This is a genomic window from Domibacillus aminovorans, from assembly GCF_001643235.1.
Classification (GTDB): domain Bacteria; phylum Bacillota; class Bacilli; order Bacillales; family Domibacillaceae; genus Domibacillus; species Domibacillus aminovorans.
The window spans coordinates 1-45,792 of sequence record NZ_LQWY01000015.1; the positions used below are offsets into that span (position 1 = coordinate 1).

Below are 45,792 nucleotides of genomic sequence, written 5' to 3' on the forward strand. Positions count from 1 at the left end.
AAAGAACATCGTTCGTTCGAACGTCATAGTCAGGTGGCATTAGCGAAGAGGTCACACCCGTTCCCATCCCGAACACGGCAGGTAAGCTCTTCAGCGCCGATGGTAGTTGGGGGTTTCCCCCTGGGAGAGCAGGACGCCGCCTGGCACGTTACAGTGTAAAAGGAGATGACTTTATGTCATCTCCTTTTTCTATATAAAAAATGAAAGGAAAGGATGGGATAGAATGCATATGGATCAAACAAAGATGCCTCTTGTAGAAGCATTGAAACAGCATAAGAAGCAGAATCCTGTTTCTTTTCATGTTCCTGGACATAAAAATGGGCAACTTTCATCTTTTAGGGGTCTGTCATACGATGTAACAGAGTTAAGTGGGCTAGATGATCTTCATGCTCCTGAAGGCTGTATTCAAGACGCGGAGAAATTATTAAGTGATTTGTATCAAACAAATGAAAGTAAATTTCTTATAAATGGAAGCACAGTTGGTAATCTTGCGATGATTCTTGGTACCCTTTCAGAAGGAGATCGTGTATTTGTTCAGCGCAACTGTCATAAGTCTGTGTTAAATGCATTGAAAATAGCAAAAGCAGTGCCTGTTTTTTTGGCACCTGAGTATGATGAAAATTCGAAAACCGTTGTTTTGTTTTCGGCCGAGGCATTAAAAAAAGCGTATCGTCAGTACAGGAACGTTAAAGCCGTAATATTTACGTATCCTTCCTACTATGGGATGGCGGATACATTTGAAACGCTGGCTATGATTGCGAAAGAGAACGGTTCAATCATACTTGTAGATGAGGCGCATGGAGCTCATTTTGTTTTGCCTTATGAAGGTATTCCGGAAAGTGCGCTTTATTTGGGGGCCGATATCGTAGTGCAGTCAGCCCATAAAATGCTGCCAGCGATGACCATGGGGTCGTATTTTCATATTCAATCAAGTCATATAGACCGGGATAAAGTAATGTTTTATTTGCATGCATTTCAATCGAGCAGCCCTTCGTATCTAATTATGGCGTCGCTTGATGCAGCGAGAGCATATACAGCTACTTATGAAGAATGTGATAGTCATTACTCGATGCAGGTAGTGGAGAGAGTAAAAGCAGTGCTAGAGTCGAGGGGATGTCTGTGCGTGAAGCCCGATGATCCATACAAACTTCTCGTACGGGCAGATGGTCTTTCTGGATATGAATTGCAGATATTGTTTGAACAGGCAGGATTATATCCGGAAATGGCAGATCCTTTTCAAGTGCTGCTTGTTTTTCCACTTTTAAAAGAAGGACAGATAACATTTGAAGAGGGTGCTTTACAAAAACTGCATTCTTTTCATTTGAAAAAAGGAATAGCGAGAGAGCGTTTTCCTGAAGTGAAAAAAACAAAAGGTGTGTCGACACTTGTATTGCCGTATAATGAGCATAATAAATATAAGAAAGAATTCGTTCCATTTAATGAAGCATCAGGTCAGATTGCGGGAGAAATGATTATTCCATATCCACCAGGCATTCCATTGATCATGGAAGGAGAACGAATTTTGAATGAACATATAGAATCACTTGAATGGATGCTAACACACGGGAGTCGCTTTCATGGCGGAAGCGGCTTGAAAGAAAGACGGGTTGCTGTTTTTCGCGGGGAGGTATAAACAATGAAAAAAGGAATATTTATTTCGATAGAAGGACCTGAAGGGGCAGGGAAAACGACAGTGTTAAACCGAATTGTTCAGGAACTGAAAAATAGAGGCAAGGATGTTATTCAAACACGTGAGCCAGGGGGAATTGCGATTGCAGAGCAAATTCGGTCTGTTATTTTAAATAAAGAAAATACAGCAATGGATGCACGGACGGAGGCGCTTTTATATGCAGCCGCACGCCGTCAGCATCTCGTTGAAAAAGTGATACCGGCAATTGAACGTGGAGCGATTGTGCTTTGTGATCGGTTCATTGACAGCTCACTTGCTTACCAAGGACACGCGAGAGGACTTGGTATGGACGAAGTAGCGTCGATTAATGCGTTTGCGACAGATGGTATGATGCCAGAGTTGACGCTATTATTTGATGTGAGTCCGGAAGTGGGTCTCGCGAGAATCCATCAACATGATGGGAGAGAAGTGAATCGTCTTGATTTAGAAGGGCTTTCCTTTCACAAAAAGGTGCGGGAAGGATATTTACTGTTGGCAGAGCGAGATGCTGGGCGGATTGTGGTAATCGATGCAGAGAAAGAGGAAGAATCGGTTTTTCAAGAGGCACTCGCAAAAATTAAAAAAGTGTTGCTTTGACGCTTTTGATATAATAGAAGAAATCCTGTTAGGGGGATATGGGATGAAGTTAATTACGGCCGTTGTACAGGATCAGGACAGTAATAGATTGTCTCATGCACTGATTGAACATCATTTTCGTGCGACAAAGCTTGCATCTACAGGGGGGGGGTTTAAAAGCAGGAAACACGACATTTATGATCGGGATAGAGGATGAACGTCTTCAGGAAGCGCTTCATATTATAAAACAAAATTGTCAGTCGCGCGATCAGGTGGCACCCCCACTATCACCGCTTGGTGGTAATGTAGATGCATACGTACCTTACCCGGTAGAGGTACCGGTTGGCGGGGCGACGGTGTTTATGCTTCCCATTGAGCAATTTCATCAATTTTAAAAGGGTGTGGATTACGTGTCTAAACAGTGGGAAGAGACAGCGGCGCGTCAGCCAACTGTCATGCGAATGATTGAAAATAGTATACTGAAAGATCGGGTAGCACATGCGTATTTGCTTGAAGGCGATCCGGGTACAGGGAAAAAAGAAGCGACGCTTTTATTTGCAAAAAGTTTATTTTGCTTGAAACCAGAAAAAAAATTAATGCCATGTGAATTATGTGTGAATTGCCGTCGTATCGATCATGGCAACCATCCGGATATTCATGTGATTGAACCGGACGGGCTGTCGATCAAAAAAGAGCAAATTTATTATTTGCAGCAGGAATTTACAAAAACGGGTGTTGAGTCGAGCCGGAAAGTATATATTATTAATCACGCTGATAAAATGACAGCAAGTGCTGCCAACAGTCTGCTTAAGTTTTTGGAAGAGCCATCTTCAGATACAGTTGCTTTTTTAATAACAGAGCAGAGTAGCCGGATGCTACCAACGATTATATCGAGATGCCAGCAGTTATCGTTTCGGCCAATTGATGATATCCAGTTAAAAGAACGTCTTATTCAGGAAGAAGTACCGCTTTCAATGGCGTCGCTTGTATCCAAAATAACGAATCATCTTGACGAAGCACATGCGTTGTCACAGGATGAGTGGTTTGCACAGTCACGTTCAATAGTGTTAAAATTGTACGAAGGCCTTAGAGCTGGAGGGCTGACAAGTCTTGTTCAGTTATCGGAGGACTTTCATTCGCATTTTAAAGAGAAGGAACAGATCAGTCTTGCCCTTGATCTTTTTGTTCTCATTCACAGGGATTTGCTTTCCATTATGACCGGAGAAGAATATGGTCTTGCATTTCCTGACTATCTCGTTTCCTTCAGACAGGATGCATTGCTTTTAACAGCTGAAGCGCTTGTAGATCGTCTTAGCTTTATTTTGGAAGCGAAGCGCAGAATTAACAATAACATGAACCAGCAGCTGCTAATGGAACAGCTTTTGTTAAAGGTACAGGGAGGACATGCCTTTGTGTAATGTAGTAGGTATACGCTTTAAACAAGCGGGTAAAATATATTATTTTGATCCAGGAGAACTCGGTATTCAGAAAGAAGATCACGTTATTGTTGAAACCGCAAGAGGTGTTGAATACGGTCATGTCGTCGTCGGACCGAAAGATGTTGATGAAAGTGATGTCGTCTTGCCTCTTAAAAAGGTAATTCGGACAGCAGATCAAAAAGATCGTCTTGCAGTTCAAGAAAATAGTGAAGCAGCAACTACCGCATTTACGACATGTGTAGATAAAATTGTCGAGCACAAGTTAGATATGAAGCTTGTTGATGTGGAATATACATTTGACCGTAACAAAGTGATTTTTTATTTTACGGCGGACGGGCGAGTTGATTTTCGTGAGCTAGTGAAAGATTTGGCGTCCATTTTTAGAACACGGATCGAGCTTCGCCAAATAGGTGTCCGAGATGAAGCAAAAATGCTTGGGGGTATTGGCCCATGTGGCCGAATGCTTTGTTGTTCGACATTTCTTGGTGATTTTGAGCCTGTATCGATTAAAATGGCAAAAGATCAAAACTTGTCATTAAATCCTGCCAAAATTTCTGGATTGTGCGGCCGTCTTATGTGCTGTTTGAAATATGAAAATGATGAATATGAAGCGGCACGCCGTGAATTACCAGATGTCGGCCAAAAAGTGCAGACGCCGAGCGGTTATGGGAAAGTAACGGGCTTGAATATTTTAGAGCGGCTCGTGCAGGTGCACATACCGGAATTAGAACGGACGCTGGAGTTCTCATCCGATGAACTCGGAAAAGAAGGAGCCGTTTCTGTGAAAGCAGGTGACTGATGCGGTGGAAAAACTAGATAAAAAGGCGATCTTTGATTCCGTCAGTCATATGGAATTGCAAATTGGTGAGCTTTATCAACAGCTTGGTGAAGTAAGAATGCAGCTCGCTGAAATATTGGAAGAAAACAATTCGTTAACGATTGAAAATGATCATTTGCGCCGCAGGCTTGAGCAATTAGAACGTGGTCATGAACGAGCATCAGGGGCAGAAAATGTTCAGGCGCGAGGAGCTGACATTGGTGAAGGCTACGATAATCTGGCCCGTCTTTATCAGGAAGGGTTCCACATTTGTAGTGTGCATTTTGGAAGCCCTCGTAAAGACGAAGACTGCCTGTTTTGTTTATCGTTTTTAAATAAAAAATAATGACGATTTTTTGCCTTCCTTTCTAAAGGAAGGCTCTTTTGTGCAAGAGGAGTGATAGGTATGACGGAATTAAAGGAAGATGAGAGGCTCGATTATTTGTTGGCGGAAGAGCTGCGTATTATTCAAAGTCCGACCGTGTTTTCATTTTCGCTTGATGCAGTACTGTTGGCCCGATTTGCCTCCGTTCCAAAAACGCGTGGTTCAATTATTGATCTATGTTCTGGCAATGGCGTTATTCCGCTGCTAATGTCTGCAAAAACAAGTGTACCGATTACAGGTGTCGAAATACAGGAACGGCTTTGTGATATGGCTGTCCGCAGTATTCAGTACAATAAATTGGATGATCAAATTAAGATGGTAAACGGCGATTTAAAGAATGCGCCAGAGCTACTTGGGATGGAGAAACATACACTTATTACGTGCAACCCTCCGTATTTTTTAACACCTTCTGACGGAGAATTAAACATGAATGAACATGTTGCGATTGCCCGCCATGAAATTAAGTGTACGCTTGAAGACTGTATTCGTTCATCATCAAGGTTATTAAAGCAGGGCGGAAAAGCAGCGTTTGTACACCGTCCAGGCAGGCTCTTAGATATTTTGACACTGATGAGGAAGTACCGTGTGGAACCGAAGCGGCTTCGTTTCGTTTATCCGAAGCATGGAAAAGAAGCAAACACCGTCCTTGTTGAAGGCATAAAAGATGGTGCACCGGATTTGAAAATTTTAATGCCTCTTTACGTGTACGATGAAAAGGGCGAGTATACTGAGGAAGTGAGGACGCTGCTATATGGGGGTGAACCACCATTTTTACGTCGTTAAGTGTCATGACGGTTCGCTTTATGCAGGGTATACGAATGATTTAAAAAAAAGAATGAGCGTTCACAATGCCGGTAAAGGAGCAAAGTATACGAGAGCCCGTCTGCCGGTTACACTTATTCATAGTGAGTTGTTCGACACGAAGCAAGAAGCAATGAGGGCAGAATACGCGTTTAAGCAGCTTCCTCGCATGAAAAAAATTGATTATTTGTTGAAAAGAGGTGTGGCCGTTGAAAGCACAAAAAAGCTTTGCGAATGAAGAAATAGAGGGTATTTTATATCTTGTGCCGGTGCCAATTGGCAATCTGGAAGATATGACTGTGCGAGCACTCCGCATTATGAAAGAAGCAGATGTCATTGCTGCGGAAGACACACGCAATACGAAAAAGTTGTGCAATTACTTTGACATTGCTACACCTGTCATCAGCTACCATGAACATAGCAGTGAAGCAGCCGGACGTAAATTGATTGACCGCATTCAATCAGGTGAAATAGTAGCACTTGTCAGTGATGCAGGCACGCCATGCATATCCGATCCGGGTCATGAGCTTGTACTGTTAGCGATAGAAGAAGGATTGAATGTCGTCCCACTTCCAGGTGCGAATGCAGCTGTCACGGCACTTATTGCATCAGGCATTGCACCACAGCCATTTTATTTTTATGGATTTTTAAGCCGCGGGAAAAAAGAAAAAAAGAAAGAGCTTGAAAAACTGGCGTTATTCCGCGATACGTTTATTTTGTATGAATCGCCGCATCGGTTAAAAGAAACACTCATTTTAATGGAAGCCTTTTTCGGTGCAGACCGTCGGATTGTACTTTGCCGGGAACTGACGAAAAAGTTTGAAGAGTTTTTACGAGGGACAGTCGGCGAAGCAGCAGACTGGGCGAACGAGTCCAAGATCATGGGTGAATTTTGCCTTGTGATTGAAGGAAGTACCGGGGAACTGGTAGAGCGGGCTAATTCTGAATGGTGGAGTGAGATGACTGTGGAAGCGCATGTTGAACAGTATGTTATCGAACGAGACATGATACCGAAAGAAGCAGTGAAACAGGCAGCTAAAGATAGAGGTTTACCGAAACGCGATGTATATGCCGCCTATCACACTAAGAAAAATCCCAATGGCGAGTAATCGCCATCGGGATTTTGATATTATTTACCGTTTTCAAACGCTTCTTGAATTTCTTTGATCAAGATCTCAGCACCTTCATGGCTAAGGATTAACTTCCCACCGGCAAGTTTGATGTTGTCGTCGGAAACTTCACCTGTTACTTGACAGGTCATACTTGGTTTATATTTTTTAAGGATGATTTTATCATCATCTACGTAAATTTCAAGTGCATCTTTTTCTGCAATTCCAAGTGTACGGCGCAGTTCAATTGGAATAACGACCCGTCCTAGCTCGTCTACTTTACGTACAATACCTGTTGATTTCATTTAAAAAATATTCTCCTCTCCATTTTTGAATGTATTAAAATGTGTTGCGTAAATGAATTCGTCATTATTCGACAAAATTTTTAACCTGTATCGTAATCATACCAAGAGTTCCCATAAACGTCAACAAATAAAATGTAATTCTTCAATTAACTGTAAGTCAGAAAACACTGATTTATCAATATTTTTAGAAAATAACTATTTTTTACAAAAAAAAAATTATTCGATATCGAAAATTGTCGAATTTCGTTGAAAGTTTAACTGAGGAACTTAGAGAAAAGAAAGCGTGCATATTTACATTTATTCATGGATGGGGGAAAATAAAAGAAGTGATGTAAAAGCTTCCGGCAGGTGGCCGGAAGCTTTTATCTATAAGAAGAAAGAGCAATAAGGAGGGAATCCATTGAGCGATTATAAAAAATCGTTTTATTTAACAACACCTATTTATTATCCGAGCGGTAATTTGCATATTGGTCATGCATACACAACCGTAGCAGGCGATGCGATGGCACGCTATAAACGGCTGCGTGGTTTTGATGTTATGTACTTAACCGGAACGGACGAACACGGTCAAAAAATCCAGGAAAAAGCAGATGAAAAAGGAATCACGCCACAGCAATACGTGGACGAGATTGTTGCTGGTATTCAAAAGCTGTGGGAAACTATGCATATTTCCAACGATGATTTTATCCGGACGACTGAAAAACGTCATAAAGACATTGTAGAAAAAATCTTTAAACAACTTTTGGATCAAGGCGATATTTATCTCGGTGAATATGAGGGCTGGTATTCCGTACCAGATGAAACCTTTTACACAGAAACACAGCTCGTTGATAAAGAAGTAAATGACAAAGGAGAAGTAATTGGCGGGAAAAGTCCGGATAGCGGCCACCCGGTAGAAAAAGTGCGTGAAGAGTCGTATTTCTTCCGCATGAGCAAATATGCAGATCGTCTTCTGAAATATTATGAAGAGAACCCGACATTTATTCAGCCAGAATCGCGTAAAAATGAAATGATCAACAATTTCATTAAGCCGGGGCTTGAAGATCTCGCAGTTTCACGGACGACATTTGATTGGGGTGTGCAAGTACCAGGAAATCCAAAACATGTTGTATATGTATGGATTGATGCTTTGTCTAACTATATTACTGCGCTCGGGTACGGAACAGATCATACTGAGAAATTTAATCAATACTGGCCGGCAGATGTACACCTTGTTGGAAAAGAAATTGTCCGTTTCCATACGATTTACTGGCCCATTATGTTGATGGCTCTTGATCTGCCTCTGCCGAAAAAAGTATTTGCACACGGCTGGCTGTTAATGAAAGATGGCAAAATGTCGAAGTCAAAAGGCAATGTGGTTGACCCAGTTACGTTAATTGACCGCTACGGTCTTGACGCGCTGCGCTATTATCTTCTCCGTGAAGTACCGTTCGGTTCTGATGGTGTGTTTACGCCGGAAGGGTTTGTTGAGCGAATTAATTATGACTTGGCAAATGACCTTGGCAACTTATTGAATCGTACTATTGCCATGATTAATAAATATTTTGACGGCATTATCCCGGCTTACAGGGGTTCTGACGGTGAATTTGAACAAGCGCTTGTGGACATAAATGAAAAAGTAGTGCGGGAATATGAAGAAGCGATGGAAAACATGGAGTTTTCCGTCGCGTTAACATCGCTCTGGCAGCTTGTGAGCCGGACAAATAAATATATTGATGAAACACAGCCGTGGGTACTAGCGAAAGAAGAAAAAAAAGAGGAACTCGGTACAGTTATGTACCATCTGGCGGAATCATTGCGCCGAGCAGCAGTTCTTTTAACGCCTTTTTTGACGAGCACACCAAACAAAATTTTTGAACAGTTACAGCTGAATGAATCATCGTTGCAAAATTGGGAAAGCTTAGAGGCATTCGGAGCAATTCCAGAAAGCATTCAAGTTGTGAAAAAAGGCGAACCGATTTTCCCGCGTCTTGATATGGAAGAAGAAATCAACTTTATTAAAGACAAGATGCAAGGTCCTTCAGCACCTGTCGTAGAAGAAAAACCGGTGGAAGAGTACGCGCCAATTTCAGAAGAGATTAGCATTGATGATTTTATGAAAGTGGATCTTCGCGCGGCGACTGTTATTGAAGCGGCTCCTGTGAAAAAAGCGGATAAGCTGTTAAAGCTGCAGCTTGACCTTGGTTTTGAAAAACGACAGGTGGTTTCAGGCATTGCGCAGTACTATAAACCGGAAGAACTTGTTGGACGAAAAGTCGTTGTTGTAGCAAACTTGAAGCCGGTCAAATTGCGTGGTGAATTATCGCAGGGCATGATTTTAGCCGGTTCTAAAGAAGGGATTTTGACTCTTGCTGAAGTACCGGAAAACTTACCTAATGGAGCGAAAATAAAGTAAAATAAAATTGTTTCACGTGAAACAAGAATGAAAACGGGTGATAATATGCTTTTTGATACACACGTTCATTTAAATGCGGATCAATTTCAAGAAGATATAGAAGAAGTCGTCGTACGGGCTCAGAAAGCCGGTGTCACCCGGATGGTCGTTGTCGGCTTTGACCGTTTAACGATTGAGCGCGCGATGGATCTCATTGAACGATACGATGGGCTATATGCAGCAATTGGCTGGCATCCAGTTGATGCGATCGATATGCGTGATGCAGATCTTGCATGGATTAAAGAGCTTGCTCTACATCCAAAAGTTGTTGCAATTGGCGAAACGGGTCTTGATTATCACTGGGACAAATCGCCGAAAGACATTCAAAAGGATGTTTTTAGACGTCAAATTCAATTGGCTAAAAAAGTGAAGCTGCCGATTGTTATTCACAATCGGGAAGCGACACAGGATATTGTCGATATATTAAAAGAAGAAGGCGCCGAAGAAGTGGGCGGCATTATGCATTGTTTCAGCGGCAGTGCAGAAACAGCGCTTGAATGCATAAAAATGAACTTCTACATTTCACTCGGTGGTCCTGTCACGTTCAAAAATGCAAAAAAGCCGAAAGAAGTGGCTATAGCTGTTCCATTAGACAAATTATTGATTGAAACGGACTGTCCATATCTGGCGCCACATCCATATCGAGGCAAACGCAATGAGCCGGCATACGTGAAGCTTGTGGCGGAAGAAATTGCGGTATTAAAAGAATGTTCTTACGAAGAAGTGGCAGACGCTACGATGAAAAACGCGCAAACACTGTTTCAAATTGATTAAGCAGGGGGTCTCACAGCCTCTGCTTTTTCGTTCGGAGGAAAAAATGAAAATAAAAGAAATTATCGTTGTTGAAGGCAAAGATGATACAGTGAAAATAAAGCTGGCAGTTAATGCTGATACGATTGAAACGAGAGGATCTGCTGTCGATGAACGTGTCATTGAGCAAGTGCGACACGCTCAGGCAACGCGGGGGGTGATTATTTTCACCGATCCTGATTATCCGGGACAGCGCATTCGCAATATGATTTCAGAGCAAGTGCCAGGCTGCCGACATGCTTTTTTGCCCAAAGAAGAAGCGATCGAAAAGCTTGGCCGAGGTGTCGGTGTTGAGCACGCGTCGATCGAATCGATCCGTAAAGCGCTTCGTGATGCACAATATATGGAAAAGCAAGCAGAGGAACAGATGACGATGGAAGATCTTGTGAATGCAGGGCTCATAGGTGGTGATCGAGCGAAAGCAAGACGAGAAAAGCTTGGTGGGAAATTAAAAATAGGCTACGCGAATGGAAAACAATTGTACAAACGGCTCATTATGTTTCAAGTGACACGTGAACAGTTCATTGCTGCATTAAAAGAAGTAATGGAGGAGGAACTACGATGAAAGACATCGCTACACCGTCCAGGACGAAGGATATTCTCTCTAGGCACGGATTTTCATTTAAAAAAAGTCTTGGTCAAAACTTTTTGATCGATTCGAATATTTTGCAGCGTATTACTGAAACGGCCGGTTTGACGAAAGAAACAGGTGTCATTGAAATTGGGCCGGGAATCGGTGCATTGACGGAACATTTAGCCCGTACAGCTGGAAAAGTCGTTGCTTTTGAAATTGACCAGCGTCTCTTGCCGATATTAGATGAAACACTATCGCCCTATGATAATGTAAAAGTCATTCATGAAGATGTATTGAAAGCCGACGTAAAAACAGTTGTTGAAAAGGAGTTTGCGGGATATGACCGTCTCATGGTCGTCGCGAACTTACCTTATTATGTGACAACGCCAATTATTATGAAGCTGCTTGAAGATAAAGTTCCGGTGAACGGTTTTGTCGTGATGCTTCAAAAAGAAGTGGGTGCTCGCATTTCGGCGAAACCATCAACGAAAGAATATGGTTCACTATCGATCGCTGTGCAATATTATACAGAAGCGGAATTGGCATTCATTGTACCGAAAACAGTCTTCACGCCGCCGCCAAATGTTGATTCAGCGATTATCAAACTGATGGTCCGCGGTGAACCGGCAGTACGCGTTCAAAATGAAGACTTTTTCTTTACCGTCACTCGTGCATCGTTTGCTCATCGTCGCAAAACGATTTTAAACAATCTTGTAAACGGGCTGCCGAATGGAAAAGAGAAAAAAGAACGCATTATCGCTGCACTTGAAAAGGCAGGAATTGAACCGTCTAGAAGAGGAGAGACGCTATCACTGGCTGAGTTCGGGATGCTTTCTGATGCTCTTTTGAATGAAGATATATAACACATATGAACCGCTCTTGAAAAAAAGAGCGGTTTTTTTTTCGAAAGTGGGAAATAATAGCCGTGACGAAAAAAAACGGTGTTTTTTCAATAAAAAAATATTGACAACAATAAGAGACGCTGATAAAATTATAAATTTGTTTGACTGAAACAAAAGATTGTGCTATACTAAACATGAGTGAAGTGAGGTGGAAGCAAATGCCGAAAACATTATCCGATATTAAAAAGTCGCTTGATTGTCATTTGGGTAAAAGATTATTGCTTAAAGCGAATGGTGGTCGACGTAAGACGATTGAGCGTTCCGGTATTTTAGCGGAAACGTACCCTGCTGTTTTTGTCGTAGAACTTGATCAGGATGAAAATTCATTTGAACGCGTTTCTTACAGCTATGCAGATGTGCTCACTGAAACCGTTGAACTGACATTTGAAGATGCAGCAGCAGCAGGCAGTGCAGTATAAACAAAGCTTGCTTTTTTAATAAAGCAAAACACCGGAGAGCCGGCTCNNGAGCCGGCTCTTTTTCTTTGTGATAAAATAAGAAATAATTTATTGTGTATAGAGTAGGTGGACTAAAATGAAATTAATGATTAAAGCACCGGCGAAAATTAATTTAACGCTCGATGTACTTCACAAAAGGCCAGATGGCTACCATGAAGTAGAAATGATTATGACGACAGTTGATCTCGCTGATCGGCTTGAGCTTGAAAGTCTTGAGAAAGATGAGATTCGGATTATTTCCCATAATCGCTTCGTTCCAGATGATAGCCGGAACCTTGCTTATCAGGCCGCTAAAATTTTGAAACAGCGGTATAATATTAAACAAGGGATTGCTATTCAAATCGACAAGATTATTCCGGTTGCAGCGGGACTAGCTGGCGGAAGCAGTGATGCGGCAGCTGCATTGAAAGGATTAAATGCATTGTGGGGTCTTGGGCTGTCGCTTGATGAATTGGCCGACATTGGAGCGGAAATTGGTTCAGACGTTTCCTTTTGTGTGTATGGCGGTACAGCAATTGCGACAGGAAGGGGTGAGAAAATTAACCGATTGCCTGCGCCGCCGAATTGCTGGGTCATTCTTGCTAAACCGACAATAGGTGTTTCAACAGGTGAAGTATATAAAAACTTGAAACTAGACCGTATGAATCGGCCGGATACAAATGCCATGATCGATGCCATTCGTGAAAACGATTATGATAAAATGTGTGCAAATGTCGGGAATGTTTTAGAATCAGTTACATTAAATGCTCATCCGGAAGTCGCCCTTATTAAAGAGCAGATGATTCGGTTCGGTGCAGATACAGTGTTAATGAGCGGCAGCGGGCCAACAGTCTTCGGGCTGATTCGCCATGACTCACGCATGCATCGCGTGTATAATTGTCTGCGCGGCTTTTGCGATCAAGTGTACGCCGTTCGGATGTTAGGGGATGGGAATTCTGTTGATTAAAACCGTATATTAAGATATATTATATATAAAATATTCGGTTTTACTCCCCAGGAGGTTTAAATACAGCGATGAAGTTTCGTCGAAGTGAACGTATTATTTATATGACGCACTATTTACTGGAGAATCCACACCAGCTCGTTTCGTTGACGCTTTTTGCGGAACGATTTGGATCGGCTAAGTCATCGATCAGTGAGGACCTGGCGATTATAAAAGAGACATTTGAAAAATGTGGCATCGGTACGCTGAAGACGGTGCCGGGTGCAGCGGGCGGTGTGAAGTTTTATTCAAGAGTGAATAATCGGGATGCGAAGATGTTTATTAATGATTTATGCCGTCAGCTCAAAAATCCGGATCGATTACTGCCGGGCGGCTATTTGTACATCATGGATTTACTCGGGCATCCAAGTATTATGAATCAGGTAGGCAAGCTGCTTGCTTCGGCTTACGCGGATGAAAAGATTGATGCTGTTATGACGGTCGCTACAAAAGGGATTCCAATTGCACACGCGATTGCAGCTCATTTAAATGTACCCGTTGTCGTTGTACGCCGCGATAGTAAAGTAACAGAAGGGCCAACTGTGAGCATTAATTATGTATCCGGATCAACGAAGCGCATTCAGGCAATGGTTTTGTCAAAGCGCAGTTTAAAAGAAGGATCCAAAGTACTGCTCGTCGATGATTTTATGAAAGGCGGTGGAACGATTAATGGAATGATCAGTCTGCTTGCTGAATTTAATGCATCTGTTGCCGGTATTGCCGTTCTTGTTGAAGCAGAGTATTCGGATCGGTTGATCAACGACTACATTTCGCTTGTAAAACTGAAAGATGTAAACGAAAAAGAAGCAGCGATCTCTGTTGTCGAAGGAAACTACTTTTCAAAAAGTATTGAATTTTTACAGGAGGAATCAGAATGAAGATTATTAACACAAAAAAGGCACCTGCAGCAATCGGCCCATACTCACAGGGTATTATCGTAAACAATTTGTTCTATAGTTCCGGCCAGATTCCATTAACAGCAGAAGGAACACTCGTAGACGGTTCAATTGAAGAACAGACACATCAAGTATTTGCAAATTTAAAAGCAGTACTCGAGGAAGCAGGTGCTTCTCTTGAGTCTGTTGTGAAAGTAACAGTCTTTTTATCTGACATGGAAGAGTTTGGTGCGGTCAATGAAGTATACGGAGAGTATTTCTCGGCTCATAAACCGGCCCGTTCATGCGTAGAAGTCGCGCGTCTTCCAAAAGATGTAAAAGTGGAGATTGAAGTCATTGCTCTTATAAAAGCGTAAACCGGCCCTGTGCCGGTTTTTTTTATGAAAATTTTTTCGGATGAAAAAGAAGGAATATTTCAATTATTATTGAATAATTAGTTTATACATTTTTTAATACGGGTAGAGGTGGTGAATATGCGTGGAAATAACAGATGTAAGATTGCGACGCGTACAAACGGACGGCCGAATGAGAGCAATTGCGTCCATTACGTTTGATGAAGAATTCGTGATTCATGATATTCGTGTTATTGATGGGAACAATGGCTTGTTTGTCGCAATGCCAAGCAAACGAACACCGGATGGAGAATTCCGTGACATTGCGCATCCCATTAATTCCAGTACGCGCGGGAAAATTCAAGACACAGTCCTCTCAGCGTATCATCGCATTGATGAATATAGCGAAACAGAACTTGTCGAACTTGAAGAAGCGGGAGCAGTTTCGTCACGCGTATAGACGTTCATCGCTTGGGCGCCGTTATAGCTGCCTCCTGAGTTTTATACATCAAGAGCCTACTTTTAGTGTAGAGCTCTTTTTTTTGCTTTTTATGGAAGATTAAAAGGTGGTAAAACTTCCATCGATGAAAGTTTCACTATATGCGTTGTCAATAATGTGTCAATTTCCCCCCATTATTGAAATAAACGCTTTTTTAAGATATATTCAATAGGGATAAACAGGTTAGGAGGCCTTTTATGACAAACATTTATGCCGTCATTTTGGCTGCAGGACAGGGAACGCGCATGAAGTCTAAATTGTACAAAGTGCTGCATCCTGTCTGTGGAAAGCCAATGGTAGAACACGTTATTGATCAAATTTCAGGTTTACATACAGAGCAGATTGTCACAATTGTCGGCCACGGAGCGGACAAAGTAAAGGCGCAGCTGGGTGAACGTTCTGCTTATGCGCTGCAGGAAGAGCAGCTCGGGACGGCTCATGCAGTCATTCAAGCAGAACCGATGCTGGCAGGTAAAGAAGGCTGTACACTCGTTGTCTGCGGCGATACACCGCTTATTCAAACGTCAACGATGGAGGCGCTTGTCAAGCATCACGTGGAAACAGGAGCTAAAGCAACAATTTTAACGGCTCTTGCAGAAAAACCAGATGGCTATGGCCGCATCATTCGCGGTGCAGACGCTTCTGTGAGCCGCATTGTTGAACATAAAGATGCAACGGATGAAGAACGAGCCATTAATGAAATTAATACAGGTACGTACTGTTTTGATAACAAAGCGCTGTTTGATGCGCTTAAAAATGTATCAAATGAAAATGTGCAAGGCGAATATTATTTGCCGGATGTTATTGAAATTTTAAAAGCGGCAGGTGAAATTGTATCTGCTCACCAGACAGACAGCTTCGATGAAACCCTTGGTGTCAATGATCGTGTCGCACTCAGTGAAGCAGAGCGGATTATGCGTGCCCGAATTAACGAGCAGCACATGCGTGCCGGCGTGTCGATTATTGACCCGCTTAACACATATATCGGATCAGACGTCGAGGTTGGGGCGGATACGGTTATTTATCCTGGTACAATTCTTTCTGGCAAAACGTCTATCGGCATAGATTGCGTAATCGGCCCGAATACAGAAGTGAGTGACTGCGCTATTGGGGACCGTACGGTAATTCGCCAGTCTGCAACGTTTAACAGTGAAATTGGAGCAGATGTCAATATTGGTCCATTTGCACATATTCGTCCTGAATCTTTCATTCACGATGAAGTGAAGATCGGCAACTTTGTCGAAATTAAAAAGGCTGTATTTGGCAAAGGAAGCAAAGCGTCACATTTAAGCTATATTGGTGATGCGGAGATTGGCAGCGATGTAAACATTGGCTGTGGATCTATTACCGTGAACTATGACGGTGAAAATAAATTTCTCACAAAAATTGAAGATGGCGTGTTCATCGGCTGTAACTCGAATCTTGTTGCTCCGGTCACGGTGAAGAAAGGTGCTTATGTGGCGGCAGGTTCGACGATCACAAACGAAGTACCGGAAGAAGCGCTTGCGATTGCACGTGCGCGTCAAGTAAATAAAGAAAATTATGTTCAAAAAATCTTTTCAAAAAACGATTAAAAATGACAGTGGAGGTCATCATGAGCAACCAGTATTTAGATCCAAATTTAAAAATCTTTTCGTTGAATTCCAACCCAGCATTGGCACAAGAAATTGTGGAATTTATCGGTGTGGAACTCGGCAAATGTTCAGTTACACGTTTTAGCGATGGCGAAGTTCAAATTAACATCGAAGAAAGTATACGCGGCTGTGACGTATACATCGTGCAGTCAACTAGTGGACCGGTAAATGAACATTTAATGGAATTGCTCATTATGATTGATGCGTTGAAACGTGCTTCTGCCAAAACAATTAACGTTGTCATTCCATATTACGGATATGCACGCCAGGATCGTAAAGCCCGTGCCCGTGAACCGATTACAGCGAAACTCGTTGCAAATTTACTGGAAACGGCAGGAACAACTCGTTTAATTACACTGGATCTCCACGCACCGCAAATTCAAGGGTTTTTTGATGTACCAATTGATCACTTACTAGGTGTGCCGATTTTAGGTGAATATTTCAAGAAAAAGGGGTTCGATAAAGAGAATCTCGTTATCGTATCACCGGATCATGGGGGGGTAACGCGTGCCCGCAAATTGGCAGATCGTTTGAAAGCGCCGATTGCGATCATCGATAAACGCCGTCCGCGCCCGAATGTATCTGAAGTGATGAACATCGTTGGCAATGTAGATGGGAAAATTGCCATTTTAATCGACGATATTATTGATACTGCCGGTACGATAACACTTGCAGCGAAGGCAATTACTGAAAGTGGAGCAAAAGAAGTGTATGCATGTTGTACACATCCTGTTTTATCGGGTCCTGCGCTGGAGCGGATTGGCAACTCCATCATTAAAGAGCTCGTCGTGACGAATTCAATTGCGCTTGCACCTGAAAAGAAAACAGATAAAGTTGTTGAATTGTCTGTTGCACCTCTTATTGGTGAAGCGATTATCCGTGTTCACGAAGAGCAGTCAGTCAGTACATTATTTGATTAATAAAAATGGGGAATCGGTTCTTTTTACAGAACCGATTCTTTTTTTGCCTTATCAGGTTTATAAAGCGTTTGTTTAGGGAATATACAATTGTGTATAGATAAAACAAGTAACTTAAAATCAGAAAGGTGACTATTCAATATGAGTAATGTATTAGAAGCTAAAAAACGTGAGGGCTTTACGAAAGCTGCATTAACAGAAATTCGTATAAAGGGTTCATTTCCAGCTGTCATATACGGTAAAGGTGTAGAATCTGAGCCAGTATCAGTGGAAGAACCCCAATTTATTAAAGTGATCCGTGAAGTTGGACGGAATGGAATGATATCGCTAAACGTTGATGGTGAAAAATATGATGTGATTTTGCAGGAATATCAACAAGATTCACTGAAAGGACATATCATCCATGCCGATTTCCTTGCGGTAGATAAATCATCTAAAATTACATCACAGGTGCGTGTTGACATTGAAGGTGAAGCGGTCGGTGCAAAAGAAGGCGGCGTCGTTCAGCAGCCGTTGTTCGAATTGAATGTTACAGCCAAAGTATCCGAATTCCCTGAACATGTAACAGTGAATATTTCGGAACTGGCAATAGGTGATTCTATCTCGGTTGGTGATATTCGCGATCAATTTAATTTCGTGATCGAAAACGAAGATGATGAAACAATTGTTTCGGTTCTTCCTCCGCAAAAAATGGAAGAAGATGAAGAAGGCGAAGACACCGCTAATGCAGATGTTCCCGTTATAGACGAGGCAAAAGAAAATTAACATTTAAGTGTAATATACAGGCAGCCTGCGATAAAAGCAGCTCTGCCTGTTTTTTTTGTGTTTAGTCATGTATACTGAGTATAACTGTAAAAAATGAGGTGCAAATAAATATGAAATTAATCGTGGGCCTTGGTAACCCAGGCGCAAAATATGCAGGGACACGTCATAATATTGGCTTTGATATTATTGATGAGTTAGCTGACCAGTTTGGAGTCGAGCTCTCAGAAGCAAAGCATAGAGGTGTGTATACCATCGCAAGAAAAGGAACGAAAAAAGTCATTTTATTAAAACCATTAACATATATGAATTTATCAGGAGAATGCATTGGTGAAGTGATGCGCTATTATGATATCGATAAAGAGGATGTCATTGTTGTATATGATGATCTGGATTTGCCGCAGGGGAAAATACGGCTCCGTCAAAAAGGAAGCGCCGGTGGTCATAACGGGATCAAGTCGACAATTGCGCACCTCGGTACGGATCAATTTAAGCGCGTGCGTGTTGGCATCGGACGTCCAGATGGTCCAATTAAAACCGTTGATTATGTGCTTGGCAAGTTCAGTGAAGAAGAACGAAATGTTATGGATTCGGCAGTCAAAAAAAGTGCCGCTGCCTGTACAAGTGCAATCGACAACACATTTATTGATGTGATGAATGAATTCAATCAATGATGCATTGCGTTAAAAAGCTTTGTGGGCGTATGCTCCAAAGCGTTTTTCTGTTTTGGAAAAGGGGGTCCGGGTAATGAATCATTTACTTGATTTATTTTTAAAAAATGAAGAAGCTGTATCAATTGTAAACGGAATGGAGGTGGGTATGAAAGAACAGCTCGCCGCGGGGCTGTCTGGCTCACTGCGTGCTGTTTTTGCGGCCGCCGCTTACCGAAAGCTGCAAAAGCCGGTTATGATTGTTACATATAATATGCTTCAGGCGCAAAAGCTATATGATGACTTAACACAATTCATATCAGAAGAAAATATATACTTATATGCAGCCAATGAATTAATCGCCGCTGAAATTAGCATCGCAAGCCCTGAATTGCGTGCACAGCGTATTGAAATGCTCAATCATCTTGCACTGCATGGTACAGGTATTTACATTGTTCCTGCAGCAGGCTTGAAAAAACTCATCCCGTCAAAAGAAGTATGGAAGCGACTTCAAAAAACGTTTACAATCGGCAAGGATATTGATCTTGAACTGCTTAAGCAAGAGTTTGTACAAATGGGCTATGAGCGTGCGGATATGGTCTATACACCAGGTGAGTTCAGTATTCGCGGAGGAATTGTTGATATTTATCCGCTTACATCGGAGCATCCGATCCGTATTGAGCTCTTCGATACGGAAATTGACTCGATTCGGACATTTGCACCGGATACGCAGCGCTCAATTGATAGCATGACATCTGTTTTAATCGGACCAGCAGGGGAAATGCCAGCATCGACAGAAGAACTGGCGGCACTTGCTGGACGGCTAGAGCAGTCACTCATGGACACAGTGAAGAAAATAGGCAGCCCAGATGTAAAAAAGCAACTGACCGCCTATATTGGTGCGGATATTGAAAAACTAAAAGAAGGCGTCCGCATTAATGAGCTCGGGAAATACACATCTCTTCTATACGAAGAAACTGCTGTTGTCACCTCTTATTTGCCAGAAGGCGGTGTTGTTTTTTTTGACGAAATGAGCCGTATTAAGGAAATAAGTGAGTCGCTTGAGAAAGAAGAAGCAGAGTGGTATACAGGCCTTATTGAAGAAGGAAAAGCAGTGCATGGATTAAAGCTTGCGCATTCGCTGCAGGCAGCCGTGCAATCAATAAGGCAGCCGTTAGTTTACTTATCGCTCTTTATGCGCCAGACGGCAGGAGGAAAGCCGGAAAATATCGTTAATTTCTCCGCGCGTCCAATGCAAAACTTTCATGGTCAGATGAATGTGCTTGAAGGTGAAATAGACCGATGGAAAAAATCTGGAACAACGGTTTTGTTTTTAGGCGAAACGGTCGAACGAGTTGAAAAAATAAAAGCAACACTTGACGATTACGGCATGGAAGCGACAAGGTTAAAAGATCAGAATGATGTCATCGAAGGGGTCATTCAAATAGGTCCCGGTGCGCTTACTTCCGGATTCGAATTCCCGCTTTTAAAATTAGCTGTTATAACGGAACAGGAGTTATTTAATAAAAAGGCATCGAAAAGCAAACGACGCCAAAAGCTGTCGAATGCAGAACGGATTAAAAGCTATTCTGAACTGAAGATGGGAGATTATGTCGTTCACGTTAATCACGGGATCGGGAAATACCTTGGTATTGAAACGCTTGAAATTAATGGCGTTCATAAAGATTATTTGAAGATTAAATACCAGGGAACCGATGAGTTATTTGTGCCGGTCGAGCAAATTGAACTGGTTCAAAAATATGTTGGTTCAGAAGGCAAAGAACCGAAGATATATAAACTTGGCGGCAATGAATGGAAACGGGTGAAAAAGAAAGTCGAGTCGTCTGTGCAGGATATTGCTGATGACTTATTAAAGTTATATGCGGAGCGGGAGGCGGCGAGAGGGTACGCTTTTTCACCGGACGGTGATATGCAGCGTGAATTTGAAGCGGCTTTTCCATATGAAGAAACGGAAGATCAACTTCGTTCCATTCAAGAAATAAAACGCGATATGGAGCGGGAGCAGCCAATGGACCGTCTTCTTTGCGGAGACGTTGGATATGGCAAAACGGAAGTGGCGATCCGTGCGGCATTTAAAGCAACAGAAGATGGAAAACAAGTAGCTATTTTAGTGCCAACTACAATTCTCGCCCAGCAGCATTATGAAACGTTAAAAGAACGTCTTCAAGACTTTCCGGTAAAAGTGGGGCTGCTTAGCCGTTTTAGGTCACGTAAACAACAGACAGAAACGTTAAAAGGATTGAAAGCAGGTACGGTAGACATTGTTATCGGTACACACCGTCTTTTATCGAAAGATGTGCAGTATCATGATCTTGGTTTGCTGGTAGTCGATGAGGAGCAGCGATTTGGTGTAACACATAAAGAAAAAATTAAGCAGCTGAAAACGAATGTCGATGTCTTGACATTGACTGCCACGCCTATTCCACGGACACTTCACATGTCAATGCTCGGTGTGCGCGACTTGTCGGTCATTGAAACACCGCCGGAGAATCGTTTTCCAGTGCAGACATATGTCGTTGAACATAACCTTGGTCTTGTGCGTGAAGCGGCAGAGCGTGAAATAGCCCGCGGTGGTCAGGTGTTTTATTTATACAATCGGGTTGAAGATATTGAGCGGCGTGCGGATGAAATTTCCACGCTCGTGCCAGATGCACGTGTTTCGTATGCGCACGGACAGATGACGGAAAGAGAACTTGAAGCGGTCATTCTTGCCTTTCTAGAAGGAGAGACAGACATTTTGGTTACGACGACGATCATTGAAACAGGCGTGGATATTCCGAACGTCAACACACTTATTGTGCATGATGCTGACCGAATGGGACTGTCACAGTTGTATCAAATACGTGGACGCGTCGGTCGTTCAAACCGTGTCGCGTATTCTTATTTTACGTATAGGAAAGACAAGGTACTGTCTGAACCAGCGGAAAAACGTCTTCAAGCGATTAAAGAATTTACAGAACTCGGGTCAGGTTTTAAAATTGCGATGCGTGATTTATCGATTCGAGGTGCAGGAAACTTGCTTGGTGCTCAGCAACATGGCTACATTGATTCGGTCGGATTCGATTTATATTCACAAATGTTGAAAGAAGCAGTTGAACAAAAACGCGGTGGTAATACAGAGAATACAGTGCCATCATTTGAAGTGGATGTGTCGATTGATGCGTACATTCCAGATTCATATATCGGGGATAGCGCGCAAAAAATTGATATGTATAAGAGATTCCGCTCAGTGGATTCATTTGATGAAATCGCTGAATTAAAAGAAGAAATGACCGACCGCTTTGGTGATTATCCGGCTGAAACAGCTGATTTATTTAAAGTGGCTGAAATGAAAATACATGCGGCGAAGACGAAGCTTGAGTCGATGAAGCAGTCGAAAGGGACGGTCACCATTTTGATGAGCGAACAGGGAACGAAAGAAATCGATGGCACGAAAGTATTTTCCATTTGCAACAAGTTTGGTCGCATGTGTGGACTTGGAATGGATGAGCAAAAACTGAAAGTAACGATTGATATTAAAAAAGCACCGGAACAGGGCTGGTTCAATGCGGCACTCGAATTAATCAGCCAACTTGAGACGGCAAAAAAACAGCCATAACAACATGTATAGAATGTCTCTATTGAAAGATACTAACACCATAGCAAAATGTTTCGATATTTTGATGGTGAAAGAGAGGCAGCTAACATGAAAGCAACAGGTATTGTTCGTAGAATTGATGATCTGGGCCGTGTGGTCATTCCGAAAGAAATACGTCGTACCCTTCGCATTCGAGAAGGAGATCCGCTCGAAATTTTTGTCGATCGAGACGGCGAAGTTATTCTGAAAAAGTATTCACCGTTTACAGAGCTCGGCGATTTTTCACAGGAGTATGCAGAATCGTTATTTGACAGTTTAAATTACGCAATTTTAATTTGCGACCGAGATACAGTCATTTCGGCTGCCGGTGTGAAAAAGAAAGACTTCGTTGAACGGAAAATTGGACCGATTGTTGAAACAGTCATTCAAGAGCGCCGTTCTGCTGAAAGCAATGACCAGCGCGAAGTGGAATTTGTGGACGGTCGCATGATTCAGGCTGCATCATATTTTATTGCGCCGATTATTGCATCCGGCGATGCAATCGGTGCCGTCGTCTTGTTTTCAGAAGAACGATCAGCAGGAGAAGCAGAACAAAAAGCGGCATTTGTCGCCGCTGCTTTTTTCGGCAAACAAATGGAGCGTTAACCCGGACTCCCGGCTGAGGAGCCGGGTTTTTCTTTGCAAACATATCGAAAATGAGTAAAGTAGTGACAGAGGTGGTCATATGGAAGAAGGAAAATCATTTATCAAAGGAGCGGTGCTATTAACAGTAGCTGCGTTATTTGTAAAAGTATTGAGTGCAGTATACCGCGTGCCATTTCAAAATATTGTCGGCAATACCGGATTTTACATTTATCAGCAAGTATATCCTTTCTATGGAATTGCCACGGGCCTTGCTGTCTCAGGCTTTCCGATTGTACTTTCAAGGCTTGTTGCGGGAGCAGATAAAGGATCGAAACAACAGTTGATCGGTACAGCATTTTTTACAATTAGTATAATGGGTATCTTGTCTTCTTTAATTTTATTTTTTTCTGCAAGCTGGATAGCAATAGCAATGGGAGATGCGCAGCTGACACCGCTTATTCAGCTAAGTGCCTTTTTCTTTTTGGCGATGCCGTATATAACTGTCCGCCGTGGTACTTTTCAAGGAGGGGGTGACATGATGCCGACAGCCATGTCGCAAATGACTGAACAGTCCATTCGTGTTCTTTGTATTTTATTATTTTCTTTTTATGCTGTTTATTCAGGAAGGACACTATATGAAGCTGGTCTCGGTGCCGTCGTCGGTTCGCTGTTCGGTATGATCGCGTCCATCATTGCGTTATTTCTGTATAAAACGGAGAAAAAGGTTTCGACCCCTTTTCAATTCGATGTTCAAATTGCGACAACGATCATAACGAAAGGCAGTGCGATTTGTTTGTCTGCTTTAACGCTGGTTTTATTACAGCTGGCTGATTCGTTTCAAATTTATAGCGGACTTGTCTTATCAGGAGTTCCAGCTGATATGGCGAAAGAATGGAAGGGTATATATGATCGGGGCCAGCCTTTGCTTCAGCTCGGTGTCGTTGCGGCAGTGTCGATTTCGTTAACCGTTGTTCCACTTATCACAAAAGCGATAAAAGAAAAAGAAGTCCATGCTGCTCTAGTGTACAGCCAGACAACACTTCGGATTAGCTTTGTACTCGGTCTTGCAGCGTCAAGTGGTTTAGCTGCCATAATGAATCCACTGAATAAAATGTTGTTTGAAACGACTGATGGTTCTGGTGTACTGGCAATATTCGGGATATCGATTTTTTTTTACTCCATTATGTCGACGGTGAATGCTATTTTTCAAGGACAGGGACAGGACTGGATTCCGGCAGCTGGTGCTGTGATCGCCCTTGCCTTTAAATGGACAGCAAATGCAATTTTAATTCCAGTATATGGATTATATGGTGCTTCGTTCGCAACATCAGGTGCACTGTTTGCAGGTGTATTATTTTTAACTGCCGCGTTGAGAAAACATGAAAAGCGCCCGTTATTTAGCGGTACATTTATACTTAAAGCAATAGCATCTTCATTTTTCATGGCGGTTATCGTATACATATGTATTTATTTTCTTTTGCCGGAAGGATCGGGTCGCCTCATAAGCGGGGTGACAGCGGTCAGTGGGGCAATACTCGGAGCCTGTCTGTTTTTTGCTTTCGTGGTAAAATGGAAAGTATTAAATGAAGATGAACTGCGGATGCTGCCTTTCGGATTGAAAATCATTGACTGGACGGCGAAGCGCAATAAGAGGATGTGACGTGTAATGAAGAAAAAGATAACGATTGTAGGACTCGGAGCTGCTGATCTCGATCAAATGCCACTCGGTGTGTACCGGCTTTTAAAAAAATCAAATACGGTCTGGCTTCGAACGATGGGTCATCCGGTCGTTTCCGCATTGCAACAAGAAGGTGTACAGTTTGAAAGTTTTGATACCGTTTATGAACGGCATGACCGGTTTGAAGATGTATATGAGGAAATTGTCGAGCTGTTGCTTGAAGCATCGAAGCATGAGCCTGTTTTATACGCCGTACCGGGTCATCCAATGGCAGCAGAGAAGACCGTACAACTGTTGCTTGAGCGAAAACGGTCAGGTGAAGTAGATGTGGTGATTGCAGGCGGACAAAGCTTTCTAGATGCGCTTTTTGCCAGCATTGAAATCGATCCAGCTGATGGCTTTCAACTGCTTGATGGTACTGCATTGAATCGCGACGATATTCATATTTTTGGTCACTTGATCATTGCCCAAGTGTACGATTCATTTGTAGCATCTGATGTGAAATTGACATTGATGGAAAAATATCCGGATGACCATGAAGTGACAGTTATAACGGCAGCGGGCAGCGAACAGGAAGTGCTGAAAAAGATGCCGCTTTACGAGCTTGATCGCAATATGGAGATTAATAATTTAACGAGTGTGTACGTGCCGCCTGTTCAAAAAGAAGAAGATACATATCGAGAGTTTTCTGTGCTAAGAGAGATCATCGCCCGTTTACGCGCACCAGACGGCGGCTGTCCATGGGATTTGAAACAGACGCATTCATCGTTAAAAAAGTATTTAATAGAAGAAGCATATGAATTGTTTGAAGCGATTGATGACAAAGACGATGATGCAATGGTAGGCGAACTTGGTGACGTTTTGCTGCAAGTGCTCCTTCATGCGCAAATTGGCGAAGATGAAGGCATGTTTACCATTGAAGATGTAATTGAATCGACTTCTTCCAAAATGATTCGACGCCACCCGCATGTGTTTGGGAATGAGCAGGCTGAAACCGCAGATGATGTGAAAGCGAATTGGCAGGAAATCAAAGCAGCTGAGAAAGGGTATAAGCAAGCTCGATGGCTCGATGGAATCCCGAAAGGACTGCCGGCATTACTCGAAGCGTACGACATTCAGAAAAAAGCGGCGAAAGTCGGATTTGACTGGAGCGAGGCAGCTGGCGCAATCGAAAAAGTGAAAGAAGAATGGATCGAATTTCTCGTTGAAACAGAGACGGGTGACGCTGCTCATCTACGGGAAGAATTCGGGGATGTCCTCTTTTCATTCATTAACGTCGCGCGTTTTTATGACATTCATCCAGAAGAAGCACTCGCAGCAATTAACATCAAATTTCGGCGCCGCTTCGGCTATGTAGAAGACCGCGTAAGAGAAAGCGGCCGCCAATTTACAGACTTTACGCTGGATGAACTCGATTCATTTTGGAATGAAGCAAAAAAAGAGGAGAGAGATAGATGAGACTGGACAAATTTTTAAAAGTATCACGTATTATTAAACGCCGGACACTCGCAAAAGAAGTAGCAGATCAAGGGCGTATTTCCATTAATGGCGTAGCAGGAAAAGCAAGTTCTAATGTAAAAGTCGGCGATGAATTGGCAATTCGTCTTGGTCGCCGCATTATGACTGTCCGTGTTGAGAAGTTGCTGGATACAACGAAAAAGGAAGAAGCAGCGGGTATGTACGATGTGCTAAAAGAAGAACAACTGTCTGAATAAGCGGGAAAGCATTCACTTCAAAAAGAGTGGGTGCTTTTTTCATAATTTTCAAGCCTTTTGCATATTATCTCAGATAGAGATTATAAAAAGGAGATGAACAATATGGACATAAAGCAGGATCATACAGTGAATATAACAGGGCGGAAAACAGTGGAATTAACAGGTGTTCAGCAAGTGGAGCGCTTCGATAGTTCGGAATTTTTACTACAGACGGTAATGGGCAAGCTGAAAGTACGCGGCAGTGGGCTGAAAATGAAACATTTTGATACCGTCAATAAAAAGGCCGCCATTGAAGGGCGGATCACAGCCTTTTTATACGTAGATGGAAGTGCAGGAAAATTATTTTTTAAACGGTCAAAATGAATCTCGGTACACAAATTGAAACGGCACTTTTGATGGCTGTGACGGGCATTTGCTTCGGTATGCTGCTTGATGTATACCGGCGGATCAGATGTAAGAACAAAAAAAAGATTGTTCTGCTCGTTTTAAGTGATGGTTTATTTTGGAGTAGTTATGCGATCGGATTGTTTATCTCTTTATATTATGTAAATGACGGACAAGTAAGGCTTCCGTTCTTTTTGTTTCTATTCGTTGGCGTTCTGCTCTATTTCCTGTTCATCCGGCGCTTTTTTCTTCCTGTGATGAATGCCGTTTTTTTTCTATGTCGGCTCATAGGGAATATTATCAAAACAATTATACACATTTTTTTCATCACTCCGGTCCTTTTCATTGTGAAAACCGTGGTTTTCCTTGCCAGAATGATCCATTCTCTATTATTATGGATGATAAAGACATTATTGTTACGACCGTTTTCGGCAATAGGCCGTTCAAAAAAATAAATGGTGGAGGAACTGCAATGCGCGGACTGAACAAAGAAAAAGTGTCATCATTGAAAAATGCATTTATATTGTCTCAGGAAAAAAAATCAATTTTTAAAATGCAGCATAAACGAAAACTCATGCGCCGATTAGCAGCTTTTGGAGTGGTAGGGCTTATTATTCTTGGTACGATGCTATCAGCTGTCATATCGCAATCTGCCAGTCTTGAGGCGAGTGAGGAAAAGCTGGTGAAAGCGGAGCAGCAGCTGACCAAGCTGGAACAGCAGCAAAAACTTTCGGAAGAAGAGCTTGAACGATTGAAGGATGATGAGTATATTGCGGATCTCGCACGGAAAGACTATTTCTTGTCTGAAGAAGGGGAAATTATCTTTAATCTTCCAGAAACGGATCAAAAAGGGCAGAGAGAAGAAGAATAAAGAAAGCAGTGTCTTATTGACACGCTTTTTTTACGTACTATAATAATAAATAAAGCTCGAACAATTTTAAGGAGGAACAATTTTTTTATGTCAATCGAAGTGGGCAGCAAGTTACAGGGTAAAGTGACCGGCATTACAAAGTTTGGTGCGTTTGTACAATTGCCGGAAGGTTCGACGGGTCTCGTTCATATTAGTGAAGTGGCGGATAATTATGTCAAAGACATTAATGATCACTTGACTGTCGGCGATGAAGTGGAAGTAAAAGTATTGAATGTTGAGAAGGACGGTAAAATCGGTTTGTCAATTCGTAAAGCGAAGGATAATCCACCGCCGCAAACGCAATATCGTCCGCGTCCACAACGCCAGGGTGATTTCCGTCAAAAAGGGGGACCACGAGGTGGAGGACAGCCGCCTGTAGAGAACTTTGAATCGAAAGTGGCCCGTTTCCTGAAAGACAGCGAAGAACGCATGACAACATTAAAACGTCAAACAGACTCACGCCGAGGTGGAAGAGGCGGAAGACGCGGTTAACGCTGCTCCCTGTCGATACAATATAATTGTATTTATGTTATTAAGCGGTCTCGAATACCGATATTCGAGATCGTTTTCTATGTAGGAAAGAATTCAGCTATGTGAGAAATTATATTCTCTTGCAGCTGGATTCTTTTTATTTATCTGGAATACGCATGATTAGCATTTTAAGAAAGGAGAATTAGTTTGGAAATAAGCCATGTTGAGGTAGAAATAAAACGGTTAAAGCTAAAAAAGCCATTTATAACAGCGTTAAGGAAGGTTGTTTCCATTGAGGTAGCAGTCGTCCGCCTTAAACTAAAGGATGGAACACAGGGAATTGGAACGGCTTCACCTTCCGTTGTTATAACAGGCGAATCGATTGAAAGTATAGAATCAACGATCAAAAATACACTGGCTCCTGCGGTGATCGGTCAAAGCATTTTAAACATATTCAGTCTTTCGCGAACGATCCAGACGTCGTGCATTGGAAACACGAGCGCAAAAGCAGGCTTTGAGATTGCTTTGTTTGATGCCTATTCAAAATTTTTACGTATCCCGCTCTATCAACTGCTTGGAGGAAAAACAAATACACTTGAAAATGATATGACAATCAGCATTAATCAGGCGAATACGATGATCCGCGATGCAGTGGAGAGTGTGGAGAAAGGATTTAAATCGTTGAAAATAAAAGTGGGACTGGATGGACAGAAAGATTTTGAACGAATTAAAGCAATACGTGAAGCGGTAGGGCCGTCTATTCAAATTAGAGTAGACGCCAATCAAGGGTGGAATAAAAAAGAAGCTGTTAACATTATTAAGGGATGGGAAGATGAACGATTAAACATTAGTATAATTGAACAACCTGTTTTAGCAGGGGATATTGATTCGTTAAAATATGTGACCGATCATGTGTATACGCCGATTATGGCAGATGAAAGTGTTTTTTCTCCTGAACAGGCACTGGAATTAGTTCAAACAAAGGCGGTTGACTGGTTAAACATTAAGTTGATGAAAGCGGGTGGTATCATGCGGGCACTTCAAATTGCCAGTATTGCAGAGGCGGGCCGAATTCCATGTATGATCGGCAGCATGATGGAAAGCGGACCGGGTGTTCTGGCCGCGGCCCACTTGGCCTGTGCTCATCCTAATATTTTGAAAATCGACCTTGATGCCCCACTATGGCTGGAAAGCAATGATGCCCAAACGTCACCATTTCAAGGGCCAATGATTATGTTGAGTGAAAATCCAGGGATCGGATACGATTTTTTCAAAAAATAAAAAATAGTGATTAAGGGATGATGGTGAAGAATATGCTGATGCAAGAAGATGATAGTGGAAGAATATCGGTGACAAAAAAAGGTTCGGCGGGTTAAGCTCGCCGAACCTTTTAGTATGACCCCTACGGGATTCGAACCCGTGTTACCGCCGTGAAAGGGCGGTGTCTTAACCGCTTGACCAAGGGGCCATGATAAGAAAGAGTGTTGTGGTGTCAACTCTGTTTGCCGAGGGCTTGGATCATAAGCTGTTTTGACTGCACGGCTCTGAAGAACGCCATGTCATCAGTTTATCTTATGTCTGTCGCCCTTAAATAGGCAAACTATGCATTTCAAAATAGCGGCGAAGGGGATCGAACCCCCGACCTCACGGGTATGAACCGTACGCTCTAGCCAGCTGAGCTACACCGCCAAAAATGTGCTTTCTTTTATAGCACAGATTCAATAATAACGGCGCGGGAATGAAATGTCAATATTAATTTTTTTTTTAAGCGTAGTTAATTTGTCGAACGATTTATTGGGAATGATTCCTTCGTTTGACAAAATTTGAACTTGCTTTCTTTTATACTTCAATATAAGGAAACGAATAAAAAGGAGAGTGGGCTGTATTGCAAAGAGCGGAGTATGGGATGACAGGGAAAGCAGTTCTGGGCCGGGAGTGGGGCAACGGATATGCAGGAAAGGCAGCCTTTTTATTACTTGATCGAGGTTGGATACTGTTTCCGGCGGGTTTTTTATTTGGACGGGCTTTATTACTTTCACAATTGTCGCCTTTTGCGCTTTCCTTCTTTGCAGCTGTATTTGTCATGAGAAAAGAGATGGCGCCCCGTGTATGTATAGCTGTTCTTGCGGGATCATTTACGGTTTCACCGCTGAATACAGTAAGCACCTTTGCAGTTTTGTTTAGTTTTTTACTTTTACATCGATTATTCAGGACGCTTCATAAAGGGGAAACAGCACCTGTTCCATTTTTTGTCTTCTTTACAATTCTTACAGTGAAAAGTATTTTGGCGTATACAGTGAACGGTCCAGAATTTGTACCGGCATATGATCTTGTGCTCGCCGCTGTGGAAGCATCACTTGCTTTTGTGCTAACACTTATCTTTATGCAGTGCTTGCCGTTTTTATCCTTATCAGGGCGAATTCGTACACTAAAAACGGAAGAATGGATTGGATTGCTTATTGTCTTCGCCTCGGCAGCGACGGGAATGGTCGGTTGGTCCATTGGCGGACTTGAGGCAGATCATATAGCGGCTCGGTATCTCGTAACGGCTATTTCGTTTTTATCAGGTGCCGCATTCGGATCGGCTGCTGGTGTTGTAAGTGGGCTGATTTTAAGTTTAGCAGGTGTTAGCGATTTTCATGAAATGAGCATTCTAGCGTTTGCCGGGCTGCTGGGGGGGTTATTCAAAGAATGGAAACGGGGCGGTGCAGTGGCTGGCTTGATGGCGGCCACTGTATTGGCCGGTTTTTACGGTGAAGGCGATATCATGAATATGACGACATTGTATGAATCGGCTGCTGCTGCACTGCTTTTATTTATGACACCGAAAGCATGGACAGACCATGTGTCTAAATTAATTCCCGGAACGACAGAGCACTCGATAGAACAGCAGCGATATTTACGAAAAGTACGGGATGTGACTTCAGATCGAATGGAACAGTTTTCGGATTTATTTGATGCGTTGGCCGATAGTTTCTCGCAGCCGAATCAACCTTTGGAGGGCGAAGATAGAGAGTTTGATTTGTTTTTAAGCGGCGTTACGGAAAAAACATGTCAAACTTGTTTCAAAAAAGAGCAGTGTTGGGTGTATCAATTTGATGACACATATAAATTGATGAAAGACATACTCGAAGAAGTAGACACTGAAAAAGACAGCTTATCACCGCCACTTGTAAAAGAACTGGAAACCCGCTGTTTCCGACCGGTTCGTGTAGAAGAAGAGATTCGTTCACAACTGACGTATTACCGGGCGAATAAAGAGTTAAAACAACAAATGCGAGACAGCCGAAAAATCGTTGCGGATCAGTTGGAAGGAGTATCAAAAGTGATGCGTGATTTTGCGAGTGAAATGCAGCGTGAAGAAGCGGCGCATTGTACACAGGAAGAAAAAATAACGTCTGCAATCGAATCATTCGGAATGGAAATTACTGATATTGATGTATTCAGTGTTCAAAAAGGAGCAATCGATATAGAAATGACGATTCCGTATTCAAAGGGACATGGAGAAAGCGAAAAAATTATTGCACCTATTTTATCGGAATTACTCGATGAATATATCATTGTTGTTCGTGAGCAGGAGGACGGTTCTGGAATGAGAAGTGTATTCCGATCAGCGAAAGCATTCCGCATTGTGACAGGACTGGCACACGCCGCAAAAGGAGGCGGTCTTGTATCGGGAGATTCATTTTCAGCAATCGAAATTGGGACAGGGAAATTTGCACTTGCGATCAGTGACGGGATGGGGAATGGAGATAGAGCACACGATGAAAGCAGCGCTACGATCAGTTTATTGAAGCGGATATTACAGTCCGGCATTGAAGAAAAAGTAGCAGTGAAATCGATTAACTCTATTTTGTCGTTGCGGACGAATGATGAAGTGTTTTCAACGCTCGACTTAGCTATTATTGATTTGCAGGATGCACAGACTGTCTTTTTGAAAGTTGGTTCATCACCGAGCTTTATTAAACGGGGTGATCAAGTAATAAAGGTGGAGTCCGGTAATTTGCCAATAGGTATTTTACAACAGTTTGAAGTGGACACTGTTCATGAACAACTGAAGTCGGGAGACTTGCTTATAATGATGAGTGATGGGGTATTCGAAGGGCCTGATTTTATTGAAAACGCTGACATCTGGATGAAACGAAAAATTAAATCGATTGAGACGAACGATCCTCAGCAATTTGCTGATTTATTAATGGATGAAGTGATTCGTACACAGGCGGGGGAAATAAAAGATGATATGACGCTATGCGTTGCGCGCGTGGAGCATAATTTACCAGAGTGGGCGGCAATTCCAATTTATGATATTGAACCGTCTGAGAAAAGGAAAAAACGTCCGATGAGACGCCGGGCCGTATAATTTTGTTCATTTCCGTCGAACATGAAGAAAAAAGGTGAAAGGCGGAGACGATCATGAAGATGGGAACGATCAGGCAGCTTCTTTTATTAACGGATGGCTGCTCAAACACAGGAGAAGATCCGGCTGCGATGGCTGCGTTTGCTTTACGACAAGGTATTACTGTCAATGTCATTGGGATTGTCGATGACAGCAAAAGGGCAGAAGGACTGGAGGAAATTGAATCTATTGCGAGGTCCGGTGGTGGAGAAAGTCGGATTGTACAAGCGAGGTCACTATCAGAAACGGTTGTGAATGTGACGCGTCAGGCCATGACAGGTACAATTTATAGCATTATTAATCAGGAACTGCGTGATATTTTAAATGAAGATGCGCAAATTGAGTCGCTGCCGCCTGAAAAAAGAGGCAAAATCGCGGAAAAGGTGGAAGACATTAGCGAAGAAGCAGAATTAAAATTGCTTGTGTTGACAGATATGAGTGCCAGCATGAAACTGAAACTGCCAGCTGTTAAAGAAGCGCTTTATGATTTATCGGTTAGTATGCAGTCAAGAAGCGGTCATTCTTCTTTTTCATTGTGGACATTTCCTGGGAAATATAGTGCGGCAGAAGAGCGGATTGGCTGGACAGACAATGCAAAAAAATTAGCTGAATCATTTCCGCAGCTTGCGTCCGGCGGTATTACACCGACCGGTCCGGCGATTAGACAGGCACTTTCTTCATTTCTCGATATGGAGAAGTACGATGAAAAATCGATATGAAGCAATGCCCGGCGAGTTGTTAATAGGCAAATGGACTGGACATAAATGGCGGGTAGAGAGAGAAATTGGCCGCGGCGCGAATGGAATTGTCTACCTTGTAACAGGTGCGATTGGACAGGCCGCGTTAAAATTTGCCGATTCGGCCGCTGTTGCCTCTGAAACGAATACATTGAAATCACTTGAACGGGTCAGGGAAGCATCTCCCGGCCCTTTTTTTATTGAAGCAGACGATGTTGAAAAAAATGGTGTCATTTATCCTTTCTACATTATGGAGTATATTGACGGGTTAATGCTGCATACATTTATGAAAAATAAAAAAGAAGAATGGAGTTTTATCCTGCTGCTTCGATTGCTTGATTTTTTGGAGCCGCTTCATAATTCAGGCAAAATTATGGGTGATTTAAAGCCGGAAAACTTAATTATTTCTGGCCCTACCCATATGATTCGGGCAGTGGATATGGGCGGTATCACAAAACAGGGGCGTTCTGTGAAAGAGTACACTACTCTTTACGATCGGGCTGCCTGGCACTCAGGGACGAGGGAAGCGGAACCAGCGTATGATCTATTCGCTGCTTCTGTTTTGACGATTACACTGATGCATAAAAAAGAAGTGCAAGAGGCCGGTGGACAAATCGAACGCTTAATAGCCATTATTGAATCATCACCGGTACTTCAACTGGCCGCTCCTATTTTGCAGCAGGCGATTAGTGGTCAATATAATTGTGCGAAGACGATGAAAAAAGAACTGCTTATTTGTTTATCAGGCAAAGAGCCGACGAAGATGAGAACAAGAAAGAAGCGTAAATCAAAAAAATGGCCTGTGGTATTGGTTTTTTTTACGTTCATCCTCATGGTATTTTTGTTACACTAAAAGAAACGATGAGAAGCGGAGCGGAAGGTATGCAGTCTTTTGAAAAACAGGTAAAAACATTTATCTATACACATAAACTCATTCGGCCGGGCGATCATGTAGTCGCTGCTGTTTCAGGAGGATCCGATTCAATGGCGCTTCTTCATTTTCTCTATGAGAATCAAGAGGACATGTCTATTCGGATTAGTGCCATTCATGTAGACCACATGCTGCGTGGAAACGAATCGTACGAAGATTTGCTGTTTGTGGAGTCATTTTGTCGGGAGCGAAATATTCCGTTTAAAGCAGGGCAGGTGGATGCAAGCGCCGAGTCAATTAAAACAGGAGCGGGTATTCAAGAAGCTGCCAGGAGTGTCCGCTATTCTTTTTTTGAGCAAGTGATGAAAGAATATAGTACTGCTAAACTGGCTACTGCTCATCATGCGGACGATCAAATTGAAACGGTTTTTATGCAGTTGACGAGAGGATCCCACACATATACAGGTATCCCATCTGAGCGATCATTTGCAGGGGGATCTATTATCCGTCCCTTTCTGACAGTAACGAAAGAAAATATTCTTACTTATTGCGTATCCAATAACATTCAATACCGTGATGACCCAAGCAATGAAAAAAACGATTACACACGCAACCGGTTCCGGCATAACTTACTGCCTTTCATTAAAAAAGAAAATAAGAAAGCGCATTTTCATGTGCAGCGTTTCAGTGAAGAGAAGAGAGAAGATGAAGAATTTTTAACAGTACTTGCCCGGCAGAAAATCGAGAATATGACAATATGGAAACATCGGGACGTATCTCTAAAAACTGATCCGTTCAAAACAGTGCCTTTGCCTTTACAAAGAAGGGCAATTCATCTAATATTAAACTATCTCTATCATGGAAAAACAGCGTTTTCATTTCTACATATTCAGCACACTTTACAACTGCTTCAATCATCTTCTCCATCGGGGAAATTGAACCTTCCATCTAGTCTTACTGTTCAGAAAATTGGAGACGATTGTTTATTTTCATTTGAAACGGGGGAGTCGAAAAAAAAGAGCGAACCGCTTTTTCTTTATCCAGGGGACGTTGTACAGTGGCCATCTGGAGGCACATTTAGGGTTCAAACAGAAGGGAAATGTTCAGCTGAATTAGCATGTTTTAAATTGGATTCGGATCATATACAATGGCCGATCTGCATTCGAACGCGTCAAGAAGGCGACAAAATTCAGTTAAAAGGAATGAGTGGTTCGAAAAAGCTAGCCCGTTTATTTATTGACGAAAAGATCCCTTTAGCATACCGGGATGATCTTCCGGTTGTGACGGATGCAGATGGAACACTGCTCTGGGTACCGGGTGTCCGCAAATCCATTCATGAGCAGTCTGGGCCGTTGCTGTTAATTTATGAAAAGGAATAAGCCAATTCTGGGAGGAAAGTCTATTGTTAAGTAACGATATTGAGAAGGTGCTTATTTCGGAAGAGGAAATACAGGCGAAAGTAAAACAGCTTGGCGCGGAGTTGACAGAAGAGTATAAAGACAGTTATCCACTGTTTGTAGGTGTATTAAAAGGTGCTATGCCGTTTATGTCTGACCTTATTAAACGTGTGGATACACATCTTGAAGTTGATTTTATGGACGTCTCAAGCTACGGGAAATCAACGGTGTCATCTGGTGAAGTGAAAATTGTTAAAGATTTGGACACATCTGTAGAAGGACGCGATGTGTTAATTATCGAAGACATTATTGACAGCGGCATGACCTTAAGCTATCTAGCGGAGTTATTTCATTATCGGAAAGCGAAATCAGTGAAAATTGCTACTCTTCTGGATAAACCTACTGGCCGGAAAGCAAAAATCAAAGTAGATATGATAGGTTTTACTGTTCCGGATGAATTCGTGGTTGGCTACGGTCTTGATTACGCAGAACGCTACCGTAATCTTCCGTATATTGGTGTATTAAAACCAATTATTTATATGGCGGCTGAAGGTAAATAAGTGAGCGGATTAAACAGGCTAAAAGAAGGTTCAAATAGTTGTAACACTAACTTTCTATATGATAACATTGCATATAGTCAGCTTTTTTGGGAGGAGGTAAGGGATGAACAGAATTTTTCGTTACACCATATTTTATTTACTCGTTTTTCTTGTCATTATTGGTGTTGTTAGCTATTTCAACAACAATAACGCACCAACGAATAATGTCACATATAATGAATTTCTGACGTATCTGAAGCAAGATGATGTTGAAACCTTTACTATGCAGCCGGAGCGTGGCGTATATGAAATACGCGGAACGCTAAAAGGGGCTGAGGAAAATGAAATGTTCGTTACATATGTAACGGGCAATGATACGATGCTGAATCAAGTAAATGCTGCATCTCAAAATGCGGAAGTGAACATTCTTCCGGCAAAAGAAACAAGTGGATGGGTACAGTTTTTCACAACGATCATCCCATTCCTCATTATCTTTATTTTCTTCTTCTTTTTGTTGAATCAGGCACAGGGTGGTGGCGGCGGCCGTGTGATGAACTTCGGCAAAAGTAAAGCGCGCCTTTACAACGATGAAAAGAAAAAAGTCCGCTTTGACGATGTAGCGGGCGCAGATGAAGAAAAACAAGAACTTGTTGAAGTTGTTGAATTTTTGAAAGATCCGCGCAGGTTTACTGAACTCGGTGCCCGTATTCCAAAAGGAGTGCTTCTTGTAGGACCTCCAGGTACAGGTAAAACATTGCTCGCAAAAGCGGTGGCTGGCGAAGCGGGTGTGCCATTCTTCTCGATTAGTGGTTCGGACTTTGTTGAAATGTTCGTCGGTGTCGGTGCTTCCCGTGTTCGTGATTTGTTCGAGAATGCGAAGAAAAACTCACCATGTATCATTTTTATCGATGAGATTGATGCGGTTGGACGCCAGCGTGGCGCTGGACTGGGCGGTGGTCATGACGAACGTGAGCAAACGCTCAACCAATTGCTCGTTGAAATGGATGGATTTAGTGCGAACGAAGGAATTATTATGATTGCGGCAACAAACCGTGCTGATATTCTTGACCCGGCACTTCTTCGTCCGGGACGTTTTGACCGTCAAATTACGGTTGACCGTCCAGATTTAAATGGCCGTGAAGCAGTCCTTCGTGTACACGCCCGCAACAAGCCGCTTCATGAATCTGTTGACTTGCGTGCGATTGCACAGCGTACACCGGGTTTCTCTGGTGCGGACCTTGAGAACTTACTAAATGAAGCCGCGCTTGTGGCTGCCCGTACAGATAAGAAAAAAATCGATATGTCTGATGTAGATGAAGCAACAGACCGTGTCATTGCTGGACCTGCCAAAAAGAGCCGCGTCATTTCCAAAAAAGAACGAAAAATCGTCGCGTTCCATGAATCGGGACATACCGTCATCGGCCTTGTACTAGATGAAGCGGACATGGTTCATAAAGTGACGATTGTTCCACGCGGACAGGCAGGGGGCTATGCTGTCATGCTTCCGAAAGAAGACCGTTATTTCATGACAAAGCCGGAACTTCTTGATAAAATTACCGGTCTTCTTGGCGGCCGTGTAGCGGAAGATATTATTTTTGGTGAAGTTTCAACAGGTGCTCACAATGATTTCCAACGTGCAACGGGTATTGCTCGCCGCATGGTCACGGAATTCGGAATGAGTGACAAACTGGGACCGCTTCAATTTGGTCAATCGCAAGGACAAGTGTTTTTAGGCCGCGACTTTAATAGCGAACAAAATTACTCAGACCGCATTGCGTATGAAATTGATGTGGAAATTCAAACGATTATTAAAGAGTGCTATGCACGTGCGAAACAGATTTTGACAGAAAATCGTGATAAGCTCGAGCTCATTGCGAATACACTACTTGAAATCGAAACGCTTGATGCAGCACAAATTAAACACTTGTCTGATCATGGGACATTGCCGGAACGAAACTACAGTTCTGACGGTGAAGAAAAGTTAAAAGACAATACAGTAGTGCTTGAAAAGACAGACGCGACAGAAGGAACACCAGCAACGGAAACGACGAATTTGCCGGAAAACGCTGTGGATGTACCGGAAGTGCGAGACGATCTTAAAATGCCTTTAAACGGTGAAGAACCAAAAGCATAATAGACAGACGCCCGGAAAGTATTCTTTTCGGGCGTCTTTTGTTTTCATTTTTGAATAGTGTGATATGATAAAACACGAAAAAAATAGATGAACAGGTGTGGTGAGAACGTTGATATTTGTACTGGATGTGGGAAATACAAATACAGTGCTCGGTGTGTACGAAGGAGAAAAATTAAAGTATCACTGGCGTATTGAAACGAACCGTAATAAAACAGAAGATGAATACGGTATGATAATTAAAAACTTATTTCAGCATGACGGTTTGCAATTTGAACAAATTCATGGTGTGATCATTTCATCCGTTGTACCACCGATTATGGCGGCACTTGAGCGCATGTGTAAAAAATATTTTCACGTTCATCCGCTTGTTGTCGGCCCTGGTGTGAAAACCGGTTTAAATATTAAATATGAAAATCCGCGCGAAGTTGGAGCAGACCGAATTGTCAATGCAGTAGCAGGCATTCATGAATACGGTTCTCCGCTTATTATTGTCGACTTTGGGACAGCATCCACATACTGCTATATAGATGAAAAATCCAATTATATGGGCGGTGCAATTGCACCTGGAATAGGTATTTCAACAGAAGCGCTTTACACGCGTGCATCAAAGCTTCCGCGTATTGAAATTGCACGGCCGGATAATATTGTGGGCAAAAATACGATTTCTGCGATGCAGGCAGGTATTTTATATGGATATGTTGGTCAAGTAGAGGGTATAGTCAGACGAATGAAAAGCCAAAGTAATATCGATCCAACAGTTATTGCAACGGGAGGTCTCGCGGCACTCATTGCTAAAGAGTGTGATGAGATTGATGTCGTCGATCTGGAATTAACATTAAAAGGTCTTTTGTTAATTTATAAAAGAAATGTAGGAAAGGAAGATTAGAGTGAGTGACTATTTAGTAAAAGCATTGGCTTTTGACGGACAGGTCCGTGCCTATGCAGTAAATACAACGAAAACAATTGGGGAAGCACAAAGAAGACACGGTTCATGGCCAACAGCGTCTGCAGCACTCGGCCGCTCCATGACAGCAGGTGTCATGATGGGTGCAATGATGAAAGGAAACGAAAAAATCACATTGAAAATTGAAGGTGGTGGCGCAGCGGGTCCGATTCTCGTTGACAGTGATGCGAATGGAAATGTGCGTGGCTACATTACCTATCCGCAAACCCACTTTGATTTGAACGAAAATGGCAAACTTGATGTACGTCGTGCCGTTGGAACAGACGGCATGCTGACAGTCGTAAAAGATCTCGGTCTTCGTGAAAACTTCAGCGGTCAAACACCGATTGTCTCAGGTGAGCTTGGAGAGGACTTTACGTATTATTTTGCCGCATCTGAGCAAGTACCATCATCGGTTGGTGTCGGTGTGCTTGTTAACCCAGATAACTCGATACTGGCTGCTGGCGGTTTCATCATTCAGCTCATGCCAAATGTAGATGATGCGACGATTACGATTTTAGAAGAACGCATTACGAATATGGAGCCTATATCTAAGCTCATTGAAAAAGGATTAGTACCGGAGCAGATTTTAACGTACATTTTCGGTGAAGGGAACGTAAAGTTTTTGGAAACAATGCCGGTTCAATTTGAATGTACATGTTCAAAAGAGCGATTTGGCAATGCAATTGTCAGTCTTGGACGTGGGGAAATTCAAGAAATGATTAAAGAAGACGGCGGTGCTGAAACACAATGTCATTTCTGTAACGAACGATATATATTTTCAAAAGAAGAACTTGAACAACTAAAAGAAGAGGCCTGATCTTTATAAAACCTGCTAAAATTGGCAGGTTTTTATCTATGTGACCTCGAACTTAATCAAAATGGTTGACTTTTCAATCAAAAGCTGATAAATTCTATATAACCAATAAAAATACTCGGCATTTAAATGGAGGTAAATAATTAATGGTACGTGTAGCGAATTCAGTAGCCGATTTAGTCGGTCAAACACCAGTTGTAAGATTAAATAATGTAGTAGATGAAAACAGTGCAGAAGTGTACGTAAAACTTGAATACATGAACCCGGGAAGCAGTGTAAAAGACCGGATCGCACTTGCGATGATTGAAGCAGCGGAGAAAAAAGGCAACTTGCAGCCAGGCGGCACATTAATTGAACCTACGAGCGGTAACACAGGAATTGGCCTTGCGATGATTGCAGCAGCAAAAGGATACAAAGCAATCCTTGTTATGCCTGAAACAATGAGCATGGAGCGCCGCAACTTGCTTCGTGCTTATGGTGCAGAGCTTGTATTAACACCGGGACCAGAAGGAATGGGTGGAGCAATCCGCAAGGCGAAAGAACTTGCTGATGCAAACGGTTATTTCTTGCCACAGCAGTTTGAAAACGAAGCAAACCCTGAAATTCACCGTTTGACAACAGGGAAAGAGATTGCTGAGCAATTTGACCAACTCGATGGTTTCGTATCCGGTATCGGTACGGGTGGGACAATTACAGGTTCAGGACAAGTCATTAAAGAAAAATGGCCAAATGCAAAAATTTATGCAGTGGAGCCGACAGATTCACCGGTTCTTTCAGGTGGTAAACCGGGTCCTCATAAAATCCAAGGAATCGGTGCAGGCTTTATTCCGGCTGTTCTTGATACGAAAATTTACGATGAAGTTATCCAAATTGACAATGATACAGCATTTGAAACAGCGCGCCTTGTTGCACGTGAAGAAGGGATCCTTGGAGGTATCTCTTCAGGCGCAGCGATTGCTGCTGCTGTTCAAGTGGCAAAAAAACTAGGTAAAGGCAAAAAAGTATTGGCGATTCTTCCATCAAATGGCGAACGCTACCTTAGCACACCGCTTTACCAATTCGATTAAGCTAAACCCGCAACAGACTGCATTCGCGCAGTCTGTTGTTTTTTTTATGTTAAAATAAAAAGAATGATTAAAGAAACTGGAGAGATGTACAATATGAAAGCGGGAAAATACACACTTGATTTTGAACAGCAAACGTACGTGATGGGCATTTTAAATGCGACGCCTGATTCTTTTTCTGATGGCGGTCAGTTTAACGAGCATGATACAGCTGTTCACCACGCTGTTCAAATGGTAAAGGACGGGGCACATATTATAGACATCGGCGGTGAATCCACTCGCCCAGGCTATACACCAGTTTCTACCGAAGATGAAATCAACCGGGTGCAGCCGATTATTGAAGCAATCGATCGCTCAGTAGACGTTCCAATTTCTATCGATACGTTTAAAGCAAAAACAGCTGAAAAAGCAGTTGAAGCCGGCGCGTCGATCCTGAACGATATTTGGGGTGCGAAAAAAGATCCGGATATGGCAGCAGTCGCTGCTGAAAAAGAAGTACCTATTATTTTAATGCACAACCGGGAACAAATGAATTACGGAGATTTTATGAGGGATTGCTTACAAGATTTATATGAAAGCATTACAATTGCGAAAAAAGCTGGTGTGCCGGATGAACATATTATTCTTGACCCGGGTATTGGTTTTGCAAAGACGATGGAGCAAAATATGGAGATGATGCAAAACCTTGATCGTGTTGCGGCGCTCGGTTTCCCGGTACTGCTAGGTACATCACGTAAACGAATGATTGATTATGTATTGAATGTACCGGTAGAGGAGCGGATGGAAGGGACAGGTGCAACTTGCTGTTTTGGTATTCAAAAAGGGTGTCATATTGTTCGAGTTCATGATGTATTGCCAATCGCGCGCATGATGAAAATGATGGATGCGCTAGTCGGAAAGGGGCATCACAATGGATAAAATCTATGTGACAGGTATGGAATTTTACGGCTATCACGGTGTTTTTCCTGAAGAAAATAAACTCGGTCAGCGTTTTCGGGCAGATGTGACACTTGATGTTTCGCTTAAAAAAGCAGGCGAAACAGATGATCTTAAGAATTCGGTCAATTATGGGGAGATATATGAAGCGTGTAAAGCAGTTATGGAAGGCAGTCCAGTGAAGCTTGTGGAAACGCTGGCTGAAAAAATAGCAGGCGATCTTTTAGAAAAGTTTATTAATGTGCAGTCATGTACAGTAAAAGTGATTAAACCAGACCCTCCCATTGCGGGACATTATGACTTTGTCGCGATCGAAATTACGAGAGGTCGTGAATAATGAATCATTTAGTTTATTTATCTCTCGGAACGAATATGGGCGATCGTGAACTCTTCTTGAAGGAAGCCGTGAAGCTTCTCCGTCAAAAAGAAAAGATGCATATTAAAGCGATCTCTTCTATATATGAAACAGACCCGGTTGGTTTTGCTGATCAGCCGCCCTTTTTAAACATCGTATTGAAAGTGAAAACATTATTGTCGGCGGTTGAGATGCTTGGCGTCTGTATGGAAATTGAAAATGAGCTTGGACGGAAGCGGGATTTAAGATGGGGGCCGCGGACAATAGACCTTGACATTTTGTTGTATAATCACGACAATATTAAATCAGAGAACCTTATTATTCCTCACCCGCGGATGAAAGAGCGTGCTTTCGTACTTATTCCGCTGGCAGAAATAGATGCAACGATCGAAATTCCTGATACAGGAATGCCGCTGGAACAATATTTACATTATGTTCAGGGAAGAGAAGGCGTCAAGCTCTGGAAAACGGCGGACGCTTTTTCGTCCTTGTGAAAACAGAGAGGTGATTATTTATGTTGAAAATCGGATCGGTTGAACTGAAAAACAGGGTAGTGCTCGCGCCAATGGCCGGCGTATGTAACTCTGCTTTCCGTTTGACAGTAAAAGAATTCGGTGCCGGAATGGTATGCGCGGAAATGGTCAGTGATAAAGGAATTGTATTTCAAAACGAGAAAACCATGAATATGCTTTATATCGATGAGCGTGAAAAACCACTTAGCCTTCAAATTTTTGGCGGTGAAAGAGAATCGCTCGTACAAGCGGCAAGTTTTGTTGATAAAAATACAAATGCAGACATTATTGATATTAACATGGGCTGTCCGGTACCGAAAATTACGAAGTGTGATGCAGGAGCGAAATGGCTTCTTGATCCGAATAAAATTTATGAAATGGTATCCGCTGTCGTCGATGCAGTTGACAAGCCTGTAACGGTTAAAATGCGTATGGGTTGGGATGAAGATCATATTTATGCGGTTGAGAACGCCCGCGCCGTTGAGCGTGCAGGAGGTCAGGCGGTGGCGCTTCATGGCCGTACGCGTGTGCAAATGTACGAAGGCCATTCGAACTGGGACATTATTAAAGAAGTGAAAAACTCAATTAATATTCCATTGATCGGAAATGGCGATGTGGAAACACCACAAGATGCGAAACGTATGCTTGATGAAACAGGGTGCGATGCGGTGATGATCGGCCGCGCTGCACTCGGAAATCCGTGGATGATTTACCGGACGGTGCAATACCTTGAGACAGGCCTGCTTGCAGATGAACCGACAGCGCGCGAAAAAATCGACGTATGTCTTCTTCATTTAGACCGTTTAATTAACTTGAAAAATGAAAACGTTGCTGTACGTGAAATGCGCAAACATGCCGCATGGTATTTGAAAGGCATACGTGGAAACGGACAAGTACGTAAAGAGATCAATACATGTGAAACGAGAAGTGACCTCGTCACATTATTAACAACATTTGTAGACGAAGTGGAAGAAAAGGAAGCGTCGATTCAGGCGGTTTAATTGAATATAGGAGTGAACGGAAAAATGAGTGAAGAATTAAACGACCAGCTGTTGGTCAGAAGAGAAAAATTGCAGTCTTTAAAAGATAAAGGACTTGATCCGTTTGGAGGCCGTTTCGAGCGTACGCATACATCAGAAGAAATTACAGCGCAGTTTGATTCATTTTCAAAAGAAGAGTTAGAAGAAAAAGGAGCAGAAGTAGTCATTGCTGGACGTATTATGACGAAGCGTGGGAAAGGGAAAGCGGGATTTGCCCACGTTCAGGACTTAAACGGTCAAATTCAAATTTACGTTCGTAAAGATACTGTTGGAGAAGACGCGTATGATCTCTTTACAATGACTGACCTCGGAGACATTGTCGGCATCAAAGGGAAAGTATTTAAAACAAATGTAGGCGAACTATCTGTGAAAGCAACAGAATACGTGTATTTAACGAAATCACTTCGGCCTCTTCCAGATAAACATCATGGGCTGAAAGATATTGAACAACGCTATCGTCAGCGTTATTTGGACTTGATGACAAACCCGGAAAGTCAGCAAACTTTTATCGCCCGCAGTCGCATTATCCAATCGATGCGTCGTTACCTTGATAACAATGGCTATTTGGAAGTGGAAACACCGATGATGCATTCTATTGCTGGTGGTGCAGCCGCCCGTCCATTCGTCACACATCATAATGCACTCGACATGGAATTATATATGCGAATCGCAATTGAACTTCATTTGAAACGTCTGATAGTTGGCGGAATGGAGAAAGTATATGAAATCGGTCGTGTTTTCCGCAATGAAGGTGTATCAACACGGCATAATCCGGAATTTACAATGATTGAATTGTACGAGGCATATGCAGACTTTACCGATATTATGCGGTTAACTGAAAACGTCATTGCTCACGTAGCTGAAGATGTCATTGGAACAACAACAATTGAATATGGTGAATATACAGTAGAGTTGAAACCTGAATGGAGACGACTTCATATGGTTGATGCTGTAAAAGAATACACAGGTGTAGACTTTTGGCGTGAAATGAGCGATGAAGAAGCACGTCAGCTTGCAAAAGAACATGGTATTGAATATAAAGAAACGATGCAATTCGGTCATATTATCAATGAATTTTTTGAGCAAAAAGTGGAGGAAGAGCTTATTCAACCTACCTTTGTTTATGGTCATCCGGTTGAAATATCACCTTTGGCGAAGAAAAATCCAGAAGATCCACGTTTCACAGATCGCTTTGAATTGTTCATTGTAGGGCGTGAGCATGCCAATGCTTTCACGGAATTAAATGACCCGATCGACCAGCGCGAACGTTTTGAATCGCAGCTAAAAGAGCGTGAGCAAGGAAATGATGAAGCGCATGAAATGGATGATGACTTTATTGAAGCGCTAGAGTATGGCATGCCACCGACAGGAGGACTAGGTATTGGGATTGACCGTCTCGTTATGCTTTTGACAAATTCTCCGTCTATTCGTGATGTGCTGTTATTCCCGCTTATGAGACATAAAGATTAAATGAGTATCCCCGGCGAATTAGCCGGGGTTTTTATGTTTTTGAAAAAAAATGAGAAAATGAAAAAAAAGTACTTGCTTCTAGAAAAGCACGGTGGTATATTTATAAACGTTGTCAGCAACATAGAACAACGAAATGAAAAAACATTTTCAAAAAATAATTGACATTGTGTTTTGGAGATGTTAAGATATTAAAGTCGCAAATGACGAATTGAACATTGAAAACTGAACAAAATCAATAAAAACGTCAACG

General features: G+C 42.4%; 46 protein-coding genes, 2 tRNA genes, 1 rRNA gene and 1 pseudogene. 47 read left to right on the forward strand and 3 right to left on the reverse strand.

Annotated features, from left to right (window positions below):
- Positions 1-29: 29 nt before the first annotated feature.
- From rrf to rsmI, 10 genes and pseudogenes are all read left to right on the forward strand, one after another.
- A 5S ribosomal RNA gene (rrf, locus tag AWH49_RS07015) occupies positions 30-145 on the forward strand.
- A gap of 78 nt (positions 146-223) precedes the next feature.
- Complete coding sequence (locus tag AWH49_RS07020) at positions 224-1,633, forward strand: aminotransferase class I/II-fold pyridoxal phosphate-dependent enzyme (RefSeq protein WP_244886775.1); 1,410 nt, start codon at positions 224-226, stop codon at positions 1,631-1,633.
- Positions 1,634-1,636: 3 nt separating this feature from the next.
- On the forward strand, positions 1,637-2,266 hold the full coding sequence (gene tmk / locus AWH49_RS07025; protein ID WP_018395079.1) for a dTMP kinase: 630 nt from the start codon (positions 1,637-1,639) through the stop codon (positions 2,264-2,266).
- Positions 2,267-2,309: 43 nt separating this feature from the next.
- A pseudogene (locus AWH49_RS07030) lies at positions 2,310-2,640 on the forward strand (cyclic-di-AMP receptor).
- A 15-nt stretch (positions 2,641-2,655) separates the two neighbouring features.
- On the forward strand, positions 2,656-3,663 hold the full coding sequence (gene holB / locus AWH49_RS07035; protein ID WP_034287855.1) for a DNA polymerase III subunit delta': 1,008 nt from the start codon (positions 2,656-2,658) through the stop codon (positions 3,661-3,663).
- Positions 3,656-4,483, forward strand: coding sequence for a PSP1 domain-containing protein (locus tag AWH49_RS07040; protein WP_018395082.1), 828 nt, complete (start codon positions 3,656-3,658; stop codon positions 4,481-4,483). The genes holB and AWH49_RS07040 overlap by 8 nt, the downstream gene beginning before the upstream one ends.
- 49 nt (positions 4,484-4,532) lie before the next feature.
- A complete protein-coding gene (gene yabA / locus AWH49_RS07045; RefSeq protein ID WP_051080882.1) occupies positions 4,533-4,847 on the forward strand; it encodes a DNA replication initiation control protein YabA in 315 nt (104 codons plus the stop codon).
- 60 nt (positions 4,848-4,907) lie between these two features.
- Positions 4,908-5,669, forward strand: a complete 762-nt coding sequence (locus tag AWH49_RS07050; protein ID WP_034287858.1) for a tRNA1(Val) (adenine(37)-N6)-methyltransferase — start codon at positions 4,908-4,910, stop codon at positions 5,667-5,669.
- Positions 5,638-5,925, forward strand: coding sequence for a GIY-YIG nuclease family protein (locus tag AWH49_RS07055; protein WP_063965136.1), 288 nt, complete (start codon positions 5,638-5,640; stop codon positions 5,923-5,925). The genes AWH49_RS07050 and AWH49_RS07055 overlap by 32 nt, the downstream gene beginning before the upstream one ends.
- The gene (gene rsmI / locus AWH49_RS07060) at positions 5,897-6,796 is read left to right on the forward strand and encodes a 16S rRNA (cytidine(1402)-2'-O)-methyltransferase (protein WP_063965137.1); all 900 of its coding nucleotides are present in this window, start codon (positions 5,897-5,899) and stop codon (positions 6,794-6,796) included. The genes AWH49_RS07055 and rsmI overlap by 29 nt, the downstream gene beginning before the upstream one ends.
- Before the next feature lie 20 nt (positions 6,797-6,816).
- Here rsmI and AWH49_RS07065 read toward each other — a convergent pair whose 3' ends face one another.
- Entirely contained in the window at positions 6,817-7,101 is a 285-nt protein-coding gene (locus AWH49_RS07065; protein WP_018395087.1) for a transition state genes transcriptional regulator AbrB, read from the reverse strand.
- Between the two features lie 400 nt (positions 7,102-7,501).
- On the opposite strand from AWH49_RS07065, the gene metG reads away from it, so the two are divergent.
- The 23 genes from metG to AWH49_RS07180 all read left to right on the forward strand — a co-directional run bounded on the left by metG (position 7,502) and on the right by AWH49_RS07180 (position 29,612).
- On the forward strand, positions 7,502-9,496 hold the full coding sequence (gene metG / locus AWH49_RS07070) for a methionine--tRNA ligase (RefSeq protein WP_063965138.1): 1,995 nt from the start codon (positions 7,502-7,504) through the stop codon (positions 9,494-9,496).
- Between the two features lie 45 nt (positions 9,497-9,541).
- On the forward strand, positions 9,542-10,309 hold the full coding sequence (locus AWH49_RS07075; RefSeq protein ID WP_034289756.1) for a TatD family hydrolase: 768 nt from the start codon (positions 9,542-9,544) through the stop codon (positions 10,307-10,309).
- A 43-nt stretch (positions 10,310-10,352) separates the two neighbouring features.
- Entirely contained in the window at positions 10,353-10,910 is a 558-nt protein-coding gene (gene rnmV, locus AWH49_RS07080) for a ribonuclease M5 (RefSeq protein ID WP_018395090.1), read from the forward strand.
- Positions 10,907-11,782: a 16S rRNA (adenine(1518)-N(6)/adenine(1519)-N(6))-dimethyltransferase RsmA gene (gene rsmA / locus AWH49_RS07085; protein ID WP_063965139.1), complete on the forward strand. Its 876-nt coding sequence runs from the start codon at positions 10,907-10,909 to the stop codon at positions 11,780-11,782. Before rnmV ends, rsmA begins: the two co-directional genes overlap by 4 nt.
- A gap of 197 nt (positions 11,783-11,979) precedes the next feature.
- Positions 11,980-12,240 (forward strand): biofilm formation stimulator Veg, encoded by a 261-nt coding sequence (veg, locus tag AWH49_RS07090; RefSeq protein ID WP_034287873.1) that lies wholly within the window; start codon positions 11,980-11,982, stop codon positions 12,238-12,240.
- Positions 12,241-12,355: 115 nt separating this feature from the next.
- Positions 12,356-13,225 (forward strand): 4-(cytidine 5'-diphospho)-2-C-methyl-D-erythritol kinase, encoded by an 870-nt coding sequence (gene ispE, locus AWH49_RS07095; protein ID WP_034287875.1) that lies wholly within the window; start codon positions 12,356-12,358, stop codon positions 13,223-13,225.
- A 68-nt stretch (positions 13,226-13,293) separates the two neighbouring features.
- Positions 13,294-14,139 carry a pur operon repressor gene (purR, locus tag AWH49_RS07100; protein WP_034287878.1) on the forward strand — a complete coding sequence of 282 codons (846 nt, stop codon included), beginning with the start codon at positions 13,294-13,296 and terminating at the stop codon, positions 14,137-14,139.
- The gene (locus tag AWH49_RS07105) at positions 14,136-14,513 is read left to right on the forward strand and encodes a RidA family protein (RefSeq protein WP_034287881.1); all 378 of its coding nucleotides are present in this window, start codon (positions 14,136-14,138) and stop codon (positions 14,511-14,513) included. Before purR ends, AWH49_RS07105 begins: the two co-directional genes overlap by 4 nt.
- 121 nt (positions 14,514-14,634) lie before the next feature.
- Entirely contained in the window at positions 14,635-14,949 is a 315-nt protein-coding gene (gene spoVG / locus AWH49_RS07110) for a septation regulator SpoVG (RefSeq protein ID WP_018395096.1), read from the forward strand.
- A gap of 236 nt (positions 14,950-15,185) precedes the next feature.
- The gene (glmU, locus tag AWH49_RS07115) at positions 15,186-16,562 is read left to right on the forward strand and encodes a bifunctional UDP-N-acetylglucosamine diphosphorylase/glucosamine-1-phosphate N-acetyltransferase GlmU (protein ID WP_063965140.1); all 1,377 of its coding nucleotides are present in this window, start codon (positions 15,186-15,188) and stop codon (positions 16,560-16,562) included.
- Between the two features lie 20 nt (positions 16,563-16,582).
- The gene (locus AWH49_RS07120) at positions 16,583-17,542 is read left to right on the forward strand and encodes a ribose-phosphate diphosphokinase (RefSeq protein WP_018395098.1); all 960 of its coding nucleotides are present in this window, start codon (positions 16,583-16,585) and stop codon (positions 17,540-17,542) included.
- Between the two features lie 138 nt (positions 17,543-17,680).
- Positions 17,681-18,304: a 50S ribosomal protein L25/general stress protein Ctc gene (locus AWH49_RS07125; protein WP_063965141.1), complete on the forward strand. Its 624-nt coding sequence runs from the start codon at positions 17,681-17,683 to the stop codon at positions 18,302-18,304.
- Positions 18,305-18,414: 110 nt separating this feature from the next.
- The gene (pth, locus tag AWH49_RS07130; protein WP_063965142.1) at positions 18,415-18,975 is read left to right on the forward strand and encodes an aminoacyl-tRNA hydrolase; all 561 of its coding nucleotides are present in this window, start codon (positions 18,415-18,417) and stop codon (positions 18,973-18,975) included.
- Between the two features lie 73 nt (positions 18,976-19,048).
- A complete protein-coding gene (mfd, locus tag AWH49_RS07135) occupies positions 19,049-22,570 on the forward strand; it encodes a transcription-repair coupling factor (RefSeq protein ID WP_063965143.1) in 3,522 nt (1,173 codons plus the stop codon).
- 87 nt (positions 22,571-22,657) lie between these two features.
- Entirely contained in the window at positions 22,658-23,194 is a 537-nt protein-coding gene (gene spoVT, locus AWH49_RS07140; protein ID WP_063965144.1) for a stage V sporulation protein T, read from the forward strand.
- A 79-nt stretch (positions 23,195-23,273) separates the two neighbouring features.
- Entirely contained in the window at positions 23,274-24,833 is a 1,560-nt protein-coding gene (locus AWH49_RS07145) for a putative polysaccharide biosynthesis protein (RefSeq protein ID WP_063965145.1), read from the forward strand.
- Positions 24,834-24,839: 6 nt separating this feature from the next.
- Positions 24,840-26,309, forward strand: coding sequence for a bifunctional methyltransferase/pyrophosphohydrolase YabN (gene yabN, locus AWH49_RS07150; protein WP_063965146.1), 1,470 nt, complete (start codon positions 24,840-24,842; stop codon positions 26,307-26,309).
- Positions 26,306-26,566, forward strand: coding sequence for an RNA-binding S4 domain-containing protein (locus AWH49_RS07155; RefSeq protein ID WP_018395105.1), 261 nt, complete (start codon positions 26,306-26,308; stop codon positions 26,564-26,566). Before yabN ends, AWH49_RS07155 begins: the two co-directional genes overlap by 4 nt.
- 102 nt (positions 26,567-26,668) lie before the next feature.
- The gene (locus AWH49_RS07160; RefSeq protein WP_018395106.1) at positions 26,669-26,929 is read left to right on the forward strand and encodes a YabP/YqfC family sporulation protein; all 261 of its coding nucleotides are present in this window, start codon (positions 26,669-26,671) and stop codon (positions 26,927-26,929) included.
- Complete coding sequence (gene yabQ / locus AWH49_RS21205) at positions 26,926-27,405, forward strand: spore cortex biosynthesis protein YabQ (protein ID WP_018395107.1); 480 nt, start codon at positions 26,926-26,928, stop codon at positions 27,403-27,405. Before AWH49_RS07160 ends, yabQ begins: the two co-directional genes overlap by 4 nt.
- A gap of 17 nt (positions 27,406-27,422) precedes the next feature.
- Positions 27,423-27,821, forward strand: a complete 399-nt coding sequence (locus AWH49_RS07170; RefSeq protein WP_063965147.1) for an FtsB family cell division protein — start codon at positions 27,423-27,425, stop codon at positions 27,819-27,821.
- 87 nt (positions 27,822-27,908) lie between these two features.
- Complete coding sequence (locus AWH49_RS07175; RefSeq protein WP_018395109.1) at positions 27,909-28,352, forward strand: S1 domain-containing RNA-binding protein; 444 nt, start codon at positions 27,909-27,911, stop codon at positions 28,350-28,352.
- Positions 28,353-28,538: 186 nt separating this feature from the next.
- Entirely contained in the window at positions 28,539-29,612 is a 1,074-nt protein-coding gene (locus AWH49_RS07180; RefSeq protein WP_063965148.1) for a dipeptide epimerase, read from the forward strand.
- A 115-nt stretch (positions 29,613-29,727) separates the two neighbouring features.
- On the opposite strand, the gene AWH49_RS07185 is transcribed toward AWH49_RS07180, so the two are convergent.
- Both AWH49_RS07185 and AWH49_RS07190 read right to left on the reverse strand, forming a co-directional pair.
- Positions 29,728-29,799 (reverse strand) — tRNA-Glu (locus AWH49_RS07185).
- Between the two features lie 147 nt (positions 29,800-29,946).
- A tRNA-Met gene (locus tag AWH49_RS07190) sits at positions 29,947-30,020 on the reverse strand.
- 217 nt (positions 30,021-30,237) lie between these two features.
- Here AWH49_RS07190 and spoIIE point away from each other — a divergent pair.
- From spoIIE to lysS, 14 genes are all read left to right on the forward strand, one after another.
- Positions 30,238-32,691, forward strand: coding sequence for a stage II sporulation protein E (gene spoIIE / locus AWH49_RS07195; RefSeq protein WP_425305698.1), 2,454 nt, complete (start codon positions 30,238-30,240; stop codon positions 32,689-32,691).
- 53 nt (positions 32,692-32,744) lie between these two features.
- A complete protein-coding gene (locus AWH49_RS07200) occupies positions 32,745-33,446 on the forward strand; it encodes a hypothetical protein (protein ID WP_018395112.1) in 702 nt (233 codons plus the stop codon).
- Positions 33,430-34,317, forward strand: coding sequence for a protein kinase domain-containing protein (locus tag AWH49_RS07205; RefSeq protein WP_063965150.1), 888 nt, complete (start codon positions 33,430-33,432; stop codon positions 34,315-34,317). Before AWH49_RS07200 ends, AWH49_RS07205 begins: the two co-directional genes overlap by 17 nt.
- A gap of 29 nt (positions 34,318-34,346) precedes the next feature.
- Entirely contained in the window at positions 34,347-35,714 is a 1,368-nt protein-coding gene (tilS, locus tag AWH49_RS07210) for a tRNA lysidine(34) synthetase TilS (RefSeq protein ID WP_063965158.1), read from the forward strand.
- 23 nt (positions 35,715-35,737) lie between these two features.
- A complete protein-coding gene (hpt, locus tag AWH49_RS07215) occupies positions 35,738-36,292 on the forward strand; it encodes a hypoxanthine phosphoribosyltransferase (protein ID WP_063965151.1) in 555 nt (184 codons plus the stop codon).
- Positions 36,293-36,395: 103 nt separating this feature from the next.
- Positions 36,396-38,405: an ATP-dependent zinc metalloprotease FtsH gene (gene ftsH / locus AWH49_RS07220; RefSeq protein ID WP_018395116.1), complete on the forward strand. Its 2,010-nt coding sequence runs from the start codon at positions 36,396-36,398 to the stop codon at positions 38,403-38,405.
- A gap of 109 nt (positions 38,406-38,514) precedes the next feature.
- Complete coding sequence (locus tag AWH49_RS07225) at positions 38,515-39,291, forward strand: type III pantothenate kinase (protein ID WP_018395117.1); 777 nt, start codon at positions 38,515-38,517, stop codon at positions 39,289-39,291.
- Between the two features lies 1 nt (position 39,292).
- Positions 39,293-40,168, forward strand: a complete 876-nt coding sequence (gene hslO / locus AWH49_RS07230; RefSeq protein ID WP_063965152.1) for an Hsp33 family molecular chaperone HslO — start codon at positions 39,293-39,295, stop codon at positions 40,166-40,168.
- Between the two features lie 143 nt (positions 40,169-40,311).
- On the forward strand, positions 40,312-41,232 hold the full coding sequence (gene cysK / locus AWH49_RS07235) for a cysteine synthase A (protein WP_034287922.1): 921 nt from the start codon (positions 40,312-40,314) through the stop codon (positions 41,230-41,232).
- A gap of 93 nt (positions 41,233-41,325) precedes the next feature.
- Positions 41,326-42,147, forward strand: a complete 822-nt coding sequence (gene folP / locus AWH49_RS07240) for a dihydropteroate synthase (protein ID WP_094777150.1) — start codon at positions 41,326-41,328, stop codon at positions 42,145-42,147.
- Positions 42,140-42,502, forward strand: a complete 363-nt coding sequence (folB, locus tag AWH49_RS07245) for a dihydroneopterin aldolase (RefSeq protein ID WP_034287928.1) — start codon at positions 42,140-42,142, stop codon at positions 42,500-42,502. The genes folP and folB overlap by 8 nt, the downstream gene beginning before the upstream one ends.
- The gene (folK, locus tag AWH49_RS07250) at positions 42,502-43,014 is read left to right on the forward strand and encodes a 2-amino-4-hydroxy-6-hydroxymethyldihydropteridine diphosphokinase (RefSeq protein WP_063965154.1); all 513 of its coding nucleotides are present in this window, start codon (positions 42,502-42,504) and stop codon (positions 43,012-43,014) included. Before folB ends, folK begins: the two co-directional genes overlap by 1 nt.
- A 20-nt stretch (positions 43,015-43,034) precedes the next feature.
- Complete coding sequence (dusB, locus tag AWH49_RS07255; RefSeq protein ID WP_063965155.1) at positions 43,035-44,033, forward strand: tRNA dihydrouridine synthase DusB; 999 nt, start codon at positions 43,035-43,037, stop codon at positions 44,031-44,033.
- Positions 44,034-44,057: 24 nt separating this feature from the next.
- Entirely contained in the window at positions 44,058-45,542 is a 1,485-nt protein-coding gene (lysS, locus tag AWH49_RS07260) for a lysine--tRNA ligase (protein ID WP_063965156.1), read from the forward strand.
- Positions 45,543-45,792 lie beyond the last annotated feature (250 nt).

Coding starts and splice junctions, on each gene's coding strand:
- AWH49_RS07020 (WP_244886775.1), top strand. CDS start 224: ATGCATATGGATCAAACAAAGATGCCTCTTGTAGAAGCATTGAAACAG.
- tmk (WP_018395079.1), top strand. CDS start 1,637: ATGAAAAAAGGAATATTTATTTCGATAGAAGGACCTGAAGGGGCAGGG.
- yabA (WP_051080882.1), top strand. CDS start 4,533: ATGGAATTGCAAATTGGTGAGCTTTATCAACAGCTTGGTGAAGTAAGA.
- AWH49_RS07050 (WP_034287858.1), top strand. CDS start 4,908: ATGACGGAATTAAAGGAAGATGAGAGGCTCGATTATTTGTTGGCGGAA.
- AWH49_RS07055 (WP_063965136.1), top strand. CDS start 5,638: ATGGGGGTGAACCACCATTTTTACGTCGTTAAGTGTCATGACGGTTCG.
- AWH49_RS07065 (WP_018395087.1), bottom strand. CDS start 7,101: ATGAAATCAACAGGTATTGTACGTAAAGTAGACGAGCTAGGACGGGTC.
- AWH49_RS07075 (WP_034289756.1), top strand. CDS start 9,542: ATGCTTTTTGATACACACGTTCATTTAAATGCGGATCAATTTCAAGAA.
- rnmV (WP_018395090.1), top strand. CDS start 10,353: ATGAAAATAAAAGAAATTATCGTTGTTGAAGGCAAAGATGATACAGTG.
- rsmA (WP_063965139.1), top strand. CDS start 10,907: ATGAAAGACATCGCTACACCGTCCAGGACGAAGGATATTCTCTCTAGG.
- veg (WP_034287873.1), top strand. CDS start 11,980: ATGCCGAAAACATTATCCGATATTAAAAAGTCGCTTGATTGTCATTTG.
- ispE (WP_034287875.1), top strand. CDS start 12,356: ATGAAATTAATGATTAAAGCACCGGCGAAAATTAATTTAACGCTCGAT.
- purR (WP_034287878.1), top strand. CDS start 13,294: ATGAAGTTTCGTCGAAGTGAACGTATTATTTATATGACGCACTATTTA.
- AWH49_RS07105 (WP_034287881.1), top strand. CDS start 14,136: ATGAAGATTATTAACACAAAAAAGGCACCTGCAGCAATCGGCCCATAC.
- glmU (WP_063965140.1), top strand. CDS start 15,186: ATGACAAACATTTATGCCGTCATTTTGGCTGCAGGACAGGGAACGCGC.
- AWH49_RS07120 (WP_018395098.1), top strand. CDS start 16,583: ATGAGCAACCAGTATTTAGATCCAAATTTAAAAATCTTTTCGTTGAAT.
- AWH49_RS07125 (WP_063965141.1), top strand. CDS start 17,681: ATGAGTAATGTATTAGAAGCTAAAAAACGTGAGGGCTTTACGAAAGCT.
- pth (WP_063965142.1), top strand. CDS start 18,415: ATGAAATTAATCGTGGGCCTTGGTAACCCAGGCGCAAAATATGCAGGG.
- mfd (WP_063965143.1), top strand. CDS start 19,049: ATGAATCATTTACTTGATTTATTTTTAAAAAATGAAGAAGCTGTATCA.
- spoVT (WP_063965144.1), top strand. CDS start 22,658: ATGAAAGCAACAGGTATTGTTCGTAGAATTGATGATCTGGGCCGTGTG.
- AWH49_RS07145 (WP_063965145.1), top strand. CDS start 23,274: ATGGAAGAAGGAAAATCATTTATCAAAGGAGCGGTGCTATTAACAGTA.
- yabN (WP_063965146.1), top strand. CDS start 24,840: ATGAAGAAAAAGATAACGATTGTAGGACTCGGAGCTGCTGATCTCGAT.
- AWH49_RS07155 (WP_018395105.1), top strand. CDS start 26,306: ATGAGACTGGACAAATTTTTAAAAGTATCACGTATTATTAAACGCCGG.
- AWH49_RS07160 (WP_018395106.1), top strand. CDS start 26,669: ATGGACATAAAGCAGGATCATACAGTGAATATAACAGGGCGGAAAACA.
- yabQ (WP_018395107.1), top strand. CDS start 26,926: ATGAATCTCGGTACACAAATTGAAACGGCACTTTTGATGGCTGTGACG.
- AWH49_RS07170 (WP_063965147.1), top strand. CDS start 27,423: ATGCGCGGACTGAACAAAGAAAAAGTGTCATCATTGAAAAATGCATTT.
- AWH49_RS07175 (WP_018395109.1), top strand. CDS start 27,909: ATGTCAATCGAAGTGGGCAGCAAGTTACAGGGTAAAGTGACCGGCATT.
- spoIIE (WP_425305698.1), top strand. CDS start 30,238: ATGACAGGGAAAGCAGTTCTGGGCCGGGAGTGGGGCAACGGATATGCA.
- AWH49_RS07200 (WP_018395112.1), top strand. CDS start 32,745: ATGAAGATGGGAACGATCAGGCAGCTTCTTTTATTAACGGATGGCTGC.
- AWH49_RS07205 (WP_063965150.1), top strand. CDS start 33,430: ATGAAAAATCGATATGAAGCAATGCCCGGCGAGTTGTTAATAGGCAAA.
- tilS (WP_063965158.1), top strand. CDS start 34,347: ATGCAGTCTTTTGAAAAACAGGTAAAAACATTTATCTATACACATAAA.
- ftsH (WP_018395116.1), top strand. CDS start 36,396: ATGAACAGAATTTTTCGTTACACCATATTTTATTTACTCGTTTTTCTT.
- cysK (WP_034287922.1), top strand. CDS start 40,312: ATGGTACGTGTAGCGAATTCAGTAGCCGATTTAGTCGGTCAAACACCA.
- folP (WP_094777150.1), top strand. CDS start 41,326: ATGAAAGCGGGAAAATACACACTTGATTTTGAACAGCAAACGTACGTG.
- folB (WP_034287928.1), top strand. CDS start 42,140: ATGGATAAAATCTATGTGACAGGTATGGAATTTTACGGCTATCACGGT.
- folK (WP_063965154.1), top strand. CDS start 42,502: ATGAATCATTTAGTTTATTTATCTCTCGGAACGAATATGGGCGATCGT.
- dusB (WP_063965155.1), top strand. CDS start 43,035: ATGTTGAAAATCGGATCGGTTGAACTGAAAAACAGGGTAGTGCTCGCG.
- lysS (WP_063965156.1), top strand. CDS start 44,058: ATGAGTGAAGAATTAAACGACCAGCTGTTGGTCAGAAGAGAAAAATTG.